Below are 57,671 nucleotides of genomic sequence, written 5' to 3'. Positions count from 1 at the left end.
TTTTATTGGCGCAAACGGTCGCGGTACACCGGAGCACTGCGGCGTGCTGGATCGCGTCGATATCATCACCGGCACACTGGGCAAGGCGCTCGGCGGCGCATCGGGTGGCTACGTCGCGGCGCACAAGGAAATCATCGAACTGCTACGGCAACGCAGCCGGCCTTATCTATTCTCGAATTCGCTCGCCCCGAGCATCGCGACCGCATCGCTGAAAGTGCTCGAACTGCTGGCGAGCGAGGAGGGGGCTGAATTACGAAAGCGCGTGCACGAGAACGGCGCGCATTTTCGCTCGGCGATGAGCGCCCTCGGTTTCACGCTCGTGCCCGGCGAGCATCCGATCATTCCGGTGATGCTGGGTGATGCCCAGCTGGCTTCCCGCATGGCAGATGCCTTGCTGGATGAAGGCGTCTATGTGATCGGGTTTTCTTACCCGGTGGTGCCGAAGGGCAGGGCGCGTATTCGCACCCAGATGAGCGCTGCGCATACGGCGGAACAGATTGATCGGGCGGTGGGGGCGTTTGCGCGGGTTGGGCGGGAGACGGGGGTGATTTAGCCGTTTCGCAGGTTGGGTTGAGCGCAGCGAAGCCCCACATCTGCGCAATCTTCGGCAACCGATGTTGGGCTTCGCTGCGCTCAACCTACGAGCTCGGCAACGGCATACGCAGCCGTTCCCCCCTTCAAAAAGGGGGAAGTAAAAACCGGTGGTATTTGATACGGACAACGCCACAAGATCGTGAACAGCCTCCCAAAGGCAAAGCCATGAAAGCACTCGCAAAACTCGAACGCGCACCCGGCCTCACGCTTACGCGGGTGCGGCGGCCGGACGTCGGGCATAACGACGTCCTCATCCGCATCAAGAAAACGGCCATCTGCGGCACCGACATCCACATCTGGAAGTGGGATGACTGGGCGCAAAAGACGATTCCCGTGCCGATGCAGGTCGGCCACGAATATGTCGGCGAAATCGTCGAGATGGGCATGGAGGTGCGAGGTTTCGCCATTGGCGATCGGGTCTCCGGCGAAGGACACATCACCTGTGGCTTCTGCCGCAACTGCCGCGCCGGGCGACGTCATTTGTGCCGCAATACAGTCGGCGTTGGCGTGAACCGTGAGGGCGCGTTTGCCGAGTATCTGGCGATTCCGGCCTTCAACGCCTTCAAGATCCCGCCCGATATTTCCGACGATCTCGCTGCCATTTTCGATCCGTTCGGCAACGCCACGCATACCGCGCTGACGTTCAATCTGGTCGGCGAGGATGTGCTGATCACCGGGGCCGGGCCGATTGGCGTGATGGCCGTCGCCATTGCCAAACACGTTGGCGCACGTAACGTGGTGATCACCGACGTCAATGACTATCGGCTCGGGCTGGCGCGGCAGATGGGCGCGACGCGGGCGGTCAATGTGATGAACGAGAATCTGCGCGATGTGATGCGCGAACTGGGCATGGCCGAGGGCTTTGATGTCGGCATGGAAATGTCCGGCGTGCCGAGCGCCTTCACCGGCATGCTGGAAGCGATGAACCACGGCGGCAAGATTGCGCTGCTGGGCATCCCGCCCGGCCCAACGGCCATCGACTGGAACCAGGTCATCTTCAAGGGGCTGGAGATCAAGGGCATCTACGGCCGCGAGATGTTCGAGACCTGGTACAAGATGGTGGCGATGCTGCAGAGCGGCCTCGATCTATCGCCGATCCTCACCCACACCTTTCCGATCGACGACTACCAGCTAGCGTTCGAAACGATGTTGTCGGGCAATAGCGGCAAGGTGGTGCTGGATTGGAGCGCCGCTTGAGCACCTGAGGTGACTTCATTGGGATTATGTAGGAGCGAGCTTGCTCGCGATGGCACTACTTATTCCACATTGTCATCGCGAGCAAGCTCGCTCCTACACGGTTTTTACCGCAGCCAAAAAAAGCGCCGCTCTCCCGTCGAGGAGTGCGGCGCTTTTTACTTAAGCAAGCAAACTCAAGCGAGTTGCATCAGACCCATTACGGGGTCCACGGCGCAGACCATTGGCCTGTGCCGGTATTGCAGCTGCATTCAGACGGCACGGACGTTGCCGGCGTGAGCGTGCACGAACGCGATGCGATCTTCGCGCTGGCGTAATTGCCGTTGTGCAGATTGGTAAGCGCCGTATTGAGTGCCGTCGACGAGATGGCTGGATCGGTCCGCGCACCGGCAATCGAGCAATGCGCATCGGCGATGGCCTTGATATGCGCCTTGTCCGGGGTATAGGCCGGAGTCGCGGTGTCCAAGGTGCCGACGCCGCTGGCGATGAAATCCGATGCCGTCAGATCGGTCTTGGTGCCGAATCCCAGCTGCAGATAGGCGATGACGTACTCGCTGAGCAGGCTGGACGGCGTGGATGCCGCCTGATTCCACTTCATATTGTCGGTTTGCATCAGCTTGAAGGTGCGGGCGAAGGCGTTGTAGCCGCCATAACGATCGTAGAAGTTATCCATCATCGCCACTTCCGAGTCATAGCCGCTCTGGCCCGCCACGCCCATCCGGTAGTGCTGTGCATCGGCAGCTGTCTGCAGTGTGGTGTTGCCTTGTGCATCGCCGATGGTCTTCATGATGCGGAAGTCCATCGAGTTCGGGAACGGGCTGCGGTGATCGGCCCACCAATCCATCGGCCAACCGGGGCTGACCGCGCCAGTCCAGACGTTGACGGATTCATGCAGCGTGAGCAGGTAGCCCCAGAAGCCGGGGATGTTTTGCCCGGTGACCGGATGCTGGTAGTTGTCATAGAACGCGTCACCCGTCACCGAAACGCCAGTGCCGAAGTTACTGCCGGTATGCGCGCCGCCGTTCGGATAATCCACCTGGAACACGAACGGCAAGTTGGTCGACGTGCCGAACAGGTTTTGCAGCGTGGTCACCACCGATTCGCTATAGGCGTAGAACTTGGCCACATCAGCGCTGTTCGCCGCCCAGACGCGGGGCTCCACGCACCAGCGCACCAGGTTCGATTTGTACGCCTCGGTGTAAACCAGACCGGTCGAATCCGTGCAGTTCGCCACCGGGGTTGGTGTCGGGGCCGGAGTGGGGGTCGGGGTGATGGTGACGTTCGTGTAATAACAAGCCTTGACCACGCCGTTCAACGGATCGCCAAAGACGGTATTGTTGCAAGCCGTACTGCTGGTGAAGTTCTGGTACGCGAATGTGCCGTTCGCGCCATAGGCAACGGTACGGGTGCCGCTAAAGTTACAGGTCTGATTCTCGGTCGCGCAGAAGGTGTAACCGCTCGGGCCGACCGGTGCCGGAGTCGGGGTGGGTGTTGCCGTGGGCGTGGGGACCGGTGTGGCGGTCGGCGTTGGTGTCGCCGTTGGCTTGGGAGTCGGCACCGGCGTCGCGGTCGGAGTTGGAGTGCTACCGGTATCCGCGCCAAGATCGGTCCACAGGGTGGTCACGGTCGGGTTCCAGCCGGTGCCGCTGTAGTCGGTCTGGCTGACCAGTGCCTTATAGTCGTGGCCGCCGTAGAGCACGATGGTGCCGGCGGTGTAATACACGTCCGGTTGCCAGGCGGGATAGCTGGCGAAAGCCGGTGCCGCCGCGAGTGAGGTTAGTAAAAAAGCCTGCCACCGTTTGAGGGAAATCCTTGACTGCATGAGCGTAACTCCATGAATTTGGATACAAACTTGCACGAAATTGAAAGCGCTTTCAGTGACGAATCCTAGCGTGGAACGATCGGGCAACCCACCTCGGCTGGATACAACCCGACGAAGTGTGGAATGAGCGCGACAGCCGGCGAAATATTGGGGAACCTACGTGCACCGCTTGCTCAATGCAGCAAAAAGCCCTGCGACAGCGGCAATGCCAATCGCTCAGGGAAGTTATCCCTTCGCCCACCGTCCCTGCACAAGGCAAAGCCTTGCACGGGAGGGTGAGGGATTGTGGCCTGTCGTCGCTATTCGCCCTGATACCGCAGCGCATCGACCATCAGCGCGAACGCGGGTGAAGCCTGGCGGCGGCTTGGGTAATAGAGGTGGTAGCCGGGGAACGTGGGCCACCAGTCTTGAAGCACGGGTTGCAGGCGGCCTTCGGCGATGTGCTGCAGCACCATGTCTTCCGGTACATAAGCGACGCCAAAGCCGGCCAGGGCCGCCCTGACGATGTGCTGGCTGCCGTTGAAGATCCACTGGCCCTCTACGCGTGCCTTGATGGCGTAACCATCCTTTTCGAATTCCCAGGCATAGAGCCCGCCGAGCGTCGCCAGCCGGAGATTGATGCAGCTGTGCGCGGCCAGATCGTGTGGCATCCGGGGTGGCGGTCGCTTGGAGAAATAGTCCGGCGCGCCCACCGCTGCCATGCGCAAATCGGGCGCGATGCGCACGGCGATCATGTCTTTTTCCACCTGATCGCCCAGACGCACGCCTGCGTCGTACCGCTGGGCCACGATGTCGGTCAGCCGGTAGTCGGTGTTGATCTCGATGGCGATGTCCGGGTAGCCCTGCAGGAACGTCGACAGTTTCGGCCAGAGCACGTAACTCGCTGCGTGCTCGGCGGCGGTGATGCGGATCGTGCCGGCGGGTTTGTCCCGCAACTCGCTCAATGCGGCGAGTTCGGCTTCGATTTCCTCGAAACGCGGCCCCACCGTCTGCATCAGGCGCTCGCCCGCAACCGTGGGCGAAACGCTGCGCGTGGTCCGAGTCAGCAGCCGAACACCCAGCCGCGCTTCCAGCCCCCGGATTGCGTGGCTCAGTGCCGATTGCGATACCCCGAGCTGTGCGGCTGCGCGGGTAAAGCTCCCCTCACGCGCAACGATGAGGAAGGCCTGCAGGTCATTGAAGTTCTCGCGTGCCATGCATGCCCCATTCAGATCCGATTCATGAATTCAAATCATAAGCCCATGCCGATTGTGCCATCTAATCATAGGTGCTCGTCCTTGATACCTTTTTGCCATCTGCAGTCACTCACCGATGACTGCGACATTCGACAAAAGGATGCTTGAAATGGACATCAAACGAAGTGGTTCCCAATCGTCTGCGCAAGGGCCGGCTGAGTATTTCAACGGCACCGTGCGCGTCGATCCGCTGTTCCAGGCCAACGAGCCGGCCCGGGCGCTCGGCGTGAGCGTCACCTTCGAGCCGGGCGCGCGCACGCACTGGCACACCCACCCGCTGGGCCAGACGCTGATCGTGACGGCTGGCTGTGGGCTGGTGCAGCGCTGGGATGGCCTGATCAATGAAATCCGTCCGGGCGACGTGGTGTGGATTCCGGCCGGCGAGAAGCACTGGCATGGCGCGGCAGCCAGCACGGCCATGACGCATATCGCCATTCAGGAACAGATCGACGGCAAGACGGCCGACTTCATGGAGCCAGTCAGCGATGCGCAATACCGCGTGAAATCGGCGAGCCAGCCATGAGCACTCCAACGCACGCCAGCAAGCTGCCGGTGCTGGCCATCGTGCTCGTCAGCTATTTGATGATCGTGCTCGATATCTCGATCGTCATCACGGCGCTGCCGAAGATTCGCGAGGGGCTGCACTTCTCGACCACGGCGCTCTCATGGGTACAGAACGCCTATACGCTCACCTTCGGCGGCTTGCTGCTGCTGGGGGCACGCGCCGGTGACATCCTAGGCCGCCGCCGCATGTTCATGGCCGGGCTCGCGCTCTTTACCGTCACGTCGCTGGCGATTGGTCTGGCGCAGTCCCCCGCGTGGCTGCTTGCCGCCCGTGCGATCCAGGGCATGGGCGCGGCGATCCTCGCACCGTCGACGCTGGCGCTGCTATCGACGAATTTCCGGGAGGGCGAAGAGCGCACCCGTGCAGTCGGTTACTACGGTGCCGTCGCCGGCATCGGTGCCAGCATCGGCCTCGTGCTTGGTGGCGTTTTTGCGGACTGGCTGTCCTGGCGCGTCGGGTTTTTCATCAACCTGCCCATCGGCATCGCCCTGATGCTCGGCGCCAAGCGCTACCTCATCGAGACGGAGCGCCGTTCCGGCCAGTTCGACGTGGCGGGTGCGCTGAGTTCGACCATTGGCATGTTCGCCCTCGTCTACGGTGTCGTTCGCTCGGCATCCGCCGGCTGGAGCGATCCGCTTACCGTTGTTCCACTTGTTAGTGCGATCGTGCTGCTCGGCTTCTTCGTTTTCAACGAGTGGCGGGCACCGCAGCCCATCATGCCGCTGCGCTTGTTCGCCAGCCGGGAGCGCGCCGCGGCCTACGCCGCTCGCCTCCTGTTCCTGGGCGCAATGGTCGGTTTCTGGTTCTTCACCACCCAATACCTGCAAGGCTTACTCGGCTTCAGTCCATTCCAGGCGGGCGTTGCCTTCCTGCCGACCACGCTGGCTAACTTCGCGACGGCGATGGCAGTACCGAGGCTGACTCGGCGCTTCGGGAACGGGCGCTTGCTCGCCGGTGGCCTGACCTTGGCGCTGATCGGCCTGGCCTGGCTCAGCGGTGTTTCGGCCAGTACGCGCTATCTAACCGGCGTTGCGCTGCCGATGATCCTGATCGGCATCGGCCAAGGCGGCTCGCTCAGCCCGCTCACGGTCGCTGGCATTGCCGGCGTTGCTGCGGAAGACGCGGGTGCAGCATCCGGGCTGGTGAACGTGGCGCACCAGATCGGCGGCTCGCTCGGGCTCGGTATCCTCGTGGTCGTGTTCGCCTCGGCCGGTTCCAGCATGCTGGATGCGCAGGTATTGCTGGCACACCGCATCGGCGCGTCGTTTACGGTCGGCACGGCCATGCTTGCGGTCGCGCTTGTGGTTGTCTACACGCAGATCGTCCGGCCGCGGCAGGTTAGGGGCGTATTGGTGAAGGCCGGGTAAGCCCGTGTGGTTGAGCGCAGCGAAGCCCAACATGAGGTGCCGAAGATTGCGCCAATATTGGGCTTCGCTGCGCTCAACCACAACCTACCAAGGGCGGCAAAAAGCCTGCGTTTTTAAAGCACAGGCTTTTTGCAACCAGATCTGCCACATGGCGGCTAACGCCGATCGGTCATCCGGCTCACGGTCAGCGGCGCACCAAGTCGTTGCAGTGTCTCGAAGCGGGTTGTGTCCAGCCCGAAATGCCACTCCTCCGATAGATACACACCGACTCGCGCCAAAGCGTGCAAATGAGATTCCGGCTCGGCGATTTCGACCATTGCACGGAACATGCAGCCCAGCTGCGCGATGTGATCCAGGCTGCGGTCGGCAAAATGGTTGAAATCGTTGAGGGTCGGCTTGGGTGGGGTAGGGCAGTCGCGAAGATTAGCCATGACCGCCTCCGATCCGTGTGTAACGCGGTAGCGTCTGCATCGCGGCGTGGTGTCGTGCCGCCAACCGGCGGCCATCGCGTGCCAGTTGATAGCCGACGCTGCGTTGGTCGATCAGGGAGGTGAGGATGGTAAAAATCTGATCCAACTCCGCAAAGCCATCACGGGCTTGTGCGATGAGGTGGCCGGGGTCAGGTGGTGCGGGGGTGGAGTGTGGGGAAATGGGCATGGGAGCCTCCAGTGCGAGCGGTTTAGCCCACCATCCAGAGTCCAATCGGGGTGGCGAGCACTAGGCGGGTTTGGACTACCGGCACACTGGAACCGGCACACCCGAAGGTGCCCACGCCTAGGCTCGCCATTGCAGAAGGCGTACCAAGGGTGCTGCAGACATGAAAATGCCGCGTTACGCGGCTGTCCGCCAGTATGCCGGGAGTCCAATCCCGATCGCGCTATTGAACGCGACCAGAGAAAAGTACCGCACCCGTTTCAAATCGGTCAAGGCGTGGTCAGCCATGTAGTGGCGATGTGGGGTTCGTATCGCGGTGCCGGTGTTTTTCTCCCCTCGCCCACTTGTGGGAGAGGGGCTGGGGGTGAGGGTGCTTGCCAAACCATGTAGGCCCGGTCGTTCGGCCCGTGCGTGGCGATGCGTTTCTTGTCCTCTGCCCGCTCCAGCACGCAGCAACCGCCGCGCTTGTCCGCTGTCGCCCCCAAGAAAAAGCGCCGCTCTCCTGCCAAAGAGAACGGCGCTTTTTACTTGGGTGAACAGACCTTGCCCCACTTTGAATCGAACATGAATCACGATTCAAAGCGAACAGCCAGCTTAATGCCCGCCAATACACGTCCTGTAAAAGCCCGCGATATCGCCGGTCTTGGCGGAGCCGCAGAAGTCGCACCGTGTTTTCGCCGGAAAGCAGCCGCAATCCTTCACGCCACTGGCGCTTTGCGACAAGCAGGATTTCGGCAGCGGTTTGCACGCGTAATCACTTGGCAACTCGGGGACATCGGTCTTGATCGTTTCGCAGTAGCTGGTGCGTGTATCGCAATAGCCGCTGCCGCAGCGTAGCGAATACACATCCATATATTTGCCTGGCTTTTCAGCGGCCACCTTGGGCTCGCCACCCGTGGCGGGTGACGAGGCAGCGGGTGCGCTGTTGGCCAGGTTGAATGCCCCAAGCAGAATCAAGGCACCGACCAGCCGGAGCAAGCGAACCCAGCGCACAATTACGGCCCCCAAGGCGCGGACCACTGGCCTGTGCCGCTATCGCAGCTGCATTCCGATGGTGCGGACGTTGCCGGCGTGAGCGTGCATGCGCGCGATACCAGCTTGGCGCTGGCGTAGTTGCCGCTACGCAGATTGCTCAGTGCGGTGTTGAGTGCCGTCGACGAAACACCGGGATCGGAACGCGCACCGGCGATCGAGCAATGCGCATCGGCAATGGCCTTCACGTGGGACTTGTCCGGGGTATAAGCCGGCGTCAGGGTGTCCTTGGTGCCTACGCCGCTGGCGATGAAGTCCGATGCCGTCAGATCCGTGGTGGTGCCAAAGCCCAGTTGCAGATAAGCGATGACGTATTCGCTGAGCAGGCTGGATGGATTGGGTGCTGCCTGGTACCACAGCACGTTGTCCGTTTGCACCAGTTTGAAAGTGCGGGCGAAGCCGTTATAGCCGCCGTAGCGATCGTAGAAGCTATCCATCATCGCCACTTCGGAGTCGTAGCCGCTCTGGCCTGCCACACCCATCCGGTAGTGCTGTGCATCCGAGGCCAGCAGCAGCGTGGCGTTGCCTTGCGCATCACCGATGGTCTTCATCACGCGGTAGTCCATCGAGTTCGGGAACGGGCTGCGGTGATCGGCCCACCAATCCGTCGGCCAACCGGGGCTGACCGTGCCGGTCCAGACGTTGACGGCCTCATGCAGCGTGAGCAGATAGCCCCAGAAGCCGACAATGTTTTGCCCGGTGGTCGGATGCTGGAAGGTGTTGTAGAACGCATCGCCGGTGACCGAGACACCGTTGCCGAAGTTGCTGCCGGTGTGCGCGCCGCCATTCGGATAATCCACCTGGAACACGAACGGCAGACCGGTCGACACGCCGAACAAGCTTTGCAGCGTGGTCACGACCGATTCGCTGTAGGCATAGAACTTGGCGACATCCGCACTGTTCGACGCCCAGACGCGGGGTTCCACGCACCAGCGCACCAAGTTGGATTTATACGCCTCGGTGTAATTGAGCCCCGTACCGTCCGTGCAGCTTGCCACGGGCGTTGGAGTGGGTGTCGGGGTTGGTGTCGGCGTGGGCGTTGGTGTTGGTGTTGGTGTTGGTGTTGGTGTGCTGCTGCAACTGCCAGCGGGGATCCACGGTTGGCCGCTGCCGGCCGGGCCGGAGCTGGTCGACGGATTATTGCCTTGCGTCCAGTAGGCCGCTTGGTAATTCACGCCGTTGTAGCTCACCTGCGCGCCACCGTTATAGGCCGTGCTGCTGTTCCACGCGGCATAACAACCGGTACTGGTTGTCGAGAGCTGCGTGGTGCTCGCTTTGAGTGTCGGGACCGGCGCTGGCACGGGAGTCGGTGAGGTAGCGAAGGCAGGTGCCGCCACGAGGGCCGTCAGTAAAAGAGCCTGCCAACGTTGAAGGAAAATCCTGAACTGCATAAACGGTAACTCCATGTTTTTGATACAAATTTGTATGAAAATGGACGAAATAAGGTATTGGTTTTGCAGGGGGGTCTAGTGCGGTAGTCGTGATTCCTTGGAGGTGTTGATGATCTTTTTGGTTATGCGCCTGCGGCGCGGTGTAAAGGTGTTGCATGCCGGTTCCGCCCGGCGGACGGGGTTCAGCGCCGATGGCGCGATCAACAACGTTACAAGCGGGAGTTCGTCCCGCAGGCCGACTCACTTTTCTTGTCTCGCCAAGAAAAGTGAGCAAAAGAAGGCGACCCTGCAAAAGCGTCTGGCGCAAGCGCCAGATTCCCCCGCCAGCCAGCCCGTCACGGGCGGGAATCGAAAACTCGGGCCAAGGCCCTCAAACACTCGATCCCCGAAACCCCCGTGCCGGACTGGCTGGCGGGGCGCTTTTGAAAGGGGGACAGACCATCCTCACCCCGGCCCTTTCCTTGAAGGAGAGGGTGATGTTGTTTGATGCGGCAACGTTGTTTCGCGTTGCGATGCTGGTGTTTTTCTCCCCTCGCCCGTTTACGGGAGAGGGGCCGGGGGAGAGGGGGCCTGCCAAGGCCAGCCATCTAGGCCGGGTCGTTCGACCCATGCATGTCGATGCTTCCCATGTCCGCTGAATGCGCGGATCACGCCTTGCGGTTAACCCGCCCTACGCCGCCTCACCTCCTACCCGCGCCAGCGTGATCGACTGCGGGTTGCCAACCCAGACGGCAATGGCGGAGTAGTTGTCGTGCGCGCCGTGGCGGCTGACCTGATGCGCCAGCAGCGTGATCCAGTCTTCGACGCTGTCTGCCAGTTGTAGCTGCGCTTCCAGCTCGTGATCCGCCAGCGCATGCCAGAAGCCATCGGTGCACAGCAGGTAGGCATCGCCGTCTTCCAGCGGCCAGCTGGTGGCGCTGGCGGAAGGGGCCATGTCTTGCCGGCCTAATGCCTGGCTGAGCAGATTCGGGTTGACGTTGTCGTGCGGCAAACCAGCAGCGGCGAGTTGCGCCACCAGACTGTGATCGTGGGTGCGCTGCATGAGCACGCCACGGCGGAACTGGTACAGGCGGCTGTCACCAGCATGTGCCCAGCGTGCCAGCCCCAGGCGACGGTCGATGAACAGGCCGACCAGCGTCGCGGCCATGCGGGCGCGTTCCGGGTTGCGCTGCTGCTCGGCAACGATGCTGGCGTGGGCGGCAGCCATGCTGCTTTGCGCCAGCGCTTCCAGTGTTTGCGGCGGGTGGTTCTCGAAGCGCTGCAACGCGCCTTGAATCGCCAGCCGTGCCGCCTGACCGCCGCCGCGCTCGCCGCCCACGCCGTCGCTCAAGACGAAACACGCATCCTGATCGCGAATGCGCGTGCCGAGCGCGTCTTCGTTGGCTTCGCGCTGACCGGCGTGGGAGCAATGGGCGCAAGTGAGTTTCAGCGTTTGTTCGAACATCAGGCTGCGCTCTTGCGACGTTGCCGGCGGTAGTGCTCCACCTCCGCATCGTAGGCGGCGAGGAAAGACGCCCCGAAGACGGCGTGAAAGTCGTCCTCGACGGCGGCAATCATGTTTTCGTGCAAAGCCCGGTAATGCGCCCAGGCTCGGCCATCGCGCCCACGCGGGGCCAGTTTCTCGTGCCAGCTGGCTGCGCCCAGTTGTTGCTCGACCACCGCCGGGCTGACCTTGTGCAGCAGTTGATGCAAGGCCGCACGCATGCCGGCCACCATGCCGATCTGGTGCGCGTGCAAATCGTCGAAGGCGTCATCGACGGCTTGCTCCGGCGGCATGAAGCCGGGGAAGGGCGGGCCGAACATCTGCTTGAGCACCGTGCTGGCATCCGGCAACAGCTTGAGCGGGTTGTTTTCGCGTTCGAGGATCATGGTCAGGTCGGCTTTCACTTCGCGCTTGATGATGGTGCGGCTGGAAAGCAGCGCCATCGCGCCACCCAGCATGAGGGCGGTCAGCCGGCCGGCCAGCCGCAGCTGTTCGGCATCGAGCGCGACATCCGGCCCCAGACCCGCGCCCTGCGCAAATGCGGTGATCAGCTCCGCAGCGTTGCCATCTGGCAGCCGCTGTTGTGGTGCTGGTTCTGCTGCTGGAGGAGTAATGCCAGTTGGTGTTTGGGGTGTGGGGATGACTGGATCGGCGCTGGCGATGACGGTGGGGGCGACAGCCGGGACGAAGGCGGGTGTCGCGATGGTCGAATCCTGCCAAGCCGTGGCGCGGGGCGGCTGGAAATGCTCGCGCAGCGCCGAGGTGCGATCCGGTTCCGCCGTGTGCTCAGGTGGAGGCGACAGGCCCAGCCCGGCAATGGGGTCGAACGCTTGCGGGTTGACCAGACTGCTGGGGCCGTCTTCGAACAGCGCATTCGGGCCGGCGGGCTGCGTATCGAACAAGGCCAACGGGTCGACCGATACACCGCGCAGTGCCGTCAGCGCATCCGGCTCGGCGGCGCTTTGTGTGGTTTTTGCCGCGCTCTCGTGCGGGGCGGCGAGCGGGGCGGCGTGCAGATCACTGGCCGGGACGAGCGTTGCGGGCGCTTGTTGTGGCGAGAATTCGGCGACGAGGTCTTCCCAGAATGCGGCAGGGGGCGTGGAGGGTGGCGATGCAATGTCCGCCGCCACTGGTTTCGGCGGGGTCGGCGGTGGCGGGGCGATCGTCGCCATCGGTGGCGGCGACATTTGAACTTGCGCGGGGGCGGCCGTGGCGACCGCAGCAGCAGGGGCTGCTCCGTCAAACAAATCCATGAATCCGCCACCCGATGGCGGTGTTGCGATGTCGGTTGGCGACCAGCTGACCGGGGCTGGAACCGGGGCGGCGGCTGGCGGTGATTCTGGCATTGATACGGCAAGCGTCTGGACTGGCAACGGCGTTGGGGCCGGTGTTGCAACAGGCGTGGCAACAGGCGCGAGCGCCACCGCATCCGCCGCATGCGCACTCAGCAGATACGCACCAATGCGAATGTGATCGCCCGCCGCCAGCAGGTGAATCGCCTGCTGCGGCAGCAACTGATCGTTGATCTCGATCGGGCAGACGGTGCTCAGGTTCTTCAGCTGCACGCCGCTGGCCCCCACGTGGATGGCGGCTTGCAGGCGGGAGATTTGCCGGGTTTCGTCGGGCAGGATCAGGTGGTTATCCGCCCCGCGCCCGATGGTGAAGCCGGGGGCGCTCAGCAGCACGCTCAGCGGCGGGCTCATCGCCTCACCGCGATGTTCGATGACCGTCAATCGCATTCGGGGCTCCTGTCAGGAGGTGTGCTGCTTGCGGGCCGACTCGAACACCGGTCCCCAGACTGGGTGATTTCTTTCTGATTCTGACAGTTTAAAAGTGGGGTCGATGTTAAGAATCTTCAGGAATTCGGCATGGCAAAACGAGGGTTTGCCGCTGGCGCAGTAGCTGAACGCCAGCAGCTTGTGCGCCTGCACCTGCGTTGCCGGCGTAGCCATGCTGATCTCGGTGGTGCCGCTCAACACCTTGATCGCCGCCTGAAAATTGCCGGCCTCGTATTGCTTGCCACCTTCATCGACGGCGGCCTGCGCGACGCGTTGCGCGGCGGTGGGGGCGGCGTTGGCGGCGCGGCCCGGATCGGTGCTCTGGCATGCCGTAAGCATGATGCTTGCCAATTGAATTAATACAAAAAACAAAACCGGTTTTGCTTTCATTATTCAATGTCCGCAATTGAGGGGAGGAATTGTTGGAAATGCAGCAGTATACAAAGGCGATATGTGATTGAGATGATTTTTTGATTGGCTCGTTTTGCGCGCTTTTACCTTCAATTTTGCGTACTGTCCAGTATGTTGTTGTGAAGTTTTAGTGACAGTAAAGATAGGTAACAGGCTGATTTTTCAAGATGATTAGTCCGTGTTTTAACAATCAACCTAAAGTAAATGCGCTTATTAAATTGGTCGCTATTTTGTATTGACGCTGAAATAAATCGAGCATAGTCTGCGCAGCTGATTGATGGCTGCACACATGTGTGTATGCAAAATGTGCAATATCACAATTCGCCAATGGGTGAGTGCTGGTGTCGCCGCTTTCGTGCTTTCGGCCTGCCCTGTGCAAGCCGGGATGCGCTGTCGCTGATCGTTGCGCTGATCGTTGTCATGGGGCAAGGGGTGATGATTTGTATAGACGTATCAATGGCTTATGTTTCATTGTCGTCGTTGCTGCAGCGCTGGCGGCTGGGGTGCTATCCGGTTGCGCATCCACGGCGCGCTCTGCTGCTACGCCTTATCAAGTGGAATTGACCGCTGAAAAAAACGTTAATGCGGATTTGAAAAAACGCCCCTCTCCCATTGTGGTCAAGGTATTTGAATTGCGCGCCACGGCGGCATTCGAATCGACTGATTTCTTTCGGCTGCAAGACAAGCCGGATGCGGCATTGGGGCAGGAGTTGATTGCCGTGGAGCAAGTCATTCTTCGCCCCGGTGAAGTGAAGTACATTACCCGCCCCGGTAATCTGGATGCGCGGGCGATCGGTATTCTGGCTGAATACCGGGTATTGGAAAGCAATCGCTGGCGGCAGGTCATTCCATTGCCACAGCCCAAGGAATTGAATCTCTACAAGTTCTGGCAAGCCACGCCGGATCAATTGCGTGTGCGTGTCGCCATCAAGGATGGCGGCATTGATTTATTACCCGTTGCGAAATAGGCGATGAAATCCCATAACCCGGTTCCGGCGATGGCCGCCGCATTGCGGCAGCGCGTGGTGTGGAGCGAAGGCATGTTCCTGCGCCCGCATCACTTCCAGCAGCTTGAGCGCTACTTCGAGCACTACGTGCAGGCGCGCAGCTTGCCGCTGCAGGGCTTCCATTGGGGCTGGCACCGGCTGGAGCTGGATCGCGCCGCGCTGGCGCTGGGCCGCATCGTGCTGCAGGGCGGGGCAGGGGTGCTGCCGGATGGCACGCCGTTCAGCTTCGATGCCGACGATGCGCCGGCTGCGCTGGAAATCCCGGCGGAGCTCAAGGAGCAGACCATCGTGCTGGCGCTACCACTCTGGCGCGCTGGCACTGATGAACTGGGTGATGGTGAGGGCCAGCAATGGACCCGCTACACCGTCACCGATTTCGAAATCGAAGACGCCAACGCCGCATCGTTCGGCCCGGCCGTGTTGCAAGCCGGCCGGCTCGATCTGCGCCTGCTGCCCGAATCGGCCATGAACGGCGATTGGCAAGCGCTTGGCGTGCTGCACGTGCTGGAGCGGCGCAATGACGGGCTGGTGCTGCTGGACGACGGTTATATCCCGCCATTGCTCAGCGCCACGCGCCACCCGGTGTTGCGCGGCTATCTGGATGAGCTGCACGGTCTGCTGCAGCAACGCGGCGATGTGCTGGCCGAGCGCTTGTCCCAACCCGGCCGCGGCGGCGTGGGCGAGGTGGCTGATTTCCTGATGCTGGAACTCATCAACCGCTATACCGCCGTCACTTGGCAGGCGCAGCAGGCGGCTTGCCAGCACCCGATGCAGTTGTTTGGCGACTGGCTCAAGCTGGCCTGCGATCTGGCTACCCATACCGCCGAACGTCGCCGGCCGGGCGTGCTGCCGGAATACCGGCACGACGCCTTGCGCACCACCTTCGCGCCGCTGATGGCCGAGCTACGCCGTGCGCTGTCCACGGTGCTGGAGCAGCACGCGATCCCGATCCCGCTGCAGGAACGCGGCAACGGCGTGCGCGTGGCGCAGATTCCGTCGCTGGAGCTGATCCAGCAAGCCGGCTTCGTACTGGCGGTGAATGCCGACATGCCGGCCGACGTGCTGCGCACGCGCTTTCCGGCCCAGCTCAAGATGGGTGCGGTGGAACGCATCCGCGATCTGGTGCTGTTGCAGCTGCCGGGCATTGCGTTGCGCCTGTTGCCCGTCGCGCCACGGCAATTGCCTTATCACGCCGGCTACACCTATTTCGAGCTGGAGAAGAGCGGCGAATTCTGGAAGCAGCTGGAGAAATCCGGCGGCCTCGCGCTGCACGTGGCCGGTGACTTCCCCGGCCTGACCATGGAGTTCTGGGCGGTGCGCGAATGAACGCCGGTTTCGGAACTGCCTTCGACCCCCTGGCGCAGCCAGCCGGCTTCGTGCCGCCCAACCCCGGCGGTGGTGCCAGCGCCATGCCGCCACCGGCCGTTGCGCCGGCGCAGCGCATCATCAGCGGCAGCAACCCGCTGGTCGCTGCGGCCAACCCGTTGCTCAATCTGGTGCCGCAAATCCGCAGCACGGTGCAACACGCTGATCCGGCACGGCTGCGCGGCCAGTTGCTGGAGGAAATCCGCCAGTTCGAGCTGCGCGCCCGCGAGGCTGGCGTGCCGACCGAAACCATCATCGGCGCTCGCTACTGCCTGTGCACCACGCTGGATGAAGCCGCCACGCTCACGCCGTGGGGCGGCGGCGGTGTCTGGTCGGCGCATAGCTTGCTGGTCACCTTCCACAACGAAACCTGGGGCGGCGAGAAATTCTTCCAGTTGCTGGCGCGGCTCTCGCCGCATCCGCAACAGCACGTCGATCTGCTGGAGCTGCAGTACTTCTGCCTGGTGCTGGGTTTCGAAGGGCGCTATCGCGTGATCGACCAAGGCCGCTCGCAGCTCGATGCGCTCAAGCAGCGCCTGCTGCAGATCATCCGCAGCGCCCGTGGCGAGTACGCACGGCCGCTCTCAACGCACTGGCAAGACCCGACCGTCGCGCCGCCCACCGCGCAACGCATCGTGCCGGTCTGGGCCGTCGCCGCCGTCGCCGCGTTGTTGTGCCTGGCGCTGTTCGCCACCTTGCAAGTGCTGCTGGCTGGGCATTCGGACAACGTCTTCACCGCCATCGACCAACTGCGCCTGCCGCGTGTGCTGTCCGTTGCGCCTGTCGCCAAGGCCCCGGTCAAGCCGCGCTTGGCGCAGCTGCTGGAGCCGGAGATTCGTGATCGCCTCGTCACCGTGCGCGATGAAGCCGACCGCAGCGTGGTGATCTTGCGTGGCGACGGCTTGTTCGATTCCGGCGCGGCCACCGTCATCGGCCGTTACCAGCCGCTGCTCGCCCGCATCGGCGATGCGCTGAATACCACCGAAGGCGCGGTGGTGGTGATGGGCTACACCGATGACATCCCCACGCGTGGGCTGCGTTTCGCCTCGAACTGGGAGCTGTCGCAAGCGCGGGCCGATACCGTCAAGGCGCAGCTGCAGGCGCGGCTTACCAACCCCGGCCGCGTGCGGGCGGAAGGCCGTGGCGCGGCCGATCCGGTCACGCCCAACAACTCGCCGGAAGATCGCGCCCGCAACCGTCGCGTCGAAATCACCTTGCTGGCGTTGCCCGGCCCGGTGGACGCCAAGGCGGAGGCCAAGCCATGACGCGGGTGTTCGGGTTCCTGTCACGCGTGTTCGGCTTCATCTTCAGCCGGCACCTGTGGATTTTGCTGGGGCTGATTGCATTCGCGATCCTGATCTGGTTGCTGGGGCCGCTGATCGCCATCGGGCGCTTCCGGCCGCTGGAAAGCGAGGCCGTGCGCCTGCTGCTGATCGTGATCATGTTCGCGGTCTGGCTGGCACGTCTGGCATATCGCAGCTGGCGGGCGGCGCAGCTCAATGCGCAATTGCTCAACCAGATTCGCACCCCTACGCCGCGCAACGCTGCGGCCGAGGTGAGCAACCCGCAACTGGAAGAACTGCGCGTGCGCTTCGACGAAGCAGCCGAGCGGCTCAAGACCGCCCGCTTTGCGCCGCAAGGCCGCGGGCAGTGGCTGGAGCGCTTCTCGCAGCAGTATCTGTATCAACTGCCGTGGTACGTGTTCATCGGCGCGCCGGGCTCGGGCAAGACCACCGCGCTGGTCAATTCCGGGCTGGATTTCCCGCTGGCGGATCAGTTCGGCAAGGCGGCGATTCGCGGCGTGGGCGGCACGCGCAATTGTGATTGGTGGTTCACCAACGAGGCGGTGCTGATCGATACCGCCGGCCGCTACACCATGCAGGAAAGCAACCGCGAACAGGATCAGGACGAGTGGCAGGGCTTTGTCGCGCTGCTGAAGAAATTCCGCACCCGCCAGCCCATCAACGGCGCGATCCTCACCATCAGCATTGCCGATCTGCTGGGCGCGAGCGAGCAGGAGCGCACGGCGCATGCGATGACCTTGCGCAAGCGCCTGCAAGAGTTGCGTGCGCAGCTGGGCATCAACTTCCCGGTCTATGTGCTGGTGACCAAGGTCGATCTGCTGGCCGGCTTCACCGAATACTTCGCCCAGCTCGGCCGCGAGGAACGCGCCCAGGTGTGGGGCATGACCTTCCCGCTGAATGCGGTGCGCTCGCCGGGCTTCGATCTGCCGGCCGTCTTTGCAACCGAATACCGGCTGCTGCTGGATCGGCTCTATGCCAGCCTGCCCGAGCAGATGCTGGCCGGCCATGATCCGCGCCAGCGTGAACTGGCCTATCTGTTGCCGCAGGAATTCGCCGGTCTGCAGGCGGTGCTGGGGCAATTCATTGCGCAGGTGTTCGTCGAATCCCGCTTCGAAGCCAGCGCCTTGCTGCGCGGCGTGTATTTCACCAGCGGCACGCAGGAAGGCACGGTGTTCGAGCGCGTGATGGGCGGCATCAAGCGCTTCCTGCAAGTGGACGGCCAAACCCATACCCCGCAGATCAGCGAGCCAGGCCGCAGCTTTTTCCTGCGCCAGCTGATGCAGGACGTGATCTTCAAAGAGGCCGGTCTGGCCGGCAGCAACGAGCGCTGGCAGCTGCGGCAGCGCTGGGCCCGCCGCGCCGGCTACGCGGCCGTGGCGCTGGTCACCCTGTTGCTGACGCTAGGCTGGTTCGCCAGTTACAGCAACAACCGCGCCTATATCGATGAAGTGGCCGCCCGCGTGCCGGACGTCGCCAACCGCATCAGCGCGGTGAAGATCAGCGATCGCGGCCAAGTTACCTCGGTGATGCCGGCGCTCGACTTGCTGCGCGCCTTGCCGGCGAGCACGCATTGCGACGTCAACAGCCCGCCGCTCACTTATCGGTTTGGTTTGTTCCAAGGCGGCAAGCTCAACGCCGCTGCCGATGGCGCATATGCCCGCGCATTGGAAGACGGCCTGCTGCCGCAACTGGCGCGACGGCTGGAAGAGACCCTGCGCACCGCGCCGGCCAACGATATCGAATACAGCTACAGCGCGCTCAAGGCCTACCTGATGCTGTACGACCCGGGCCATTACGACGCTGATTTCCTGCAAGCGTGGCTGTCGCTGGATATCGAACGCAGCCTCGGTGCCGACGTGACCCGCGCCCAGCGCACCGCCTTGCGCCAGCATCTGGCGCGGCTGTTTGCCGATCACGCCGTCAGCTCGCCCTATGCCCGTGATGACGCGCTGGTGGCGCAAGCGCGTGAACGGCTGCGCAGCCATACGCTGGCAGAACGCAGCTATAGCGGCATCAAGCGCACCTTGCTCAGCGATAACCGCCTGACCCCGTTCAACATCGCCGATGTGGTCGGCCCGCAGGCCAGTCTGGTGTTCCGTCGCGCCAGCGGGGCCAGCTTGAATCAAGGTGTGCCGGGGCTGTTTTCGTATCGCGGTTACTGGCAGGTGTTCGCGCCGCGCATCGAGGCCGACGTGACTGCACGCGGTCTTGAAGAGACTTGGGTGCTGGCGCTGAAGCAGCCGGAAGTGACCGGGCCGGAGACGATGGCCAACTGGACCCGCGAAGTGAAGCGGCTGTATTTCACCGATTACGCCGCCGCGTGGGAAGGATTCCTTGGCGATCTGCGCCTGCGCAGCAGCCCCGATCTGGCGCAGAACATCCAGATCACCCGCACCTTGTCCGCGCCGGATTCGCCGCTGGTGCAGCTGATGACCGCCGCCGCCCGCGAGACCACCTTGCTGCGCGATAGCAGCAGCGACGAGCGCACGCTGGTCGATCAGGCCCGCGACAAGGTCGCCACCAGCCGCGAATCGCTGGAAAACCTGTTCGGCAAGCCGGATGCGGCAGCGCGCCAACCCGCCGCCCGCGCTGACCGGCCGGAGCAGATGGTGGATAGCCGCTTTGCCGGGTTGCGCCAGTTCACCACCTCCGCCGGGAACGGTGCACCCGCGCCGATTGCCGCGGTGCGCGATACGCTCAACGAGCTGTACACCTACCTGACCGCCACCGATGCCGCCTTGCGTGACGGCAACGCCCCGCCCAGCGATCAGGTGTTGAGCAAGATTCGCGCCGATGCCGGCCGCTTGCCGCTGCCGTTCCGCAACATGCTGGGCGATCTGGCGACGGCATCGGATGGCAACGTGGCGCACGTGGTGCAAAAGCAGCTTGGCCAAAGTGTGGGCGCGGATATCGGCGTGTTCTGCCGCGAGGCGGTCAGTGGCCGCTATCCGCTGGCACATGGCTCGGCGCGGGATATGACGCCGGGTGACTTCGCCCAGCTGTTCGCGCCGGCCGGCCTGATGGATGACTTCTTCCAGAAGCACCTCGCCAATCAAGTCGATACCGCCGCCCGGCCGTGGCGCTTCAAGGGCGAGGCGGGTGGACAGGCGGCATGGCTGCCGTCGTTCGAGCAGGCGGCGGTGATCCGCGATGTGTATTTCGCTGGCGGTGCGCGCACGCCGTCGATCCGGGTCGAGTTCAAGCCGATCCAGCTCGATGCCGCCATCTCGCAGATCGTGATCGACATCGACGGCCAGATCGTCCGCTACGCACATGGCCCGCAGGTGCCGATGCAAATCCAGTGGCCCGGCACGCGAGGCAGCAATCAGGTACGGGTGCAGACCGTCGGGGCCAATGGCGCGAACGGCGGTTTCGTCACCGAAGGGCCGTGGGCCTTGCACCGGCTGTTCGACCGCGCCGCACTCAGCCCCGGCCATGTGCCGGAGCAGACCATCGCCAGCTTCGATATCGGCGGCAACAAGGCGGTGTTCGAAGTGACCGCCGCCAGTGTGCGCAGCCCGTTCCGGTTGCCGCAACTCGAATCCTTCTCTTGCCCGGGGCGCACGTGAACATGGCCTTGCATGACATGAGCTATCCGGTCAGCAGCGACGCCGTGGGCTGGTACGGCAAGATTCCGGCCGCCGGCGATTTCGTCACCCGCGAGCTGCCGTACCCGCTGCTGCGCGTGTGGGAGCGCTGGATGCAGAACGGCCTTGGGGCGCTGCAGCAGGCTGATCCGCAGCTGCTGGCGCGGCATTACGCCGTCGCCCCGGTGTGGAATTTCTTGCTGCCGGCGGGGCTTGGCTTCGATTGCGTGCAACTCGGCGCATTGGCCCCGAGTTGTGATCGCGTCGGCCGCTATTACCCGGTCATGGCGATCCAGACCTTGCCGCTCGCCAGTTTTGATAACGCACAGCTGGATCGCTCCGGCCCGTTCTACCGCCAAGCCGGCAGCGCCATTCTCGATGCGATTCGCCACGGCCATTCGGTCGAGCACCTGACCCGCCAGCTGGCCGGCCTGCCGCACGATTGGCACGCCACGCGGCACAGCGCCGGCTATGGCGACATCCTCGCCGTGCTGGAATCGCCCGCCAGTGTTTCGTCCGGCTGGCCCGATCTCTCGCTGTATTTCGATGCCAATGGCGTCACCAGCTTCTGGTGGACGCATCAGGGTGACGGCTCGCCGCTACAGACCCACGCCCATACCGGCGAGTTGAATAACGCGCTGTTCGCCCGCCTGTTCGGGCCGCAGCAGGGATACGCCCAATGTTGACCGATTCGCTGCTCGATCCGCCGTCCACCAATGCTCAATCCAATGCCCAAGGGGGCTCTGGCGCGGCGCAACCGCTGCCGGTGGGGCATCGCATGGGTGAGCTGGAAATCACCGGCGTGCTCGGCATCGGCGGCTTCGGCATCGTCTACCGGGCGTTCGATCATGCGCTGCAGCGCGTGGTGGCGATCAAGGAATACATGCCCGGCATGCTGGCCGTGCGCCGGGGCGACCTGACTGTCTCGCTGCGCAGCGAACGCCACGCCGCCACCTTCCAGGCCGGGCAGACCGGCTTCATCAACGAGGCGCGGCTGCTGGCGCAGTTCGATCACCCGTGCCTGATCAAGGTGCTCCGCTTCTGGGAAGACCACGGCACCGCCTACATGGCGACGCCATTCTACGAAGGCCAGACGCTGAAACAGCGCCTGAGCGGGGGCAGGGCGCTGGCCGAGGGCGAAATCCTGCGGCTGCTGGCCGCGTTGCTGGGCGCGCTGGAAACGCTGCACCGCGCCCAGTGCTTCCATCGTGATATCGCGCTCGACAACATCCTGATCCAGCCGGATGGCCGGCCGGTGCTGCTCGACTTCGGCGCGGCGCGCAAGTTGATCGGCGATCTGGTCGATGACAACACCATCATGCTCAAGCCCGGTTATGCGCCGATCGAGCAATACACCGACGACCCGGCGTTCCGCCAAGGGCCGTGGACCGATCTGTATGCGCTGGGCGCGGTGATTCACGTGCTGGTGAGCGGCGAGCTGCCACCGGCCGCGGTGGTGCGCAGTATTCAAGACAGTTACGTGCCTTTGGCCGGCCGTGCGCTGGGCTATAGCCCGCGTCTGCTGCAAGCGGCCGATCGCGCACTGCAAGTCCGCATCGAAGACCGACCGCAAAACGTCGTCGCCTTCGCCGGGCTGCTGGGTTTGCAAGCGGATGCGCCCGGCCAGTACAGCGTGCCGGAGCCGACTGCGTTGCCGGTGCGTAGCGAGCCTGTCGCAGAGACACCGCTTGAACCGCTGCCGCCCGCCGAACCACCCGCACCAAGCCGCGCCGAAGCGGCGTGGGTCGAAGCCGCTTCCGTCACTGGTGCCACGACCACGCCGCCTGTAGCACCAGTGCGTTCGCGCAAGGTGTTCTGGCTGATCGGGTTGGCCGCCGTTGTCGTCGTGGCTGGCGTTGCCTTTGTGCTGCTGCAGATGACACCGCGAGCGGCTCAGCCTGCTCCCGCACCGACGCTCAGGCCGTTGGCTGCTGCGCCGCTGCCTACAAGAGTTCCGCTGGCGGAGTTACCGACTCCCGCGCCACTCACTCCAGCAGCTCCAGTCGCCGCCAGCGTAGTCGCCGACGTAGCACCGCAACCAACCGCCCAACCCGACCAAGACGCACTGGACTGGAAGCAGGCCCGCGCCGCCAACACCGTCGCCAGCTATCAGCATTACCTGCAGCAATACGTTGGCGGCACGCACGAAGCCGAGGCCCGTCGCCTGCTGGCCGCTGCCGAAGCGCGGCAAGCGCCGGCCGCAACCGACAAGCCGGCACCCGCCGCGAAGAATGACATTCCGCTGGCCGAGGGCAAGCCGGTCGATGAGATCAAGCCGGGCAAGGCCGTGCCGGTGCAATTGCATATCCAGCCGTGGGGCGAGGTGTACGTGGCCGGCAAAAAGCGTGGCGTGAGCCCGCCGCTGAAGACGCTCTCGCTCGCGCCCGGCAGTTACGAAATCGAAATCCGCAACGGCCAGTTGCCGCCGTACCGCACCCAGCTGGTGGTGCCGGCAGGGGCGAGCGATAGCGTGATCGAGCACCGTTTCGAATGAGCCAGCCCATGACCCCCCTTATGTCCAGCCAGCCGCTTGATGCCATTGCAGATCGCCCCGTGCCGGATCGCCTGACGCCGCTGCTTGCGCCGGTGAGCGACGCGCATCCCGGTGGCGACGATCTGGAATACACCGCCGAATTCCTTGCGCTGATGCAAGCCGCCCAGCCGCAGGCCGAGCAGCAATACGGCGACACCATCATCCCCGCGCAAGCGCCGGATTGGCGCGTGGTGATCGCGCAAGCCGAGCAGTTACTGGCACGCAGCAAGGACGTGCGCGTTGCCGTGCTGTTGACCCAAGCGTGGACGGTGCAACGCGGGCTGACCGGGTATGCCGAGGGCGCGCAACTGGTCGCCGCGCTGCTGGCCCGCTATCGCGCCAACGTCTACCCGCGCTTTGACGAAGACGGCGAACACGATCCGCTGCCGCGTTACAACGCGCTGGCCGGCCTGTTCGATGCGCAAGGCTGCTTGCGGGCGCTGCGCGACACCGTCCTGCCGGCCGCCAGCGGCCTGATGCTGCGCGAGATCGAACTGGTGTTCGATGGCGGGCAGCCCGAGCGGCTCGACTACCCCGGTGGCCGCGAGCGCCTGCGGGCGGAACTGGCCCGCAGCTGGGACAGCGCCGACCCGGCCTTGCGCGCCATCCCGGCTACCTTGCAGGCGCTGGACGACATCACCGCCTGCTGCCGCACTGATCTGGGTGATGACTGGCAGCCGGATGTTTCCGCGCTGGAAAAGACACTGCAGCGCGTGCTCGAAGCCGCCAGCCCGGCAGCGGTCAACGCGCTGGAAGCTGACCCGGCCGTGGATACGCCAGCTGATGCCGCTGCGACACCGATTGCCGTCAACCCGGCCGGCCAGCCGGACTGGCGGACGCTGGAGCTGCGCAGCCGCGACGACGTCAACCTGCTGCTGGACAAGGTCTGCCTCTATCTGGAGCGCTACGAGCCCAGCCACCCCGCACCCATCCTGCTACGCCGCGCCCAACGCCTGATGCAGCTCGGCTTTTACGACATCGTGCGCGACTTGGCACCGGATAGTTTGGCGCAGATCGATCTGTTGATCGGGAGGACGTCGTGATGTTGCGGCAATCCATCCACAACCTTGTCCAGGCACACATTCCCCCCTTCCTCGAAGGGGGGGTAGGGGGGATTTCTGCGTCGATGGAATCTGCTACGACGTTTGCAATGTCGCCGAAATCCCCCCTAACCCCCCTTCAAAAAGGGGGGGATGGCAACGTAAAGCGTTGCCAGAAAGCCTTTGAACTGGCGCTAACCACTGCACAGACCCGCACCCCCCAACCCCAATCCCCCCGCGCATCCCGCGCCAACCCTCTCTTGATCCCCCCTTTGTATCCATTTGGAGCCCATGACCATGGCTGATTCCCGCACCGCTGGCAGCGGTCAGAAATTCGTCGCGCGCAATCGTGCGCCGCGCGTGCAGATCGAATACGACGTCGAAATCTACGGCGCAGAGCGCAAGGTGCAGCTGCCGTTCGTGATGGGCGTGCTGGCCGATCTGGCCGGGCAACAGCTGGAGCCGCTGCCGGAGCTGGCCGAGCGCAAGTTCATGGAAGTCGATATCGATAACTTCGACGAACGTATGAAATCGCTGCAACCGCGGGTGGCGTTCCAGGTGCCCAACACGCTGACGGGCGATGGGCTGTTGCAGGTCGATCTGACTTTCGAGCGGCTGGACGATTTCTCCCCCGCCAACGTGGCCCGCAAGGTCGAGCCGCTGGGCCAGTTGCTGGATGCGCGTACCCAGCTGGCGAACCTGCTGTCGTACATGGACGGTAAATCCGGTGCCGAGGAATTGATCTCCAAGGTGCTGCAAGACCCGACGCTGTTGAAAACACTGGCTGCCGCGCCGGTCGCTGCCGCCAGCCCGCACAACGATGAATCCACCGGAGCGCCGCGATGAACCAGCTTGCCTCTGTCCTCACTCGCAGCCCCGAGGGTGATAGCAGCCAGACGCAATTCGCCGATAGCGAATTCGCCGCGCTGCTGCAAAAGGAATTTCGCCCCAAAACCGATCAGGCGCGTAGTGCGGTGGAAACCGCCGTGCGTACGCTGGCCCAGCAGGCGCTCGATCACACCGTCACCATCTCGGCCGATGCCTATGGCGCGATCCAGGCCATCATCGCCGAGATCGACCGCAAGCTATCCGAGCAGGTGAACGAGGTGCTGCACCACGCCGATTTCCAGCAACTGGAAGGCGCATGGCGCGGGCTGCATCACCTCGTCAACAACACCGAGACCGACGAGCTGTTGAAGATTCGTGTGTTGCCGATTGGCCGCAAGGAGCTGGCGCGCAGCCTCAAGCGTCACAAGGGCGTCGGCTGGGATCAAAGCCCGCTGTTCAAGAAGATTTACGAAGAGGAATACGGTCAGTTCGGCGGCGAGCCGTTCGGCTGCCTGATCGGCGATTTCCAGTTCGACCACAGCCCGCCGGATGTGGAAACGCTGGGTGAGCTGGCGCGCATCGCCGCTGCCGCGCATTGCCCGTTCATTACCGCCGCCGCGCCGTCGGTGATGCAGATGGAATCGTGGCAGGAACTCGCCAACCCGCGTGATCTGACCAAGATTTTCCAGAACACTGAATACGCCGCCTGGCGCAGCCTGCGTGCCTCGGAAGACGCCCGCTACCTGGGCCTGACCGTGCCGCGTTTCCTGGCCCGCCTGCCGTATGGCGCGCGCACCAACCCGGTGGACGAATTCGATTTCGAAGAAGACACCGACAGCGCCAGCCACGACCGCTACACCTGGGCCAATTCGGCATATGCGATGGGCGTGAACATCAACCGTTCGTTCAAGAACTACGGCTGGTGCTCGTCGATCCGTGGCGTGGAATCGGGCGGGGCGGTGGAGAACCTGCCGTGCCACACCTTCCCGTCCGACGACGGCGGTGTGGACATGAAATGCCCGACCGAGATCGCCATCAGCGATCGCCGCGAAGCCGAGCTGGCCAAGAACGGCTTCATGCCGCTGGTGCATCGCAAGAATTCGGATTTCGCCGCCTTCATCGGCGCGCAATCGCTACAGCAGCCGGCCGAATACACCGACCCGGATGCATCCGCCAATGCGCGGCTGTCCGCCCGGCTGCCGTACCTGTTCGCGTGCTGCCGCTTCGCGCATTACCTCAAGTGCATCGTGCGCGACAAGATCGGCTCGTTCCACGAACGCGACGACATGGAGCGCTGGCTCAACAACTGGATCATGAGCTACGTCGATGGCGATCCGGCCAACTCATCGCAAGACACCAAGGCGCGTAAACCACTCGCAGCCGCCGAGGTATTGGTTGAAGAGCAGGAAGACAACCCGGGTTACTACTCGGCCAAGTTCTTTCTGCGCCCGCATTACCAGCTTGAAGGGCTGACGGTCTCCCTGCGGCTGGTTTCGAAGTTGCCGTCACTCAAGAAGGCTGACGGTTAAGTGACTGTTTCAGGAGTGGGCGAGCCAAAGCAGTTCGCGGAAGGCCGGCGCGCAGGAACCGGAGTGTACGTGGGTACATGAGGATTCCGAGCACCGCCCGACCGCGAAATGCGCAGGCGCAGCCCGCTCCTGGAATAGGCAGAAACACCGGCAATTCCCTCAATTCAGCGATCAGCAAGGAGCAACACCATGGCAGCATCGATGTTCATGAAGGTGGATGGCACCACCGGCGAATCCAAAGACAGCAAGCACAAAGGCTGGAGCGACATCGAGTCGTTCTCGTGGGGCGCCAGCCAGCCCGGCGCCATGTCGTCCGGCGGTGGCGGCAGCAGTGGCAAGGCCAGCTTCAACGACCTGTACGTGAGCGCGTACATGGACAAATCCTCCCCGGCCATCATCAAGCACTGCGCTACCGGCAAGCATCTGGACAAGATCGAACTCTCCGCCTGCAAATCCGGCGGCGACCAGATCGAATTCGCCAAGATCACCCTCGAAGAAGTGCTGGTGACTTCGGCGCAAGTCAAAGGCACCGATCCGAACGACCCGCAGGAACGCCTGGTGATGAGCTACGGCTTCCAGGCCGCCCGCGTGCGCAAGCAGTACTGGGAACAGACCGACCGCGGTGGCCAGGGCGCGGAAATCAGCGTGGCGTGGAACATCAAGGAAAACAAGGAAATGTAATTCCGGCTGCGGGCGGCTGGTGGTAACGGCTGCCCGCGTTTTTGTCGGTTAGGAGTTTGTTCACGATCTCTTGCCAGCAGATTTTCTCCCCTCGCCCGTTTACGGGAGAGGGGCCGGGGGTGAGGGTGCTTGCTAAGTGCCGTGTTCTTTTCACGACCCTCTCCCTAACCCTCTCCCACAAGTGGGCGAGGGGACAAATGATCACGAACAGGTTTCTCGCTAAGCAATCCGGTACTTGGAGCCTGTTCACGATCTTTTGAGAAGTCGATTCAACGAGCAGATGCGGCGCAATGCCCTTCGAGGATTGCGCCCTACAAATGCACCAAATTTTGTCGCAATGGTTGCACTGGGGCTTTTCCTCCCATTTGGCTAAGCGCCGAGGGAGTGTCGCGAGACCTTAGGAAGTTGTTCTCATAAAAGCGGACCGACCGAGGGTAGTCCGGAGGACCGTAAGGCGCAGGGTCGCCTTTGGAGTGGAGAGGGCCCAAAGGAATATGTACAGCCCGAGACAAAGTCCTTTCCCCGGCTGCGGGACGGATTCCCGCTGTAATGCTTTTAGATCGCGCCACAGGCGCATAACTGAAAAACAGGCTCTCGAGAATAGATGAACGCCCGCATCCCCCTGCCCGCAGCCCCACTGGTCGATCAGCTCGCCGACCTGCAGGCCCGCATCCGCCAGCACCCCGCCGATGCCGGATTGCGCGCCCATCTGTTCCAGCTGCTGGCGCTCTTGGGTGACTGGCCGCGGGCCGAAGCGCAGTTGCAAACCTGCCTGAAGCTCAACCCCGAATCCGCCACGCTGGTGCGCACCTATGCCAGCGCGTTGCGGGCCGAACAGCAACGTGCCCGCGTCTTTGCCGGCGTGGATGCCCCCGAATTCCCCGTGGACTTGCCGTGGCTGCATACGCTCGTCGATGCGCTGCACGCCGAAGTGCAAGGCCACGCCGACGAAGCCGCCTTGCTGCGCCAGACCGCGTGGGATGCCGCGCCGGCCAGCCCCGGTGTGCTCACCATTGAAACCGCCGACGGCGTGCAGACCGTGCCGCATGCCTGGATCGCGGATGGTGACAGCCGGCTTGGGCCGGTGCTGGAATGCTTCACCGGCGCGCACTACGCCTGGTTGCCATTCGCGGTACTGCGCAGCGTGCGCCTCGCGCCGCCGACCGGCGTATGTGATCTGGTCTGGCAGCACGTGGCGCTGGGTCTGGCCGACGGGCGCGAAATCATCGGCCTGGTGCCGGTGCGTTACCCGTTGACCGATCCATTGCCCCATGATGCCGGCGTGCTGGCCCGCCATACGGACTGGCTACAGGTGGCGCCGGAGCACTATCACGGCATCGGCCAGCGCATGTGGATCACCGATGCCGGCGAATACGCGCTGCTGGATTTACGCACGCTGCAGGCTGAGTCTGCCGAGGCTGCAATCGATGGCTGAGCAACGCCGGCAGATTGGTGACCGTGATCGACCGCGCGGAGGCGACCCGAATAGACCGCGCGGCGGCGCGCGCGACCGCCTGCGCCCGGCGCTGCTGGATCGCCTGACCGACGCCAACCCGCAACAGCGCAACGAGGCTGAACCACCCGGCCTGAGCGCCGCCGCCCTGCGTGCTGCCGTGCTGCGCGATCTGTCGTGGCTGCTCAACACCACCAGCATGGCCGCCGATGTCGATCTCACGCCGTTTCAGGCGGCGCAGCGCTCGGTGCTCAACTACGGCGTCGTGCCCTTGGCCGGCAAACGGATTTCCGAGCTGGATTGCCAGGAGCTATCGACCGGCCTGCGCCTTGCCATCCTGCAATTCGAGCCGCGGTTGTTGCCGGATAGCGTCGAAGTGACCTGCATCAGCGAGGCCGATAGCTGGTCGCTGCGCAACGAGCTGGCGTTCGAAATCCGCGCCAAGCTGTGGTCGCAGCCGTACCCGGTGGAATTCCTCGTGCGCTCCGAGCTGGATCTGGAAAGCGGCAACGCCGTGCTGCACGACTTGCTGCATGACCCGTTGCTTGAGCGGGGGCCTGCCTGATGGATGCGCGCCTGCTCGATTACTACAACCGCGAACTGGGTTACCTGCGTGAGCTGGGCGCGGAGTTTGCCGAGCGCTTCCCCAAGGTGGCCGGCCGGCTCGGCATGCACGGCATCGAAGTGGCCGACCCGTACGTGGAGCGGCTGCTGGAAGGCTTCAGCTTTCTGACCGCCCGCATCCAGTTGAAGATGGACGCGGAATTCCCGCGTTTCACCCAGCGCTTGCTGGACGTGATCTACCCAAACTATCTGGCACCGACGCCCGCCGTGGCGGTGGTGCGGCTGCAACCGAATCTGAACGAAGGCAGCCTTGCCGCCGGCTTCAACTTGCCGGCCGGCACTGCCTTGCGTGCCAACGTCGCACGCGGCGAGCAGACTGCGTGCGAATTCCGTACCGGCCACGCGCTGACCATATGGCCGCTGGCGCTGGAGAGCGTCCGCTTTACGGCTACGCCGCCCGATTTGCCCGCTGGTCTGCCGGCACGCACCCGCGCGCGCGCTGCCTTGCGCATTCGCCTGCGCATCGCGGGTGGTCAACGGATCGAAACGCTGCCGCTGGATCGGCTGGAGTTCCATCTGGCCGGCCCGGAGCAACGCGCATTGCGGCTGCTGGAGCTGGTGGCCGGCCATAGCGTGGCGGTGCTGTGCCGCGAAGCCGGGTCGGGTGGGAAGTGGGGCGCGCCGCTGGATGCCAGCGCAGTGCGGCACGAAGGCTTCGCCGCCGGGCAGGCGTTGCTGCCGAACGATGGTCGCACCTTCCAGGGCTACCGGCTGCTGCAGGAATACTTCGCCTGCCCGGCCCGTTTCCTGTTCTTCAGCATCAACGGCCTGCAACGTGCGCTGCGCGGCCTGCAAGGCGATCAGTTTGAATTGCTGTTGCTGCTGGATGAAGACGAGCCGGCGCTGGAGCGGTTGGTGGAAACAGACGATCTGGCGCTCAACTGCACGCCCGTCATCAACCTGTTCACCAAGCGGGCGGATCGGGTGCTGGTCACGCCGCAGGTGAACGAGTACCACCTGGTGGTGGATCGCACCAAGGCGCTCGATTACGAAGTGCATACCGTGCAGCAAGTCATCGGCCACGGCGTTGGCGGCGGGAACGGGCCGGCCGAGCGCGAGTTCCGGCCGTTCTTTGCCTCGTTCGGGGCGGATGCGCGTGACCACGGCGCGTATTACTCGCTACGGCGCGAACCGCGTTTGCTGTCCGATCAGGCGCGACGGCAGGGGAGTCGTACCGGTTATGTCGGCAGCGAGGTGTTCATTTCGCTGGTCGATCAGTACGAAGCGCCATTCAGCGCCGAGCTGCGCCATTTGACAGTGGAAACGCTGTGCACCAATCGCGATCTGCCGCTCTTGCTGCCGCTGGATGCCGACAGCGATTTCTCGCTGGCCGTCTCTGCGCCGGTGGGGCGCATCAAGGTGCTGCGCGGCCCGACGCGCCCGCAGCCACCGCTGGCCGATGGCGCGATCTCGTGGCAATTGATCAGCCACCTGAGCATGAATCACCAAGGCTTGACCGAACTCGATGGCGAGCAGGGCGCGACGGCGTTGCGGCAGATGCTGGCGCTCTATCTCGGCGGGGCGGATGCCGGTTTGCAACGGCAAGTGGAAAGCGTGCGCCGCGTGGCGTTCAGCCCGGTGTTCCGCCGCTTGCCACACGCGATTACCGGCGGCGGCCCGCTGGTGCATGGCCGGGGCGTGCACGTGGCGGTGACGGTGGATGAGCAAGCCTTTGCCGGCGATAGCCCGTGGTTGTTTGGTGCGGTGCTGGAGCAATTCTTTGCTCGCCACGTGGCGATCAACCTGTTCAGCGAGCTCGCGTTGCACACCACGCAGCGCGGCCAGATCGCGCGCTGGGCACCGCGCTTGGGTGCGAGGCCAGCAGCATGAATGCACCGTTGCGCCCTCCACTATCCGAGCCATTGACCAATCACTGGTCCGATAGTCCCGCGTGGCAAGCGCTGCGCGCCGCGCCGCATGCGCATGATTTATTCCATCTGCTGCGCTGGCTGGATGTCCGCGCCGATGCGCCGGCTCCGCTGGGCCGCGCCGCCCGGCCGCAGGATGAACCGATCCGGCTCGGCCAGCGGGCGTCGCTGTCGTTTGCGCCATCGATGGTGGCGGGACTGACCGAGCGCGATGGCGCACCGCCCAGCCTGTCGATCTACGGTTTTGGCCTGTTCGGCCCCAATGGCCCGCTGCCACTGCACCTGACCGAATACGCCCGCGAGCGCGAACGCATCGCCGACGACCCGACGCTGGCCGCGTTTGCCGATCTGTTCCATCACCGCCTGATCCTGCTGTTCTACCGCGCCTGGGCCGATGCGCAAGCGACCGTCAGTCTGGATCGGCCAGGGCGTGGACGTTTTGATGAATACGTTGCCAGCCTGCTTGGCCTGCCGCCGCAAGACCAGCCGGATGAAGTCGGCCGACATGCGCGTTATTACCAGGCTGGCCATCTGGCGCGGCAGGCGCGCAACCCGGAAGGGCTGCAGCAAATCCTGCAGCGTTACTTCGAGGTGCCGGTGCGCGTGGTCGAGCACGTGGTGCGCTGGGTCACGCTGGAGGCCGACGAATGCCTGGCCCTGGGTTCGAGCATGGCAAGGTTGAATATGGGACTCGGCGTAGGCAGCACGCTCGGTATCGCCGTGCGCGATGCGCAATCGCACTTCCGGCTGGTACTCGGGCCGATGCCGCTGGCGACCTACCGCCGCTTCCTGCCCGGTGGCGACAACGTGCCAGCGCTGCTGCGCTGGGTGGGCGATTACGTCGGGCTGGAGCTGGGCTGGGATGTGCAGTTGCTGCTGTCCGCCGACGAGGTGCCAGCCGGCGCATTGAGCGCGCCGCAGCCGCTGGGGCTGGGGGCGTGGCTGGGCCAGCGCCCAAGTCGCGAGGCAGCCGGCGACCTGATCATCGATTACCAAGCCGTTGCCAAGCGCGCAGCGGCCATGCAGTCCACACCGTCACGCCAAACATCACGCTTAACGCCACGAGAAGCCCATGTCTGAAATCAGTCGCATCGCCCTGTTCGGCAAGCTCGATCCGCACCTGTTCGCCGCGCTGGAAAGCGCCACCGCCTTCTGCCGGCTGCGTGGCAATCCCTATGTGGAGCTGGCGCACTGGCTGCATCAATTGTGGCAAGGGCCGGATGCCGATCTGCACCATGTGGCGCGGCATTTCCGGCTCGATGACGAGCGGCTGGGGCGCGATCTGGTCGCCGCGCTCGATCGCTTGCCGCGTGGCGCAGGGGCGGTGAGCGATTTGTCCGGCCACATTGATGACGCGGTCGAGCGTGCTTGGGTCTACGGCAGTTTGAAATTCGATGCGCAGCAAATCCGTGGCGCGCACTTGCTGGTCGGGCTGCTCAAGACACCGTCGCTGCGGCATGTGTTGGTGGGTATTTCCCGCGAATTCGAGCGCGTGCTGCCGGATGTGTTGATCGATCAACTGGCTGACATCGTGGCCGGCTCGCCTGAAACCACCGCCAGCGCTGCGCCAGCTGCAGCATCGGCGGAAGGCAGCGCAAATGCCGGCAGCGGCAAGGCGCTCAAGCAATACGCCACCGATCTGACCGCCAAAGCGCAGGCCGGCGAGATCGACCCGGTGACGGGCCGCGACGAGGAAATCCGCCAGATCATCGATGTGCTGCTGCGCCGTCGGCAGAACAACCCATTGCTGGCCGGTGAGGCCGGCGTGGGCAAGACCGCCGTGGTCGAGGGTTTGGCATTGCGCATCGCCGCTGGCGAAGTCCCGCCGCCATTGCGCGAGGTTGCGCTGTATCTGCTGGATATCGGCCTGCTGCAGGCTGGCGCGGGCGTGAAGGGCGAGTTCGAGCGCCGCTTGCGCCAGCTGATCGACGAAGTACAGGCCAGCCCGCGCCCGATCATCCTGTTCATCGACGAAATCCACACGCTGATCGGCGCAGGCGGCGCGGCTGGCACGGGTGATGCTGCCAACCTTCTCAAACCGATGCTGGCGCGGGGCGAGTTGCGCACCATCGGCGCGACCACTTGGGCCGAGTACAAGAAATACATCGAGAAAGACCCGGCGCTGACCCGGCGTTTCCAGGTGGTGCAAATCCACGAGCCGGACGAAGCCCGGGCGTTGACGATGATGCGCGGTCTGGCAGACAAGCTGGCGTTGCATCACAACGTGCTGCTGCTGGATGAGGCGATCCGCGCTGCGGTCACGCTATCGCATCGCTACATTCCCGCGCGCCAGTTGCCGGATAAAGCCGTCAGCCTGCTCGATACCGCTTGTGCCCGCGTCGCCGTTAGCCAGCATGCGCAACCACCGGTGCTGGAAGACTGCCAACGCCGCATCGAAGCGCTGCGCGTGGAGCAAAGCATCGTGGCGCGGGAATACCAGCTGGGCGCAGGCGACGCGAAGCGGCTGGATGTGCTGGCGTTGAAATTGTTGGATGAAGAAGCCGAATGCGAGCGCCTCACCGCCCGCTGGCGTGATGAAGCCGCACTGGCTAGCAAAGTATTGGCGTTGCGCAGCCAGCTGGCCGACGCCGGCGATACCGGCACCAGTAGCATCGAGCGCGATAACTGGCTGGCCGAGCTGGAGTTGACGCTGGCCCAGCTGGCCGCCCGCCAGCAAGACGAACCGCTGATTCTGCCCGCCGTCGATGCCAACGCCGTTGCGGCTGTCGTCGCGGATTGGACTGGCATTCCGGTCGGCCGCATGGTCAAGGACGAAGCCGCCGCGGTGCTCAACCTCGCCGATACGCTCAACGCCCGCGTGATCGGCCAGCGCCATGGGCTGGAGGCTATTGCTCGGCGGGTGCAGACCGCCCGGGCGCGGCTGGATGACCCGAACAAGCCGGTCGGCGTGTTCCTGCTGGCTGGGCCATCCGGCGTCGGCAAGACCGAAACCGCACTGGCGCTGGCCGAGACGCTGTACGGCGGCGAGCAGAACCTGATCACCATCAACATGAGCGAATTCCAGGAAGCGCACACCGTCAGCACGCTCAAGGGCGCGCCACCCGGCTATGTGGGCTACGGCGAAGGCGGCGTGCTGACCGAGGCGGTGCGCCGTCGGCCATACAGCGTGGTGCTGCTGGACGAGGTGGAAAAAGCCCACCCGGACGTGCATGAAATCTTCTTTCAGGTGTTCGACAAGGGCTGGATGGAAGACGGCGAGGGCCGCTACATCGACTTCAAGAACACCGTGATCATCCTGACCTCCAACGTCGGCAGCGATCTGCTGATGCAGCTCTGCCAAGACCCGGAACTGCTGCCCGAGCCCGAAGCGCTGGCCGGCGCGTTGCGTGGCCCCTTGCTGCAAACCTTCCCGGCCGCCTTGCTGGGGCGGCTATCGGTGGTGCCGTACTACCCGCTATCGGACGACATGCTGGCGCGCATCGTGGCGCTGCAGCTGGCGCGCATCGGCCGCCGCCTGCAGGACAACCACGCCATCGCCTTCCACTACACCCCGGCTGCGGTGCAGCTGGTGAGCGCACGTTGCACCGAGGTGGAATCGGGCGGGCGCATGGTCGATGCCATCCTCACCCACACCGTGCTGCCGCATATCAGCCGCGAATTGTTGCTGCGCACCGGTGAAGGTGATGCACTGGCTGAGGTCACGCTGGATGCGGCAGAGGGCGAATTTATTTACCGCTTTGATCATGCCGGCACCACGCCGCACGCCACACCGAACGCCACCGAAACCGCGCTGACCGTATGAACGACAGGAGAAATGCATGAGCCGCATCGTCAAGGCACACACCCCGCTGGGCGACGCCCTGCAGTTCCGCGCCATGAACGGCACGGAGGCGCTGTCGGAACTGTTCGAATTCGAGGTCGAGCTGTTGTCGGAGAGCCACTCGCTCGATCTCAAGGCGCTGTTGGGCAAGTCGCTGACGCTGGAGATCGAAACCGGCGACGGTGGCCAGCGCTATCTGGATGGCATCGTGGCGCGGTGCGTGCTGGTCGGGCGCGAGGACGACGTCGCGCGGCTCTATCGCTACCGCGCCACCGTTCGCCCCTGGCTATGGCTGCTCACCCGCACGCAGGACTGCAAGATTTTCCAGAACCAGACCGTGCCGCAAATCCTGCAGACGGTGCTGGGCGAATACGGCTTCGCCGTCGAGCAAAGCCTTACCGGCAGTTACCGGCAGTGGGGCTACTGCGTGCAGTATCAGGAAACTGACTTCGCCTTCGTCAGCCGGCTGATGGAACACGAAGGCATCTATTACTACTTCAAGCACGCGCAGGGCAGCCACACGCTGGTGCTGGCCGACGATATCGGCACGCACGCAGTCTTCCCCGGTTACGACAGCGTGCCGTTCTTCGCCGCCGACCGCGCCGTCACCGCGCAAGAAGAATGCATCGATGTCTATCAGGTGGCCGAGGAAATCGCACCCGGCAGCTACGTGACCGACGATTACAACTTCACCAAACCGCGCGCGAAGCTGCAGAACCAGCGCAGCAACCCGGCCGCGCACGATCACAGCCAGTATGAAATCTACGACTGGCTGGGCGGCTACAGCGACCACGGCGAATCGGATCACTACAGCCGCATCCGGCTGGAAGAGCTGCAAGCCGAGCGCCAACGCGACGAAGGCCACGCTACCGCCCGCGGCCTCGCGCCCGGTTATCGCTTCACCCTGCGCAACTGCCCACGGCTGGAAGCCAACCGCGAATATCTGGTAGTGAGCACGACCTACCGGCTGCGTGAGCCCGGCTATGCCAGCAGTGTTGAAACGGCGTATTACGAATTCGATTTCGTCACCCAGCCGACCAGCTTGCCCTACCGCCCACAACGCGTAACGCCCAAACCGCGCACCAACGGCCCGCAAACCGCCGTGGTGGTCGGCCCGCCCGGCGAGGAAATCTGGACCGACCAATACGGCCGCATCAAGGTGCAATTCCGCTGGGACCGCTACGGCCTGATGGACGAAAACAGCTCGTGCTGGGTACGCGTCGCCAGCGGCTGGGCCGGCTCGAGCTTCGGCGGCATCCACATCCCGCGCGTGGGGCAAGAGGTGATCGTCGACTTCATCGCCGGCGAGCCCGACCGCCCCATCGTGATGGGCAGCACCTACAACGCCGACCAGATGCCACCCTTCGGCCTGCCGGCCAGCGCCACGCAAAGTGGCTTCGTCAGCCGCTCGGTGAAAGGCTCACCGGCCAATGCCAACGCGATCCGGTTTGAAGATCAGCCGGGCGGGGAGCAGTTGTGGCTGCATGCCGAGAAAGATCATTTGGTGACGGTAGAGAATGACGCCACCCATACGGTGGGGGTGAATTACTCCAAAACCGTCGGCTTGAATTACAGCAAGTCGGTGGGGGGCAATTCTTTTGTGGCGGTTCAGCAGAATCATACGCAGCAGGTGCAGGGTGACCAGACGGAAGTGGTTCAGGGCTATCTGGATAAAACGGTGCATGGCTATTACAAGGAAACGGTGGATAAACACCATACTTTCTATGTGGGCGAAGGTGAAGAAAATACCGTCAAAGGCACGCAGGTTGAACAAGTTGAAGGCCCCTATACGGGTACTTATGAAAAGCTGTATACGTTCAATGGGCAGAATGACGTTATTCATAACGTATTGAATAACACGGTCACATTCAATAACAAGAAAGAAGAACACAAAACCGATACGGATTTTCTGGTTCACGGCAAGAGCAGTGTAGGGATTGATTCAGCTGACGGTGGGGTGAGTATCAAGGCCAAAACGAATATCGATGTAACGTCTGACACTGGCGATATCACGATCACTGCGACGAGTGGTGACATCAAGGTCACTTCGCCGCAGAAAATCACGATATCGGCACCAAAGGTCAGTGCCAAATCAACCAATATGGATTACACGTTTACGCCGGTGAAACTGGAAGTCGTCGAGATTTTCAAGAATTCCTGGGTGACACTGAGCGCTGCCGGCTATGGCAAGGCGTTGAGCCTCTATGTTCAGAAAACAGATATGTACGCATTCAAAAAAGACCTTGGACTTTTCAAATTTACGGATACGACACTGGATAGCAAGAACAAATTGATCGAGCTTGAAAAAAAAGGGGGATGGATTTCGAATTCCGTCTTCCACGTCATGCTGTGATCTTTTCTCGTGCGGATTGATATGAACTGGATACACATTACAGCCTGGATTTACTTGGCCATCGTCGTGATTGCCTTGACCTGGAAACTGACAAAGTTGCTGCGACTTAACAAAGCCGCACAGCATCTTCTGCAACATGGCCGGCTGGAATACGCCATCGTGCAGTCATTGGAGCAAACCGGTCGTTTCATCAACGACAATCCGGAGTGTCGGCTAAAGCTAGCTGACGTGGCAGACCCGACCCACACTCGCGAGCTGGAGCAAATCCTGCAAGTGGTCGAAGTACCGCGCGCGCAGCCGGGCAGCCGGGTGGCGTTGCGGGTTGATCCGGTGACCGACAAGGCGTTGATCGATTTCTCGCAAGCGGCGGATGTGGCGGCATGAAGATCGTCAAACCGTTCCGGCTTGGCATCCTGCAGCGTCCGTTCCGCTGGCAGCAGCGGGATCAGCTCGGCATTGCCATTTACGCCCATATTACGCTGGAAGCTGCGCCGCGTTTGTTGTCCGAGCAATCCATGTGGCCGGTGCTGACGGAAGAGCTTGGGGAGAACGCCGTGCTGGACTTGGCGATGCCCAAGCGGCAGGCCGAATTCCTTGTCTCCGGCTACGCCACGACGAACCACCAGCACGACAAGACCCGCTGCGCCGTGCGGGCGCAAGTGGGCGACATCGACAAAAGCCTGCTGGTTTTCGGCGATCGCTACTGGTTGGCGGGCGGCGCGACGACTCCGCTGCCGTTCGAGAGCATGCCGCTGGGCTGGGCCAATGCCTATGGCGGGCCGGAATACCTGCGCAACCCGCTTGGGCGCGGGCATGGCCAGGAAGAGGTCGCCGGCCGGCAGGTACGCCGCCTGCCCAATGTGGAATCAGCGGGGCGGTTGATCGGCTCGCCGCGTCACGCCCCGTCAGACCCGGCCGGTTTTGGCTCGATCGATTTCGCCTGGCCGCAACGGCTGGCCAAGCTTGGCCAATACGATGCCAAGTGGCTGGAGCAACATTACCCGGCCTTTGCACCATCACTGGATTGGCGGGCGTTCAATGCCGCGCCGGAAGACCAGCAATTCCCCGCTGGTGTATCGCTGGCCGGCGCACCGTACCACTTGTGGAACATGCATCCGCAAGAGCCGCTGATCGAAGGCCGCTTGCCGGAATGGCAAGGCCGTTGCCTGATCGTGCGGCGGGTAGGTGGCGAGGAAGTTACCGAGGCAATGACGTTGCCGCTGACCACGGCGTGGTTCTTTCCGCATCGCAAAGAGGCAGTGCTGATCTGGCATGGGGCCGCTGCAATCGGTGAAGACGATGCGCATGATGTGCTACGGCTGATGCCGGCGCTGGAGCATATCCACCAGCCCAAACCGCTGGCGCATTACCAGTCTGTACTGCTGCAACGGATAGACCCGGATCACGGGCAGTTTTATGCGTTTCGTGATCGGGATTTGCTCCCCGATGGCGTGCCGTTGGGCCCGATCCTCCCCAACGAAGACACCCTGTTCCAGCGCGAGCCGGGACCGATGGAACGCAATTTGCGCCGCCGCCTAGCCAATGATCGTATCAGGTTGGAGCAGGAGCTGCGCGCGGAAGGTGTTGACCCGGCCACCGTATTGCCGCCGCTGCCGGATGAGCGTGCTGCCTTGCCGTGTAACCTGGATGAGCTGCCGGAATTCATGCTCAGGCAGCAAGAAGGCGAGGCCGCGGAGCGTGCCGAAATGCGCGCCGCTTTCCAGCAAATACGCGAGCAGATCGTCGCAGAATCCACGCCGGATGAATTGTCCCGGCCCGGCATGCATGCGGTACTGGATCAACTGACCATGATGGAGAAAATGGCCGGACAGAAGCCGCAAGCCATGCCCAAAGCACCCATCCCGGCCACCGACCCCACCCAGACCTTTGCCAGCATGCAAACCCGGATGGAAGAATCCATCCAGTTGGCCCACGCAGAGGAGCGCGTGGCTGGCAACACGTCGGCAACCCCGGCCAACTGGCTCACCGATGCCAGCCAGCGCAAAAGCCAGGTCCACAAGCTGTATCTGCATTCGGTCATGTCTTTCTCGGCCGCGCCGTCGCTGGACAACTTCAAAGCCGCCATACTACGCAAGCAGGTAGAGGAAACCTACCGCACCACGCGGGATTTCACCGGTCAGGATCTGAGTGGCGCGGATTTATCCGGGCTGGATTTGCGCGGTGCGATTTTCCGTCAAGCAGTGCTGGAAAGCGCCAACCTGTGTGATGCCCGTCTGGACGGGGCTGATTTGACCGAAGCCGTTGTTGCCCGTACCAAGTTGGCCGGGGCGAGCTTTGTTGGTGCGAATTGCCAGCGTGCCAGCTTTGCCGGCGCGAACGCAGAGCACGCCCGCTTTGACGATGCCAACCTTGCCGACACCCAATGGGATGAAGCCACCATTGCCGATTGCGATTTCTCCGGTGCGCGGTTTGAGGGGTCGTTGATAAATGAAACCGCCATCACGCGCTGTCGCTTCAATGGCGCACGGCTGGATGGTCTCTTCTTCCGCCTGGTCACCCTGCAAGCGGTGCACTTTGCAGACGCTGCGCTGGCAAAAACCGTCTTCCTCGAAAGCACGCTGGACGACGTTGGCTTCGAGCGTGCCAGCTTGCTCGATTGCGCGCTGGTCAACACCCATGCCGATGGGGTGCGTTTTAACGATGCGCGTCTTACCACCTGCGCCATGGCTGACCGCACCACGCTCAATGCGGCGGATTTTTCCAACGCCCGCATCGTGCAAAGCAACTTCCGCGAGATGGCCTTGCAACAGGCCGCATTCACCGGCGCGACTGCGTGCGATGTGGATTTTTCCGGTGCGGATATGCGGGGTGCCAACCTGCGAGGGCTGCAGGCGACGGGTTGTCTGTTCATGCGCACGTCCTTGCTGGGGGCGGATGCTGTCGGTGCCAATCTGATGCAGGCCATTTTGCAAAAAGCCGACCTGCGTGCCTGCGATCTGCGCCGGACCAATCTGTTCCAGACCGATCTGGCCCAGACGCTGACGGATGCATCCACCTTGTTCGATGGCGCTTACACGCGCCTTGCCAAAATCCACCCACGCCGCACGGAGGCCGCATGACCCCGGAAGCCCTGCAAGCACTGGTGCGCAACGGTGAGGACATCAACGGACTGAATTGTCGCGACCTGAGATTGGACGGGCTTGATCTGGCCGGCGGCATGTTCGATCAGGTGGATTTTCGTGGTGCGCATCTGGCCGGAGCTGATCTGACCGAAAGCCAGTTCACCGGCTGCCAGTTCGAGGGCGCGACGCTGAGCGGCGCCACGCTGCGCAAGACCTTCTGGCACGAATGCTGCCTGACCGGCGTTTGCATGGATGACACCTTGGCCAATGATGCTAATTTTCTGGCGTGCGATCTGCGTGGCGGCAGTCTGCGGCGCGCCGAATTGAGCGATGCCATCATCATGCGCAGTCAGATCAGTGGTCTGGTGTTGCAAGGTGTGAGCGCGGAAACGCTGACCATCACCGAATGCAGTGCCGGCGCGCTGGATTTCACCGCCGCCCGTCTTAGCAAATCCGTGTTCCTGAAACAGGATTTGCGTGGCGCGCAGTGGGCGGACGCGCGGCTGGACATGGTGTTCTTCGTCCACGCCAATCTGGCCGGTGCAGTGTTCGCTGGTTTGACTTTACCCACCTGCCAGTTTGTCGAAGCCGACCTGACCGGCTGTGATTTTTCTACCGCGCAATTGCCGCGCTGCATGTTCAAGGGCGCGCTGCTCAAGGGCGCACGGCTGGATGGCGCGCATGCGCCGCATGCACTGTTCGCCGAGGCCAATCTGGATGGGGCTTCGCTACGGCACGGGCAATTCGAGCAAAGCATCTGGGCCAAAGCACAGTTGGCCGGCGCGGATTTTTCCGGCGCGCGGCTCACACAGGCGCTGTTTCATCACGCCCAGTGCAGCCGCGCACGCTTTTGCCACACCGAGCTGACCTATGCCGATTTCTCATACGCCGATGTGCAACACGCCGATTTCAGCGATGCCCGCTTCGGGCGCACCAAGTTTCATCGGGCGTTGCAGGACGGCACGCGCTGGACCAGCCGGGCCGGCGTGCTAGAGCACGACCCAGAGCTGTTGGAGGCTGAGTTGTGGTCGGGTACTTAGAACCGTTCCCGATCTTTTCAGAAGTAGCGGGGTCACCGTTCCCCCCTTTTTTGAAGAGGGGAGGGGATTTCGGCGACCGATGCAACTTGATGCCGGGTCGAAATCCCCCGCAGTCCCCCTTCAGAGAAGGGGGAGGCCAAAACCAGCTGCTGGAATTGATGGCATTAGCCAAGTCGTAAATAGGCTCCAAGTAAACAAGGCCCCGTCACCAGAGCCCGGCCGAATCCAACCCGCATTTGATCAAGGAGAAATCATGTCGCTTGCACTGGCGCAACTGCCGCACTCGAATACCGCCATCCACGCCATCGGCACGGTGACCGCCGATCTCGGCCACGGTACTTTTTTGACTGACCTCAGTGGGGTCCCGTGCAGTTGCCGCGTTGCTGCCAGCTGCCTGCTGCGTCCGGAAGCTGGCGATCAAGTGCTGGTCTCCGGCCCGAGCCGCAAGCAGGCCTATCTGATTGCAGTACTGGAGCGCGACGCCATGCGGGCTGCACGGATCGGTGTTGAGGGCGCAATGGTGATCGGCTGCGGCGGCCCGGTGGCGCTGGAGAGTGAAACGGAGGTCACGCTACGGGCGGATGCCATCACCCTGCAAAGCCGCGCTTTGGCGCTGCGTGCCGAAGATGCGGTTCTGCGGGCGAATGTGCTCAGCTATTACGGCCGGCAATGGCACGGGGCCATTGGTACGCTGCGCCACGCCGGGCAGGTGATGGAAACAGTGGTTGACCGCTTGATGCACGTCGCCCGTGTGGCATTCCGGCAAGTGAAGGAGCGGGAGCAGGTGCGCGCCGGGCAAATCGACTACGCCGCCGAGGATTACGCCCGTTTGCATGCTCGTCACACCTTGGTGACCGGCAAGGAGCTGGTCAAGGCGGATGCCGGCCAGATTCACATTGGTTAAGGAGGCAATGCGATGTTCATGAATACGCAAATGATGGGCCTGAATATCGGCTTCCCCGACGTGTGCCTCACGCCGCCGATGATGACGCCGCTGCCGTACCCGAATCTGGCGCTGGCCCCGATGTCGATTCCCAATGCCTTCAACATCCTGGTCGGCGGCACACCGGCCCACAACATGGCCACGGTAACGCCGCTCACCAACGGCGACAATGCCGGCGTGGCGTTGGGCGTTGCCAGCGGCACGGTCATGGGGCCGTCACGCCATCTGACCGGGGCGTTCACCGTGCTGGTCAAAGGCACCCCGGCCACTAGGCTGACCAGTCTCTCGATCCAGAACTCGACCAATGCGCCGGGCATGCGCGTGGTACCGAGTCAGTTCAAGGTGCTGGTGCTGGCGCCTTGATGGGCGAGGCGATGGTCTGATTCAAAGGCTGCAGTTGAACATCCATTGCACGCCGAATTGATCGGTCAGCTTGCCGAAGTAATCGCCCCAAGGTTGCACACCTAGCGGCGTAGTCACGTTGGCGCCTTGGCTCAGGCGCTCGAATAGCTGGTCGGTTTGCTCGCGGCTATCCGTCATCAGGATGTGCGCCGAGCCGCGCATCGGTTCGGCGTCGTCGTTGTCCGATGCATAGAAAAGCACGCCCGGCCCTTCGAATTTGGCATGCATGATTTTGCCCCGCATTGCCTCGTTCCTGAGTGGTATCCCATCGGTGCCGTGGCGGATGAGTTCGACCACTTTGCCCAGGCCGCATTGGGTGTAGAAGTCGAGGGCTTGTTCGCAGGTGGTGGTGAAGAACAGGTAGTTGGATTGCTGCATGGTTGAGGCCTCTTAGGATATGCGCCGTTGGCGCGGGTAAAGGCGTTACAGCGCGTTCCGCCGCGCGGACGGGTTTCCTCCCTTTCAGCCGCCCGCGACAACCTTTGTTGATCGGGAACCTTGGCGTGCGAAGCTTTGCTTCGTTCAGCCAATGGCGCTGCTGAGGGTCGCCTTTCTTGGCTTACTTTCTTTGGCGAGACAAAGAAAGTGAGGCGGCCTGCGGGACGAACTCCCGCTTGAAATGCTTTTAATCGCGCCAAAGGCGCTGCATCCAAACCAACTCACAAATACCCCATCTCCCCCGCCATCCCCCGAAAATCCTGCGGTGCCATGCCATAGGCCCGCCGAAAAGCGCGGGTGAAGTCCGATGCGCTATTGAAGCCCAAGCCGTAGGCAACCTCGCTGATTGCCCTCCACGGCGAGCGGATCAATTCGGCGGCGGCTTCGCGCAAGCGGCAATGGCGGATATACGCGGCAAGGCCGCCTTCGCGTTCGAACATTCGGTACAGCGTAGGGCGCGATACGGGGAACGCCAGCAGAATGTATTCCGGCGATAAATCCTTCTGATAAAGATTGTCCTGAATGTAACGCTGTATCTTGCCGAACATCGCCGCCTGGGCGGCGGCCCGTGCGCCGTTGCTCAAGCGGGCCTGCTTGCTGAATGCCGCGATGATCAACTGGGCGCAAGTACGAATGGCGTGATCCGCATCCGTGCCATTCATCGTTGGCAGATGGCGGCATAGCGCAAGCAGATGATCGAGGATCAAACGGGTCAATGGAGAGGTATAGGCCACCACGCGGCCGTGAATCGATTCCGCATCGGGGATTTCCGCTTCCACCATCGAGCGCGGCAAAAAGAAGGCCAATACCCGGGCATAAGACGGGCGCACCATGCGCATCGGCTGATTCATATCCAGCGCCAGAATGCCGGGCACGAATTGGGCTGATTTGCGCTGCCGGATTGCATCCGTCTCGGTCTCGATGATGCCCTCGACTGCTACATGAAAAATGTAATCGCGGACGTTGTCTCTGGAGATGCGCGCAAGCGCGCGGGCTTGGGCGAGCGGATCAGTGCGGCTTTCCAGATAGACCATGTCCTTGAGGACATAGCTATCGATTTCGCCCCTGAAGCCGTAGGTGAGCTGAGTGCGCGAAATGTTGGAATCGAGGATGCGGTCGACGTAATCGCGCCAAGCCGGTGCTTGCAGGGGAATGGCTTCGTTCGCGACGGTGAAGTGCTGCCGAATGACGATCGGCGATGGGGCGGCCTCTGCCGTTGGGAAGGCATAGCGCTGGCCCGCAGACGCAATGATCTGGCTGACTGCGGCGGAATAGTCTTTAGGCAATGACATGGGCATTGAGGTTGGGACGGACAGCCGACAGATCAATCGGTGCCGCATGCCGAATTGCCGCCAATAAAAAACCGGAGCAGGGGGCTCCGGTTTTTTTGCGTGCAGTGATGGCTTATTTGGCTTTCCACAGCGTAGGCGTGGCTGCCGGATTCCAGTTCGCGCCGGCGTAGGCGGTATGCGTGATCAGGGCCACGTATTGAACGCCGTTATACGTTACGCAGCTGCCAACCTGGTAAGTCGGGCCTTCCGTCCAGGCCGGGCAGGACGCGACCGGAGTCGGTGCGGGCGTCGGCGTGGCTGGTGCGGGTGTCGGGACCGTCGTTGGTGTGCTGGTCGGGGCTGCCGTGGGCTTGGGTGTCGGGGCTGGTGTGGGTGCGGTCGTCGGCACGGTGTCGCTGCAATTGCCCAGCACCGTCCAGTCCTTGCCGGAGCCAGTCGGGCCGCTATTGCTTGCCGGATTGGCGTTGGTCCACCAGTTGGCGACGTAATTGACCCCATTCAGCGTGACCTTGTCGCCACTGTTGTAGTGATCCTTGGTCGCGTCCCAAGCGGCATAGCAAGACGCGCTGGGGGTTGGTACTGGTGTCGCAGTCGGTTGCGGCGTGGGGGCTGCGGTTGGTGTCGGCGTCGGTGCCGGTGTTGCCGTTGGCTTGGGTGTAGGGGCCGGTGTTGGTGTAGCCGTCGGTACCGGCGTCGGGGTGGGTGTGGTGCCGGCCGGCACGTATTTGACTTCGGTCAGGACGATTTCCACTTCCTTGCCGTCCGAGGGCGCTTTCCCGTCGACCTGCCACAGATTGATCATGAACAGCTGCGGCTTTTGCGCGATGCAGTCGGCCGGGTTGTTGGTGGTGCAACTCCAGCGCAGATTGTCCGTTTGCCGGTTGGCGGGCGGGGTCTTCGGCGTGAAGTTCCAGCTGGCGAACAGGCCGGTGTTGTCGCCGATATCGTGCATGCCGCTCAGCGACTGGAAATCCACCTCGGTGCTGCTCCAGCTGAAGCGATGCGTGGATTCATTGCCGGGCAGGCTCATGTTGAAGCCGGACCAGCTGTTCTGCTGCGTGCTGGATACCGGCCATACGGTGTAGTTGCCGATATAGGCGTTCGGGTCGCCCCAGTGCGAGAACTCGATATCGAGCTCATTGGTGCCATCGGCCCCCAGATCGCTGGGCGGGTAGGTGAAGAAGCCGAAGACGATGTTCTGGTCGAACAGATCGGGCCGGCCCTGCATCTTGAATTGATAGGTGCCAAAGCCAAGCCGCTGGTTGGCAGCCAGATCGACTTCGGCGGATGACCAAACGCCGTTGTTGTTGGCGATCTTCAGGTGCAGATAGCCGTTGGCATCCACCCAGGCGTTGTTGTCGTTCCATAGATTCGGCCCCGGACCTTGTGTCTGGCCGTTCGAGGTACGGACGTCCCAGGTCAAGCCGGAGAAGTTCAGGGTTTTTGCCCCAGCGCCTTGCAGTAGCAGTGCCAGCGGGATCGCCGACAGGTAGCCGATTGTTTTCATGCTCGTCTTCCTCTGGTTGTTATTGTGGCCACGCCTGACCGCCAACGATGACGTTCGAATATTTCACGGCATGGCGCCGCACAATCTAGCGGCTTGTCAGCGCCGCTTGAATGTCACAACATCACCTGTCGGTTTGTCCGAATCATGCTGAGGCGAGGTCATGGCAGCGATTTACCTGGAAAAATTCGAGATTTCGCCAGAAAACCAGCAGCGCAAGGTCGGGGCGCGGGTGTTCTATCACCCCTCGCTGGCGGCCCTGAATACCTATGACGTCATGATGGCCGGCGTCTCCAACCTGACCGCCGGCTACCGGGTGGAACGCTGCGATGCGCCATTCCATGTGGTGGTGTTCTGCGTTGACGGGGAGGGCGCGGTGCTGGAGCGTGGCAAGGCGTTGCCGATGCAGCCGGGCGATGTGGCGGTACTACCGGCCGGCTCGGAAACGGGCTTGCTGAAAACCGGCCCGGCATGGCGGACGGTCTGGTTTCTGCTGTACGACATGCCGCGCTGGTCCGGGCTGAACCGGCCCGATGTGGTGATCTGGCCGAGCATCGGCAACGAACAGCTCTATCTGGCGACCGATGTGTTGTGCCGCGAGGCGCTTGTCACGACTGAAGACGACCCTTGTTGTGACGCGGCGCTGGTACTGGTGATGCGGCTCTTGCAGCGCGTCCTAGGGCAGCAGCCCAAGGAAGACGAGGCGCTGGACGCGTTAAGCCAGCTGTTCGCCAACGTGCGCCATGCGCCCGGCGAGGCGTGGCGGGTGGAGCAATTGGCCGAGGATTTCGGTGTGAGTCCGGCGCATTTTCAGCGCTTGTGTCAGCGCTATTTCCACTGCTCGCCACGGCAGATGCTGCTCAATATCCGCATGGCTTGCGCGCGGGAGTTGTTCCAGTCCGGCATTCGCAGCGTCGGCGATGTGGCGCAACGGGTCGGCTATGCGGAAATCGCCAGTTTCTCCAGACGGTTCAGCCAGCATTTCGGGCAGAACCCCGGCGAGTTGATTCGGCAATTGGCCGCGATGAATACCCCGCATTTGTGAGCGGATGACGCTATGCCGCGTTGAGAATGGTCAACCGGCAGCGATTGCCGCCGCAGGCAAGTGACGGTCAAGCGTGTTGGGCGACGCGCTCGATCACGATCGAGGCGTAACGCTCAGGTTGCTCGATATCAGGAAAATGCCCGCAGTCGTCGAAGTGGATCAGCTCCGCGTGCGGCATGCATTCATGCAGCGAGTTGGGGGCGGTATGCCGGTGCGAGTAGTCCTTGCTGCCCCAGATGACCGTGCAGGGTGTTGCTACCTTCTGCAAGGATGCCGCGTTCTCGCGCATCAGGCCCTGCACCACGCCGGCCAGACAGAAGCAGCCTCCGGCAGCGAACGCATCGTGCGCTTTCTGCTGGAACGGTTGCGGATCGGTTGAGCGGGGGAGTGCGCGCGCATACCAGCGCTGCGCCGCGCGCTGTCGAAGGAGCCATGCTGCAATCTGCCCGATCACCGGAATGTGGATTGGCCGGGGGACGGCCAGATGCGCCCAGGCATGCATCGCCGACAGCGACGGCGTTTGCGACAGGATCAAATTCGAGATGCGCCCCGGTGCGATACGCGCCGCCTGCAAGGCGTAGAAACCATTCGCGCAACTGAACGCCAGCCCTGCGCTGGCAATGCCAAGGCGATCCATCACATCCAGCACGGCCGTGGCGCCTTGCGCCAGAGAATGCGTGTAGGTGGGCCGTGGCAAGGAGTGCCCGAAGCCGGGCATATCAAAGCAAACCACCCGCAAATCCTGCGCAAGCAGCTGAATCAGGACTTCATAGTGTTCGATGACGTTGGGGCCGTCGGGCACGAAAACGACGCAGGGTTTTGCTGCGCCCGAGTCATAAACGCGAACCGGGCCGACGGAGGTCATCACGCGAGACGTCTTCAATTTTCCTTCGTGCGGATGGCTGCGCCGGAGGGTTGGCCCGATGGTTGCAAGACGCGTTAACAGACTATCGACGAACGAACCGAGCATTGAGATTCCTGATGTGGGTCATCATTGATGGCTGCCATGCGCTAGTGTGCGTGGCATTCCAATGGGGGCAATTTGTTTCGCAGGCGGGCGGCTTGGCCAATCGAGTAGGGGAGAACAGTGGGCTTTTCAACCTAAAATGGCCGAGTCGATTCAGCGATCCCATCATGCCATGTACCTGCCTTTTGGCTATCAGGAGTTCCCTGCTCATTGGTCGCCTGACCAGCCGATAGAAGCAGACTGGTCTTATGTCGCGCCCCAGGCCGGACTGCATCGTGTCCTGCCTGACGGCCGTATTGATCTGCTGACCCATTTCCGCTTGGACGAGGCTGGGGCGATGAGCGATCTGCAACTCATCATCGCCGGGCCGTCGACGACGTTCTTTGATGTGCCGGTGCAAACCGGCTCGGCGTTTCTCGGGGTGCGGTTTCGCGCTGGCTGGGGCGGTGCCTGCCTCGGCGTGGAACCGGCAGCCATCTGTGATCTGACCCTCGTCGGCGGGCAAGTGGACGCACTGCTCGGTGCGCATGCCGCACCGCTCAATCTGGCGTGCAACGTGATCGAATTGCATGCCGCATTGCGGGATGTATCGAATGCCCTGGCTGCCAGGGCGCAGCCCGTCGTCAGCACGCAGACCCAGGAAGCGATTGATCTGCTGCACGTTTCGGGTGGCCGCCTGCATGTGGCGGAGCTGGCCCGCCGTGCCGGCACCAGCGAGCGCAGCTTGCGGCGGGCCATGCAGCAGGCGGTGGGGCTGCCGGTAAAAACACTGGCGTCCATTCTGCGTTTTCAGCGCACGGTGCGTTTGCTGCGTGCCGATCCAGCGCTCAGCCTGACAGCCGCCGCCGAGGAAGGCGGTTATAGCGATCAAGCGCATATGGCACGCGAGTTCCGCCGGTTCGGGGGCTTTGCCCCATCAGACCGCAACGTGCTGGCGCATGGTGATCTGCCGCTGTGAGCGGGGATGGCTGGCCGATTTGTGGCCGATTTGTTCAAGACGCCACAGCATGGCGCGCCTAACTTTCCCCCATCACTTCACTACCTGTAGAGGATTGCCATGCAACTTGGTTACACGCTGTTTTACGTTGCCGATGTTCCCGCCACTGTGGTGTTTTACGAGCAGGCATTTTCGCTGCCGCGGCGCTTCGTGCATGAGAGCAACATGTACGCGGAAATGGAAACCGGCTCCACTGCACTGGCATTCGCCGACGAGAAGATGGCCGACATGCACGGCTTGAGCATCCGTGCGCAGCGGCCGGACGATACGCCCGCCAGTATGGAAATCTGCCTGGTGACCGATGACCCAATGGCGGCTTACGCCCATGCCGTTGCCCACGGCGCGCATGCCTTGAAGGCGCCAGAGCAAAAGCCTTGGGGACAGATAGTCGGCTATGTGCGCGACTTGAATGGCTACCTGGTGGAAATCTGCTCGCCGGTGTCGGCTTAGAGCCTGTTCAAAGTCTTTTTTGACAACGGATTACGTTGCCACCCCCCCTTTTTGTCCCGTGCGAATCTTTGATTCGTTCAGGCAGGGGGTAGGGGGATTTCTGCGACATCTCTAGTATCTACCAGCGTCGAAATCCCCCTCAATCCCCCTTCGAGAAGGGGGAAGTTAGACTCTGAGGCGCTTCAAGTTGGCAGTTTGCGAGCCTTTGAACAGGCCTCTTAGCAGCTGGCGGGCGCCGGATCGCTCGGGCTAGGGCGCGGTGTCTCCTGCGCCTGCAGTTGCAGCCAAGCGCAGAATTGATCCAGCGCCTTGTTGCGGTGTTGCAGACGTTTGGCGACGTACTGGTGGCCGCTGGCCTGAAATCCGAGCGGCGCGACGAGCCGGCCGGCGCGGATATCGTCAATGACCAGATGCCAGGGCGCAACGCAGATGCCTAGCCCACCGATTGCGGCTTCCAGCGTGAAGTAATAGTGCTCGAACGCCGGGCCGGGCTGGGGTGGCAAGGCACAGCCAAGCGACTCGCCCCACATCTGCCACGCATTCAAGCGGGTTTTGGTGTGTAACAGTGGCTTGCCGGCCACATCGCCCGGTTGCCGCAATTCAATGTGGGTGGCGAGAGACGGCGCGAGCACCGGCCCCAGCCGCTCGGGGAACAGCGGCAACACCGCGACGTGGTCAGCGTGCTTGATGTCATCCAGCGCAATGATCAAGTCGTAGCGCTCGCGATCGAGATCTGCGGACTGCTCGGTGGTGCTTAGCCGTATCTCGATATCCGGGTGCAGCGCATTGAAGTGGTAGAGGCGCGGAATCAGCCACTTCACCGTGAACGTGCTGAAACACGAAACGTCCAGCGTGCCATTTTCCACATCACTCACTGCCCGCACGGCCGCTTCGATTTGATCCAGTGCCTGAGAGAGGGCCGGCAGGAGCGTCTTCGCCGCCGCGGTCAGCTGTGGCTTGTTTTTCGATCCTTCGAATAACTGCGCGCCCAATGCGGATTCGAGCTGGCGGACCTGACGGCTGATCGCGCCCGGCGTAACAGCGAGTTCGTCAGCGGCAGCCGTCATCCGCCCGAGCCGCGCGGCGGCCTCGAATGCACGCAAGGCATTCAACGAAGGTAAATAGCGTTTCATGATGTGAGTTTATTGCACATTGATCGTCCGTAAAAATCGTTTTTTCGGACGATATCCCTTAGTCAGAATGGAGCCACACTTTATGTTGCGTATCTATTATCTTGAGGGAAAATCACATGCCGTTCATCCGTACCAGCGTCCATAAAGACACCAGCCAGCCGCATCGGCAAAGCATCGTCGATGGTATCCATCAAGCCTTGGTGGAGAGTATCGGCATGCCGCAGGACGAGCTTTTCAACCTGATGGCCGAGTATGAGTCGCAGCAATTCTGGTGTAGCCGGACATTCAACGGCATTGCGCGTTCGGATCGCGTTGTGGTCATCGAAATCACGCTGCGGCGTGGTCGCAGCGATGCGATGAAGCGCGAACTCTATGCCAGGATCGCACGCAATCTTGAATCGGGTGCGGGCATATCCCCGAAGGATGTGTTCATTTTCATGCATGAAAATGACTATTCGGATTGGTCGGTCGGCGGCGGGAATTTTGCAATGGCACTGGTGCAACAAGTGGGGCCGGATCGCTGACCTTTCTCCTTACCATCAACCCGGCGACAGATGAATCCTGGCAGATTGCCACGCTGCGGCAATAAAAAGCCCGCGATTCGACGCGGGCTTTTTATCTGCCTTTCCTGGTGCGAATTGCTATTGCTGCACTTCCCACCAGTTGACGTTGACGTTGCCCGAGTCGAAGACGAGACGGACGGTGTGATACGAGTTGGAGTACGTGCCATACGTGCCGAGGTCGAACGTTGCCCACGTCTGCCAGCCGCCCGTGTTCGGCAAAGTCTTGCGAGCTTGGGCGACGCCGTCGATGACCAGATGGGCCGTCATCCCGGTGTTGGGGGTGGCGATTCGTACCATGAAATGCGGCGTCCCGTTGAACGGCACGCTTTCCCATTCGATCCACTCGCCGCGCTGCATCCAGCCGACATTGAATCCGCCGCCGGTGTCGCTCGACGGCTCGATTGCGATATTGCCGTTGCGATAAAAGTTGACCTTGCCATTGCCACCCGCCGCACCGCCGAACTGGTCGGCCCCCGCCGCTTCGAACTTCAAGCTCGCGGGGAACGGATTCTGGCTATACATGCGCACGATATCGAGCCGCTGGTTCGGGTAGTCGTATAGCGTCTGGCTGTAGCCGAGCGGGTTGCCGTTCGTATCCAGATTGCGCACACGGAAAATGGCGGCGTCTTCTTCCCAGTCGGTGAAGCCTTCGATCAGCGTCAGCAGGGCGCCGGCCTTGACCGTGTTCTCCAGCGCGGTCTTCAGTGTTTGTCCGTGGTTCGGGTCTCTGAAGCCGGACGACGTCGACGCGTAGAGCCCCGGAAAGGCGACGCCCACTTTCGTGCCGTTGAAGGTCGTGAGCGACCAGGTTCCACCGTTGGACCATGAGTGGGCGCCATCGACGACTGCTGCGAGCGTGGAGTCGTTCTTCAATGCGTCTTCATTGACGATGATGTACGGATCGAAACCGAAATCTGCCTGGCATTTCTGGCGGACATAGGTCATCGCCCGCGAATAGTTGCCTTGCTCGTTGCCGACCGTCGCCGAATTGCCGGTCCAGATCATGATCACTGGCCGGCCATTGATTTTGAACCGGTTCGCATCCGGAATGGTCTGGAAGAAAATCTTGTAGTTCGTGTCGTAGATGTACGTCCAGTTTGCGGCGTTGCCGATATCGAACGGCCCGGTATGTCCGGCTCTGTTCCATTGCCCTTGCCACGACGATGCGTTGTCGTCGAAGAGTGCGATCTTGATCGAGCTGGCAAACCCGGAATTGTTAAGTGCCGTCAGGACGGGAGCCATTGTCGCAGGGCTCCAGGCGGCATCAGGGCTGGCTCCGCGCGCATTGGGCGCGAGGAAGTCGAGGCCGGCCTGTCCCGCCTCCCGCACCCAGGTGTCCCAGGTCAGGTCTGGATTGTTGGGGTCGGGGTTATAGAGCGGCGTATTTTGTGTGCCCGTATCCGGGCCGATCATGTCGTTATTGTTGGTGTAGTTATATCCGAACGTGGCACCGAGATAGTGGGCTTGCACGCCGGTTGAAATGGACGTTGGCGCAGGGGTTGGCGTCGGGGCCGGCGTCGCAGTAGCGCCGCTGCTTGCGCCCAGGTCTTGCCACAGGCTGCTTACCGTGGGATTCCAGCCGGTGCTGCTGTAGTCGGTCTGGTTGACGATCGCTTTGTAGTCACGGCCGTTGTACGACACCACGCTGCCGGCAGCGTAGTAGGTATCCGGCTGCCAGGCCGGGTAGGCCGCATAGGCATAGGCGGCGCACAGCAGCATGGCGGCAAGGCCGGCTGCTTGGCGGAACGGGGGGTGCATCAGTGACTCTCCATCAATCTACTTCGGTTTATGCGCATGCAATGCAAGCGCTTTCAAATTCGTTCGAAAATCCGCCGGTGGTTTCTGTGGCAGCAGGTTTCAGTTGGTGTCGCCAACGTGCAGGGTCTGGCCGAACAGATCGGCCAGACGCATGTCACGTGGAGCAGTCAGCGGTAGGAGCTACGGCTTAAACGAGGTGGGATGCGTTTCCGTGACCGGGATCTGCCCCTGGAACAGGCGGTTGATGTCACCTGTCAGCCGCAGGTAGAAGTCCGATGACACGGCAACACCATCCGCATCCAGCGTCAGGAAGTACTGGTCGGTGGGCACCATGCTGCTGTTCTCGGCGGCCTTGGCAATCGCCGTGCCCTCGTCATATTCGTCGAACATGGCGATGTAACCGGTATTGACGCCAATGCGCTTCATATCCCACGCCTGCCGCCACATGAAGTCGCCATGCAACCGTGGAATCTGATTGCGCGGTGAGCCGGATTTCATGTTGGACCACGCAAAGCCCGGCCAGATGACCGGCTGGTAGGTAATGTTGTTCTGCTTGGTGTAGGTCACATCCGGCTGCCACTGGTTGGTGGTCCAGCTATCCGCGTCCGCAAGTGTGCCAAAGCGGCCGACAAACCACGGCGAGAGCATGTCCAGCGATTTGTAGACGTCCGCAAAACCAGTCTTGGAGTCATTGGTGCCGGTGCGCCAGTAAGTGGGCACGCCGCCAATCACATAGACGCCTTGGTTTTTGAACCAGCTGATCAGGCTGGCGTGCTCGGCAGCGGTGCCGGGCCGGTCGGTGAAGCCGATCCCCCAGATACACACCACGATCTTGCCATCCTGCCGCGCATAGGCGCTGGAGTCGGTCAGATGCATCGCGCCGATCACATTGGTCGTCCAGTCATGCTCCACTGCGGCCTGCCAGGTGCTCGCATCCATGCCGGAGATGTCATACATCACGTAGAACTTGCGGTTGTGCGCCTCGGCGGCCGCCTTGACCTTGACTGCGACGCTATCGCGATTGGATTTCCAGGCGTTGGGCGTGTCGCTGAGATCGGCCCCGAAGCGCTGCAACGCAGCGCCATCGATGTTGTAGTTCTGCATCCATTCAAAGTGCTTGTCGACGGTGGGCTGGTCATACGAGGAAAACAGCTTTGCCGGCGAACCGTTGCCCAGCACGGCCAGGCCGGACTGGTAAAGATGCGTGTACTCGCGGATATCCGGGTAAAGCTCGAATTTCACGTTGCCGCTGCTGGCCGACGGCGTGTTGCTGTTGGTGGACCAATGCACCCAGCGGTTATTGGGCGAGCCATCGCCAAGGGCGTTGAACCAGCCCTGATAGCCGGCAAATACATGCCCCACTACGTCGTTGGCGACAACCGGGGTGGTGCTGAACCGGAACCACAGCAGGTTGAACAGATTGCCGGTGCCACCGGTGAATTTGAGGTAGGCGGTGTGCACGCCGCTGACGCTGCTGACCGGGCACGAAACGGTGGTCCAGTTCTGCCAGCCGCCAGTACCCTGCACTTTGCAGGTGGCTAAAATCGGGCCGCCGATGCTGTCGGCGTGGACTTCGATATTGCCGCCAGCAGCGCTGCTGGCAACCCGTGCCGTCATGGACGCAGCGCCGTTGCCAAAGTCCAGATTGGTATAAAAGGTGTAAGCGCCATTGTTGATGAATGCGACGTCTTGCCCGCCCTCACTCGCGTTTTCGAGCTGGATGCCACTTTGGCCGGCAAAGCTGGAGGCAGCGATCTGATTGAAGGCAGAGACCGTGCTGGGCACTGGCGTGGGGGCCGGTGTTGCAACCGGGGTGGGTGTAACAGGCTTTGGGGTCGGCGTTGCAGTGACGGGTGTTGGTGTTGCCGTGGGCTTGGGCGTCGGGGTAGCCGTAACAGGAACTGGTGTCGGGGTCGGCGACGGGGTGCCGGCATCCGCGCCGAGGTCGGTCCACAAGCTAGTCACGGTCGGGTTCCAGCCGGTGCTGCTGTAGTCCGTCTGGTTGACCAGTGCCTTGTAGTCATGGCCGTTGTATAAAACCACGCTGCCAGCGGCGTAGTAGGTATCCGGCTGCCAAGCCGGGTAGGCCGCATAGGCATATGCGGCACACAGCAGCATGGCGGCAAGGCCGGCTGCTTGGCGGAAAGGGGGTTGCATCAGTGACTCTCCATCAATCTACTTCGGTTTATGTGCATGCCATGCAAGCGCTTTCGAATTCGCTCGAAAATCCGCCACTGGTTTCTCTGGCAGCAGGTTTCAGTCGGTGTTGCTAACGTGCAGGGTCTGGCCGAACAGCTCGGCCAGACTCATGTCACGTGGAGCGCGGATGCGGTAGCGCGAGCGCTTTCAAGCGCCGTCTTATTAGGTGCTGCATGGTTTTCTCTCTCCATCCGCGAATTTGAAATCTTGTGGGAAGTCGATGCGCTGCCGAGCGGGTTCCCAAAGGCGCACCGAGGGCTTGGTGCGGACGCCAGAGCCAGCTGAAATTTAATCGCTACAGACGTCACCGGTATGTGTCTGAAATTCAGATATTTGTTTATGGCGGGGAACTTGCCCGTAATCCCGGTGTGTTTGGGTCAGAACTTCTTGCCGACTGGCTGCGCCAGGATGAACATCAGCACATGCTTTTCTATAAGGAACGGCTCAAAGAATCCGTGTTTGCACTTAGGTGGACCGGTCCAAATGATTGAGCTTTAAAGTAGCTGGTCAAGTACGTGCGATACGATGGTCAAGTGCCATGCAACTAGTCGGTCAAGTTAGTGCAATTCCGCAATGAAAGTGAGGCAACCCATGAAAATCCTGATCTTTGGCGCTACCGGCATGGTTGGCCAGGGCGTGCTGCACGTATGCCTGGCCGCCCCGGATGTCAGCCAGGTCATGACCGTGGGGCGCTTGCCCCTCGAACAAACCCACCCCAAGCTTCAGCAACTTGTGCAGCCGGACCTGATGACCCTGGATGCGCGTGAAGGCGAGCTGCAGGGCTTTGATGCGTGCTTCTTTTGCCTGGGCGTTTCATCTGCAGGGATGAGTGAGGATGCCTATCGGCGGATCACCTATGAGCTCACGCTGAACGTTGCCGGCATATTGGCCCGTTTGAATCCGGAGATGACTTTTGTTTATGTCTCGGGGGGCGGTACGGACAGCAGCGAACAGGGGCGCAGCATGTGGGCGCGCATCAAGGGCAAGACCGAAAACGAGCTGCAGAAGCTGCCATTCCGGGGCGTTTATCTGTTCCGCCCCGGCGTCATTCAACCCCTGCATGGCATCAAGTCGAAAACGCCAGCCTACCGGCGCTTGTACACCGTCGCCAATCCCCTGTTGTCGCTGATCCGTCGCTTGCTTCCTGATTCGATCGTGACGACCGACGATATCGGGCAGGCCATGCTTAACGCGGTGCGCCAGACTGGCGGACGCGTGGTGGTCGAGGCGAAAGACATTGTCCGACTGGCCCGTGGCATGCAGGGCTGAAACCACCAAACAACACAAAAGGCCCGTATAGGGCCTTTTGTGCATGTACTACCTCATCGCGTCGACTTCACTTGAGGCCAAATGGCGTCTCCGGCGTGATCAAGCTAAGGCCGATTCGTCCCATGCCCCCGCACGCCGGCGATTGCGTTCGCGACCACCTGTTCGAAGTTGTCATTAGCGCTCACATGCAGCACATCCGGTTCATCGGCGCCCGGTACTTCGAGTGCGTCGAACTGGCTCTTGAGCATGTTCTCCTTCTGGTAATGCCCTTGGCGGGCACGGATGCGTTCGAGAATCGCCGCATAGTCCCCATCCAGATAGACGAAGGTGAGGTGATCGTTGCCGGCCCGCAGCTGATCGCGATATTTGCGTTTGAGTGCTGAGCAGACCACCACACCGGTCTCCTGCTTGCGTGCAATGGCAAATACCGCGTCGTTGATGCGGGTGAGCCACGGCGCACGGTCATCGTCATCCAGCGGCTGGCCATCGGCCATCTTGAGGATGTTGGCGCGTGGGTGCAGATCATCGCCATCGATGAACTTGGCGCCAATCGCCTTGGCCAGTGCCAGACCGACCGATGATTTACCACTCGCCGATACGCCCATCACGATGTAACTCATGCCTGCCATAGCTCCTCCTAGATCACCGCCGCGACGATCAACACGCCACCGAGGGCGACCACGGAAATGATCGTCTCCAGCACGGTCCAGGTCTTGAAGGTCTGCGCCACGGTCATGTTGAAGTACTCCTTGATCAGCCAGAAGCCGCCATCATTGACGTGCGACAGGATCAGCGAACCCGCGCCGGTCGCAATCACCAACAGTTCCGGATGCGGATAACCGGCCGCCAGCGCGATCGGCGCCACAATGCCAGCCGCGGTACTCATGGCGACAGTCGCAGAACCGGTCGCAATCCGCATCAGCGCCGCCACAATCCAGCCCAGCAGCAAGGGCGACAACTGGAACACCGCCGACAAGGCAATGATCTCCTTCGCCACCCCCGAATCCACCAGGATGCGGTTCAAACCGCCCCCCGCGCCCACCAGCAAGGTAATCCCCGCCGTCGGCGCCAGACATTCCTGCGTGAACTTCAGGATCGACTCGCGATTG

48 protein-coding genes and 1 pseudogene (1 of these 49 running past the window's edge) are annotated in these 57,671 nt (G+C 62.4%); 31 read left to right on the top strand and 18 right to left on the bottom strand.

Annotated elements, in window-relative coordinates:
* Together BR41_RS14995 and tdh are read left to right on the top strand one after the other, a co-directional pair.
* Window positions 1–553: the 3' portion of a glycine C-acetyltransferase gene (locus BR41_RS14995; protein ID WP_035058581.1), read on the top strand. It extends 647 nt beyond the left edge of the window; the window shows 553 of its 1,200 coding nt (coding positions 648–1,200); its start codon lies off the left edge, out of view; the stop codon is at window positions 551–553.
* A gap of 206 nt (window positions 554–759) precedes the next feature.
* On the top strand, window positions 760–1,791 hold the full coding sequence (gene tdh / locus BR41_RS14990; RefSeq protein WP_035058415.1) for an L-threonine 3-dehydrogenase: 1,032 nt from the start codon (window positions 760–762) through the stop codon (window positions 1,789–1,791).
* A gap of 196 nt (window positions 1,792–1,987) precedes the next feature.
* On the opposite strand, the gene BR41_RS24935 is transcribed toward tdh, so the two are convergent.
* Together BR41_RS24935 and BR41_RS14980 are read right to left on the bottom strand one after the other, a co-directional pair.
* Window positions 1,988–3,610: a carbohydrate-binding protein gene (locus tag BR41_RS24935; protein ID WP_035058413.1), complete on the bottom strand. Its 1,623-nt coding sequence runs from the start codon at window positions 3,608–3,610 to the stop codon at window positions 1,988–1,990.
* Window positions 3,611–3,909: 299 nt separating this feature from the next.
* Window positions 3,910–4,806 (bottom strand): LysR family transcriptional regulator, encoded by an 897-nt coding sequence (locus tag BR41_RS14980; RefSeq protein ID WP_035058410.1) that lies wholly within the window; start codon window positions 4,804–4,806, stop codon window positions 3,910–3,912.
* Window positions 4,807–4,954: 148 nt separating this feature from the next.
* Here BR41_RS14980 and BR41_RS14975 point away from each other — a divergent pair, with 148 nt between their 5' ends.
* Together BR41_RS14975 and BR41_RS14970 are read left to right on the top strand one after the other, a co-directional pair.
* The gene (locus tag BR41_RS14975; protein WP_035058407.1) at window positions 4,955–5,368 is read left to right on the top strand and encodes a (R)-mandelonitrile lyase; all 414 of its coding nucleotides are present in this window, start codon (window positions 4,955–4,957) and stop codon (window positions 5,366–5,368) included.
* Complete coding sequence (locus BR41_RS14970; protein ID WP_035058403.1) at window positions 5,365–6,777, top strand: MFS transporter; 1,413 nt, start codon at window positions 5,365–5,367, stop codon at window positions 6,775–6,777. The genes BR41_RS14975 and BR41_RS14970 overlap by 4 nt, the downstream gene beginning before the upstream one ends.
* Window positions 6,778–6,932: 155 nt before the next feature.
* Here BR41_RS14970 and BR41_RS14965 read toward each other — a convergent pair whose 3' ends face one another.
* The 7 genes from BR41_RS14965 to BR41_RS14930 all read right to left on the bottom strand — a co-directional run bounded on the left by BR41_RS14965 (window position 6,933) and on the right by BR41_RS14930 (window position 13,505).
* Entirely contained in the window at window positions 6,933–7,208 is a 276-nt protein-coding gene (locus tag BR41_RS14965; protein WP_035058400.1) for a hypothetical protein, read from the bottom strand.
* The gene (locus BR41_RS14960; protein WP_035058397.1) at window positions 7,201–7,434 is read right to left on the bottom strand and encodes a hypothetical protein; all 234 of its coding nucleotides are present in this window, start codon (window positions 7,432–7,434) and stop codon (window positions 7,201–7,203) included. The genes BR41_RS14965 and BR41_RS14960 overlap by 8 nt, the downstream gene beginning before the upstream one ends.
* A gap of 591 nt (window positions 7,435–8,025) precedes the next feature.
* Window positions 8,026–8,424: a hypothetical protein gene (locus BR41_RS14955; RefSeq protein WP_156970717.1), complete on the bottom strand. Its 399-nt coding sequence runs from the start codon at window positions 8,422–8,424 to the stop codon at window positions 8,026–8,028.
* A gap of 2 nt (window positions 8,425–8,426) precedes the next feature.
* Window positions 8,427–9,800: a carbohydrate-binding protein gene (locus BR41_RS24930; RefSeq protein ID WP_281174010.1), complete on the bottom strand. Its 1,374-nt coding sequence runs from the start codon at window positions 9,798–9,800 to the stop codon at window positions 8,427–8,429.
* 724 nt (window positions 9,801–10,524) lie between these two features.
* The gene (locus tag BR41_RS14940) at window positions 10,525–11,298 is read right to left on the bottom strand and encodes a PP2C family protein-serine/threonine phosphatase (RefSeq protein WP_035058388.1); all 774 of its coding nucleotides are present in this window, start codon (window positions 11,296–11,298) and stop codon (window positions 10,525–10,527) included.
* A complete protein-coding gene (gene tagH, locus BR41_RS14935; RefSeq protein WP_035058385.1) occupies window positions 11,298–13,076 on the bottom strand; it encodes a type VI secretion system-associated FHA domain protein TagH in 1,779 nt (592 codons plus the stop codon). The genes BR41_RS14940 and tagH overlap by 1 nt, the downstream gene beginning before the upstream one ends.
* 12 nt (window positions 13,077–13,088) lie before the next feature.
* Window positions 13,089–13,505, bottom strand: coding sequence for a TssQ family T6SS-associated lipoprotein (locus BR41_RS14930; protein ID WP_035058382.1), 417 nt, complete (start codon window positions 13,503–13,505; stop codon window positions 13,089–13,091).
* Window positions 13,506–13,966: 461 nt separating this feature from the next.
* Between BR41_RS14930 and tssJ the strand changes: the two genes are divergently transcribed.
* From tssJ to BR41_RS14825, 21 genes are all read left to right on the top strand, one after another.
* Window positions 13,967–14,494: a type VI secretion system lipoprotein TssJ gene (gene tssJ / locus BR41_RS14925; RefSeq protein WP_211251758.1), complete on the top strand. Its 528-nt coding sequence runs from the start codon at window positions 13,967–13,969 to the stop codon at window positions 14,492–14,494.
* A gap of 3 nt (window positions 14,495–14,497) precedes the next feature.
* Window positions 14,498–15,859: a type VI secretion system baseplate subunit TssK gene (gene tssK, locus BR41_RS14920; RefSeq protein WP_035058380.1), complete on the top strand. Its 1,362-nt coding sequence runs from the start codon at window positions 14,498–14,500 to the stop codon at window positions 15,857–15,859.
* Window positions 15,856–17,163 carry a DotU family type VI secretion system protein gene (locus BR41_RS14915; RefSeq protein WP_035058378.1) on the top strand — a complete coding sequence of 436 codons (1,308 nt, stop codon included), beginning with the start codon at window positions 15,856–15,858 and terminating at the stop codon, window positions 17,161–17,163. Before tssK ends, BR41_RS14915 begins: the two co-directional genes overlap by 4 nt.
* Window positions 17,160–20,771, top strand: coding sequence for a type VI secretion system membrane subunit TssM (gene tssM / locus BR41_RS14910; protein WP_035058376.1), 3,612 nt, complete (start codon window positions 17,160–17,162; stop codon window positions 20,769–20,771). The genes BR41_RS14915 and tssM overlap by 4 nt, the downstream gene beginning before the upstream one ends.
* A gap of 2 nt (window positions 20,772–20,773) precedes the next feature.
* A complete protein-coding gene (tagF, locus tag BR41_RS14905; RefSeq protein WP_211251757.1) occupies window positions 20,774–21,475 on the top strand; it encodes a type VI secretion system-associated protein TagF in 702 nt (233 codons plus the stop codon).
* Window positions 21,469–23,283, top strand: a complete 1,815-nt coding sequence (locus tag BR41_RS14900; protein ID WP_084187218.1) for a serine/threonine protein kinase — start codon at window positions 21,469–21,471, stop codon at window positions 23,281–23,283. Before tagF ends, BR41_RS14900 begins: the two co-directional genes overlap by 7 nt.
* Before the next feature lie 8 nt (window positions 23,284–23,291).
* Complete coding sequence (gene tssA / locus BR41_RS14895; protein ID WP_211251756.1) at window positions 23,292–24,365, top strand: type VI secretion system protein TssA; 1,074 nt, start codon at window positions 23,292–23,294, stop codon at window positions 24,363–24,365.
* A 294-nt stretch (window positions 24,366–24,659) separates the two neighbouring features.
* Entirely contained in the window at window positions 24,660–25,208 is a 549-nt protein-coding gene (gene tssB, locus BR41_RS14890) for a type VI secretion system contractile sheath small subunit (protein WP_035058575.1), read from the top strand.
* Window positions 25,205–26,719 carry a type VI secretion system contractile sheath large subunit gene (gene tssC, locus BR41_RS14885; RefSeq protein WP_035058374.1) on the top strand — a complete coding sequence of 505 codons (1,515 nt, stop codon included), beginning with the start codon at window positions 25,205–25,207 and terminating at the stop codon, window positions 26,717–26,719. The genes tssB and tssC overlap by 4 nt, the downstream gene beginning before the upstream one ends.
* 189 nt (window positions 26,720–26,908) lie before the next feature.
* The gene (locus BR41_RS14880; protein ID WP_035058372.1) at window positions 26,909–27,400 is read left to right on the top strand and encodes an Hcp family type VI secretion system effector; all 492 of its coding nucleotides are present in this window, start codon (window positions 26,909–26,911) and stop codon (window positions 27,398–27,400) included.
* A gap of 604 nt (window positions 27,401–28,004) precedes the next feature.
* Window positions 28,005–28,835, top strand: a complete 831-nt coding sequence (locus BR41_RS14875; RefSeq protein WP_035058369.1) for a type VI secretion system accessory protein TagJ — start codon at window positions 28,005–28,007, stop codon at window positions 28,833–28,835.
* The gene (gene tssE / locus BR41_RS14870; RefSeq protein WP_084187216.1) at window positions 28,828–29,418 is read left to right on the top strand and encodes a type VI secretion system baseplate subunit TssE; all 591 of its coding nucleotides are present in this window, start codon (window positions 28,828–28,830) and stop codon (window positions 29,416–29,418) included. Before BR41_RS14875 ends, tssE begins: the two co-directional genes overlap by 8 nt.
* Window positions 29,418–31,307 carry a type VI secretion system baseplate subunit TssF gene (gene tssF / locus BR41_RS14865; RefSeq protein ID WP_035058366.1) on the top strand — a complete coding sequence of 630 codons (1,890 nt, stop codon included), beginning with the start codon at window positions 29,418–29,420 and terminating at the stop codon, window positions 31,305–31,307. The genes tssE and tssF overlap by 1 nt, the downstream gene beginning before the upstream one ends.
* Window positions 31,304–32,425 carry a type VI secretion system baseplate subunit TssG gene (tssG, locus tag BR41_RS14860; protein WP_084187214.1) on the top strand — a complete coding sequence of 374 codons (1,122 nt, stop codon included), beginning with the start codon at window positions 31,304–31,306 and terminating at the stop codon, window positions 32,423–32,425. The genes tssF and tssG overlap by 4 nt, the downstream gene beginning before the upstream one ends.
* Window positions 32,418–35,108: a type VI secretion system ATPase TssH gene (tssH, locus tag BR41_RS14855; protein WP_051711030.1), complete on the top strand. Its 2,691-nt coding sequence runs from the start codon at window positions 32,418–32,420 to the stop codon at window positions 35,106–35,108. The genes tssG and tssH overlap by 8 nt, the downstream gene beginning before the upstream one ends.
* A 16-nt stretch (window positions 35,109–35,124) precedes the next feature.
* Window positions 35,125–37,479, top strand: a complete 2,355-nt coding sequence (locus tag BR41_RS14850; protein ID WP_051711028.1) for a type VI secretion system Vgr family protein — start codon at window positions 35,125–35,127, stop codon at window positions 37,477–37,479.
* A 21-nt stretch (window positions 37,480–37,500) separates the two neighbouring features.
* Complete coding sequence (locus BR41_RS14845; RefSeq protein WP_035058358.1) at window positions 37,501–37,863, top strand: hypothetical protein; 363 nt, start codon at window positions 37,501–37,503, stop codon at window positions 37,861–37,863.
* On the top strand, window positions 37,860–40,559 hold the full coding sequence (locus BR41_RS14840) for a DUF2169 family type VI secretion system accessory protein (RefSeq protein ID WP_035058356.1): 2,700 nt from the start codon (window positions 37,860–37,862) through the stop codon (window positions 40,557–40,559). Before BR41_RS14845 ends, BR41_RS14840 begins: the two co-directional genes overlap by 4 nt.
* Window positions 40,556–41,602, top strand: coding sequence for a pentapeptide repeat-containing protein (locus tag BR41_RS14835; RefSeq protein WP_035058354.1), 1,047 nt, complete (start codon window positions 40,556–40,558; stop codon window positions 41,600–41,602). The genes BR41_RS14840 and BR41_RS14835 overlap by 4 nt, the downstream gene beginning before the upstream one ends.
* 253 nt (window positions 41,603–41,855) lie before the next feature.
* A complete protein-coding gene (locus tag BR41_RS14830; protein WP_035058351.1) occupies window positions 41,856–42,506 on the top strand; it encodes a DUF3540 domain-containing protein in 651 nt (216 codons plus the stop codon).
* 12 nt (window positions 42,507–42,518) lie between these two features.
* Window positions 42,519–42,908: a DUF4150 domain-containing protein gene (locus tag BR41_RS14825; RefSeq protein ID WP_035058349.1), complete on the top strand. Its 390-nt coding sequence runs from the start codon at window positions 42,519–42,521 to the stop codon at window positions 42,906–42,908.
* Between the two features lie 21 nt (window positions 42,909–42,929).
* Here the strand turns inward: BR41_RS14825 and BR41_RS14820 are convergent, their stop codons facing one another.
* The 3 genes and pseudogenes from BR41_RS14820 to BR41_RS25570 form a co-directional block, all read right to left on the bottom strand.
* Window positions 42,930–43,325, bottom strand: a complete 396-nt coding sequence (locus BR41_RS14820; RefSeq protein ID WP_035058346.1) for a VOC family protein — start codon at window positions 43,323–43,325, stop codon at window positions 42,930–42,932.
* A 281-nt stretch (window positions 43,326–43,606) separates the two neighbouring features.
* Window positions 43,607–44,677, bottom strand: a complete 1,071-nt coding sequence (locus BR41_RS14815) for a helix-turn-helix domain-containing protein (protein ID WP_084187210.1) — start codon at window positions 44,675–44,677, stop codon at window positions 43,607–43,609.
* A 121-nt stretch (window positions 44,678–44,798) separates the two neighbouring features.
* A pseudogene (locus BR41_RS25570) lies at window positions 44,799–44,945 on the bottom strand (carbohydrate-binding protein); the annotation flags it as partial.
* Window positions 44,946–46,344: 1,399 nt separating this feature from the next.
* Here BR41_RS25570 and BR41_RS14805 point away from each other — a divergent pair.
* Window positions 46,345–47,226: an AraC family transcriptional regulator gene (locus BR41_RS14805; protein ID WP_035058343.1), complete on the top strand. Its 882-nt coding sequence runs from the start codon at window positions 46,345–46,347 to the stop codon at window positions 47,224–47,226.
* Window positions 47,227–47,293: 67 nt separating this feature from the next.
* Here the strand turns inward: BR41_RS14805 and BR41_RS14800 are convergent, their stop codons facing one another.
* Window positions 47,294–48,196 carry an alpha/beta fold hydrolase gene (locus tag BR41_RS14800; protein WP_084187208.1) on the bottom strand — a complete coding sequence of 301 codons (903 nt, stop codon included), beginning with the start codon at window positions 48,194–48,196 and terminating at the stop codon, window positions 47,294–47,296.
* A 169-nt stretch (window positions 48,197–48,365) separates the two neighbouring features.
* Between BR41_RS14800 and BR41_RS14795 the strand changes: the two genes are divergently transcribed.
* Together BR41_RS14795 and BR41_RS14790 are read left to right on the top strand one after the other, a co-directional pair.
* Entirely contained in the window at window positions 48,366–49,151 is a 786-nt protein-coding gene (locus BR41_RS14795; protein WP_156970714.1) for an AraC family transcriptional regulator, read from the top strand.
* A gap of 99 nt (window positions 49,152–49,250) precedes the next feature.
* Window positions 49,251–49,640: a VOC family protein gene (locus tag BR41_RS14790; RefSeq protein ID WP_035058334.1), complete on the top strand. Its 390-nt coding sequence runs from the start codon at window positions 49,251–49,253 to the stop codon at window positions 49,638–49,640.
* A 218-nt stretch (window positions 49,641–49,858) separates the two neighbouring features.
* Here BR41_RS14790 and BR41_RS14785 read toward each other — a convergent pair whose 3' ends face one another.
* Window positions 49,859–50,773, bottom strand: coding sequence for a LysR substrate-binding domain-containing protein (locus BR41_RS14785; protein WP_035058329.1), 915 nt, complete (start codon window positions 50,771–50,773; stop codon window positions 49,859–49,861).
* A 116-nt stretch (window positions 50,774–50,889) separates the two neighbouring features.
* Here BR41_RS14785 and BR41_RS14780 point away from each other — a divergent pair, with 116 nt between their 5' ends.
* Window positions 50,890–51,297, top strand: coding sequence for a tautomerase family protein (locus tag BR41_RS14780; protein WP_035058327.1), 408 nt, complete (start codon window positions 50,890–50,892; stop codon window positions 51,295–51,297).
* A gap of 117 nt (window positions 51,298–51,414) precedes the next feature.
* Here the strand turns inward: BR41_RS14780 and BR41_RS14775 are convergent, their stop codons facing one another.
* Window positions 51,415–53,094, bottom strand: a complete 1,680-nt coding sequence (locus tag BR41_RS14775; protein ID WP_035058326.1) for a DUF5010 domain-containing protein — start codon at window positions 53,092–53,094, stop codon at window positions 51,415–51,417.
* A gap of 180 nt (window positions 53,095–53,274) precedes the next feature.
* Window positions 53,275–55,251: a carbohydrate-binding protein gene (locus BR41_RS14770; RefSeq protein ID WP_084187204.1), complete on the bottom strand. Its 1,977-nt coding sequence runs from the start codon at window positions 55,249–55,251 to the stop codon at window positions 53,275–53,277.
* A 36-nt stretch (window positions 55,252–55,287) separates the two neighbouring features.
* Here BR41_RS14770 and BR41_RS14755 point away from each other — a divergent pair, with 36 nt between their 5' ends.
* The gene (locus tag BR41_RS14755) at window positions 55,288–55,578 is read left to right on the top strand and encodes a hypothetical protein (RefSeq protein WP_035058316.1); all 291 of its coding nucleotides are present in this window, start codon (window positions 55,288–55,290) and stop codon (window positions 55,576–55,578) included.
* 306 nt (window positions 55,579–55,884) lie between these two features.
* Window positions 55,885–56,562, top strand: a complete 678-nt coding sequence (locus BR41_RS14750) for an NAD-dependent epimerase/dehydratase family protein (RefSeq protein WP_035058313.1) — start codon at window positions 55,885–55,887, stop codon at window positions 56,560–56,562.
* Between the two features lie 104 nt (window positions 56,563–56,666).
* On the opposite strand, the gene BR41_RS14745 is transcribed toward BR41_RS14750, so the two are convergent.
* Entirely contained in the window at window positions 56,667–57,182 is a 516-nt protein-coding gene (locus BR41_RS14745; protein WP_245615917.1) for a gluconokinase, read from the bottom strand.
* A 17-nt stretch (window positions 57,183–57,199) separates the two neighbouring features.
* Window positions 57,200–57,671, bottom strand: a 472-nt coding sequence (locus tag BR41_RS14740; protein ID WP_035058307.1) for a GntT/GntP/DsdX family permease, incomplete at its 5' end; no start/stop codon positions are given.

It is taken from the genome of Andreprevotia chitinilytica DSM 18519, from assembly GCF_000711875.1.
Lineage (GTDB): Bacteria > Pseudomonadota > Gammaproteobacteria > Burkholderiales > Chitinibacteraceae > Andreprevotia > Andreprevotia chitinilytica.
This window is presented reverse-complemented; position numbering and strand designations above follow the sequence as displayed.

Bases quoted from the DNA above. Each gene is read 5' to 3' on its own strand.
- tdh (WP_035058415.1), top strand. From the start codon at position 760: ATGAAAGCACTCGCAAAACTCGAACGCGCACCCGGCCTCACGCTTACG.
- BR41_RS24935 (WP_035058413.1), bottom strand. From the start codon at position 3,610: ATGCAGTCAAGGATTTCCCTCAAACGGTGGCAGGCTTTTTTACTAACC.
- BR41_RS14980 (WP_035058410.1), bottom strand. From the start codon at position 4,806: ATGGCACGCGAGAACTTCAATGACCTGCAGGCCTTCCTCATCGTTGCG.
- BR41_RS14975 (WP_035058407.1), top strand. From the start codon at position 4,955: ATGGACATCAAACGAAGTGGTTCCCAATCGTCTGCGCAAGGGCCGGCT.
- BR41_RS14970 (WP_035058403.1), top strand. From the start codon at position 5,365: ATGAGCACTCCAACGCACGCCAGCAAGCTGCCGGTGCTGGCCATCGTG.
- BR41_RS14965 (WP_035058400.1), bottom strand. From the start codon at position 7,208: ATGGCTAATCTTCGCGACTGCCCTACCCCACCCAAGCCGACCCTCAAC.
- BR41_RS14960 (WP_035058397.1), bottom strand. From the start codon at position 7,434: ATGCCCATTTCCCCACACTCCACCCCCGCACCACCTGACCCCGGCCAC.
- BR41_RS14940 (WP_035058388.1), bottom strand. From the start codon at position 11,298: ATGTTCGAACAAACGCTGAAACTCACTTGCGCCCATTGCTCCCACGCC.
- tagH (WP_035058385.1), bottom strand. From the start codon at position 13,076: ATGCGATTGACGGTCATCGAACATCGCGGTGAGGCGATGAGCCCGCCG.
- BR41_RS14930 (WP_035058382.1), bottom strand. From the start codon at position 13,505: ATGAAAGCAAAACCGGTTTTGTTTTTTGTATTAATTCAATTGGCAAGC.
- tssK (WP_035058380.1), top strand. From the start codon at position 14,498: ATGAAATCCCATAACCCGGTTCCGGCGATGGCCGCCGCATTGCGGCAG.
- BR41_RS14915 (WP_035058378.1), top strand. From the start codon at position 15,856: ATGAACGCCGGTTTCGGAACTGCCTTCGACCCCCTGGCGCAGCCAGCC.
- tssM (WP_035058376.1), top strand. From the start codon at position 17,160: ATGACGCGGGTGTTCGGGTTCCTGTCACGCGTGTTCGGCTTCATCTTC.
- tagF (WP_211251757.1), top strand. From the start codon at position 20,774: ATGGCCTTGCATGACATGAGCTATCCGGTCAGCAGCGACGCCGTGGGC.
- BR41_RS14900 (WP_084187218.1), top strand. From the start codon at position 21,469: ATGTTGACCGATTCGCTGCTCGATCCGCCGTCCACCAATGCTCAATCC.
- tssA (WP_211251756.1), top strand. From the start codon at position 23,292: ATGACCCCCCTTATGTCCAGCCAGCCGCTTGATGCCATTGCAGATCGC.
- tssB (WP_035058575.1), top strand. From the start codon at position 24,660: ATGGCTGATTCCCGCACCGCTGGCAGCGGTCAGAAATTCGTCGCGCGC.
- tssC (WP_035058374.1), top strand. From the start codon at position 25,205: ATGAACCAGCTTGCCTCTGTCCTCACTCGCAGCCCCGAGGGTGATAGC.
- BR41_RS14880 (WP_035058372.1), top strand. From the start codon at position 26,909: ATGGCAGCATCGATGTTCATGAAGGTGGATGGCACCACCGGCGAATCC.
- BR41_RS14875 (WP_035058369.1), top strand. From the start codon at position 28,005: ATGAACGCCCGCATCCCCCTGCCCGCAGCCCCACTGGTCGATCAGCTC.
- tssE (WP_084187216.1), top strand. From the start codon at position 28,828: ATGGCTGAGCAACGCCGGCAGATTGGTGACCGTGATCGACCGCGCGGA.
- tssF (WP_035058366.1), top strand. From the start codon at position 29,418: ATGGATGCGCGCCTGCTCGATTACTACAACCGCGAACTGGGTTACCTG.
- tssG (WP_084187214.1), top strand. From the start codon at position 31,304: ATGAATGCACCGTTGCGCCCTCCACTATCCGAGCCATTGACCAATCAC.
- tssH (WP_051711030.1), top strand. From the start codon at position 32,418: ATGTCTGAAATCAGTCGCATCGCCCTGTTCGGCAAGCTCGATCCGCAC.
- BR41_RS14850 (WP_051711028.1), top strand. From the start codon at position 35,125: ATGAGCCGCATCGTCAAGGCACACACCCCGCTGGGCGACGCCCTGCAG.
- BR41_RS14845 (WP_035058358.1), top strand. From the start codon at position 37,501: ATGAACTGGATACACATTACAGCCTGGATTTACTTGGCCATCGTCGTG.
- BR41_RS14840 (WP_035058356.1), top strand. From the start codon at position 37,860: ATGAAGATCGTCAAACCGTTCCGGCTTGGCATCCTGCAGCGTCCGTTC.
- BR41_RS14835 (WP_035058354.1), top strand. From the start codon at position 40,556: ATGACCCCGGAAGCCCTGCAAGCACTGGTGCGCAACGGTGAGGACATC.
- BR41_RS14830 (WP_035058351.1), top strand. From the start codon at position 41,856: ATGTCGCTTGCACTGGCGCAACTGCCGCACTCGAATACCGCCATCCAC.
- BR41_RS14825 (WP_035058349.1), top strand. From the start codon at position 42,519: ATGTTCATGAATACGCAAATGATGGGCCTGAATATCGGCTTCCCCGAC.
- BR41_RS14820 (WP_035058346.1), bottom strand. From the start codon at position 43,325: ATGCAGCAATCCAACTACCTGTTCTTCACCACCACCTGCGAACAAGCC.
- BR41_RS14815 (WP_084187210.1), bottom strand. From the start codon at position 44,677: ATGTCATTGCCTAAAGACTATTCCGCCGCAGTCAGCCAGATCATTGCG.
- BR41_RS14805 (WP_035058343.1), top strand. From the start codon at position 46,345: ATGGCAGCGATTTACCTGGAAAAATTCGAGATTTCGCCAGAAAACCAG.
- BR41_RS14800 (WP_084187208.1), bottom strand. From the start codon at position 48,196: ATGCTCGGTTCGTTCGTCGATAGTCTGTTAACGCGTCTTGCAACCATC.
- BR41_RS14795 (WP_156970714.1), top strand. From the start codon at position 48,366: ATGTACCTGCCTTTTGGCTATCAGGAGTTCCCTGCTCATTGGTCGCCT.
- BR41_RS14790 (WP_035058334.1), top strand. From the start codon at position 49,251: ATGCAACTTGGTTACACGCTGTTTTACGTTGCCGATGTTCCCGCCACT.
- BR41_RS14785 (WP_035058329.1), bottom strand. From the start codon at position 50,773: ATGAAACGCTATTTACCTTCGTTGAATGCCTTGCGTGCATTCGAGGCC.
- BR41_RS14780 (WP_035058327.1), top strand. From the start codon at position 50,890: ATGCCGTTCATCCGTACCAGCGTCCATAAAGACACCAGCCAGCCGCAT.
- BR41_RS14775 (WP_035058326.1), bottom strand. From the start codon at position 53,094: ATGCACCCCCCGTTCCGCCAAGCAGCCGGCCTTGCCGCCATGCTGCTG.
- BR41_RS14770 (WP_084187204.1), bottom strand. From the start codon at position 55,251: ATGCAACCCCCTTTCCGCCAAGCAGCCGGCCTTGCCGCCATGCTGCTG.
- BR41_RS14755 (WP_035058316.1), top strand. From the start codon at position 55,288: ATGCCATGCAAGCGCTTTCGAATTCGCTCGAAAATCCGCCACTGGTTT.
- BR41_RS14750 (WP_035058313.1), top strand. From the start codon at position 55,885: ATGAAAATCCTGATCTTTGGCGCTACCGGCATGGTTGGCCAGGGCGTG.
- BR41_RS14745 (WP_245615917.1), bottom strand. From the start codon at position 57,182: ATGAGTTACATCGTGATGGGCGTATCGGCGAGTGGTAAATCATCGGTC.